This is a genomic window from Mycetohabitans sp. B2 (genome assembly GCF_021733735.1).
Classification (GTDB): Bacteria; Pseudomonadota; Gammaproteobacteria; order Burkholderiales; family Burkholderiaceae; genus Mycetohabitans; species Mycetohabitans rhizoxinica.
In genome coordinates this window covers 57,672-115,342 of the sequence record NZ_JAHKSP010000029.1, presented here as the reverse complement: position 1 = coordinate 115,342, position 57,671 = coordinate 57,672, and the positions used below count along the sequence as shown (strand labels likewise).

General features: G+C 61.7%; 46 protein-coding genes, 1 tRNA gene and 3 pseudogenes (2 of these 50 cut by a window edge). 11 read left to right on the top strand and 39 right to left on the bottom strand.

Features of this window, described 5'->3' with window-relative positions; genetic code table 11:
• From KPG66_RS07030 to bioB, 10 genes and pseudogenes are all read right to left on the bottom strand, one after another.
• On the bottom strand, positions 1-582 hold the 5' portion of the coding sequence (locus KPG66_RS07030; RefSeq protein WP_237070379.1) for an alpha/beta hydrolase. 282 nt of this gene lie to the left of the window's left edge; only the first 582 of its 864 coding nucleotides appear in the window; its start codon is at positions 580-582; the stop codon falls past the left edge of the window.
• 85 nt (positions 583-667) lie between these two features.
• The gene (locus KPG66_RS07025) at positions 668-1,384 is read right to left on the bottom strand and encodes an ABC transporter ATP-binding protein (protein WP_237070378.1); all 717 of its coding nucleotides are present in this window, start codon (positions 1,382-1,384) and stop codon (positions 668-670) included.
• The gene (locus KPG66_RS07020; RefSeq protein WP_237070377.1) at positions 1,381-2,151 is read right to left on the bottom strand and encodes an ABC transporter ATP-binding protein; all 771 of its coding nucleotides are present in this window, start codon (positions 2,149-2,151) and stop codon (positions 1,381-1,383) included. The genes KPG66_RS07025 and KPG66_RS07020 overlap by 4 nt, the downstream gene beginning before the upstream one ends.
• Entirely contained in the window at positions 2,148-3,185 is a 1,038-nt protein-coding gene (locus KPG66_RS07015) for a branched-chain amino acid ABC transporter permease (protein ID WP_237070376.1), read from the bottom strand. The genes KPG66_RS07020 and KPG66_RS07015 overlap by 4 nt, the downstream gene beginning before the upstream one ends.
• A 14-nt stretch (positions 3,186-3,199) precedes the next feature.
• Complete coding sequence (locus KPG66_RS07010) at positions 3,200-4,117, bottom strand: branched-chain amino acid ABC transporter permease (protein WP_237070375.1); 918 nt, start codon at positions 4,115-4,117, stop codon at positions 3,200-3,202.
• Between the two features lie 12 nt (positions 4,118-4,129).
• Positions 4,130-5,335 (bottom strand): ABC transporter substrate-binding protein, encoded by a 1,206-nt coding sequence (locus tag KPG66_RS07005; protein ID WP_237070374.1) that lies wholly within the window; start codon positions 5,333-5,335, stop codon positions 4,130-4,132.
• Positions 5,336-5,506: 171 nt separating this feature from the next.
• Positions 5,507-6,544, bottom strand: coding sequence for a LysR substrate-binding domain-containing protein (locus KPG66_RS07000; RefSeq protein WP_237070373.1), 1,038 nt, complete (start codon positions 6,542-6,544; stop codon positions 5,507-5,509).
• An 882-nt stretch (positions 6,545-7,426) separates the two neighbouring features.
• Entirely contained in the window at positions 7,427-7,873 is a 447-nt protein-coding gene (locus tag KPG66_RS06995) for a hypothetical protein (RefSeq protein ID WP_237070372.1), read from the bottom strand.
• A gap of 410 nt (positions 7,874-8,283) precedes the next feature.
• Positions 8,284-8,517, bottom strand: a pseudogene (locus tag KPG66_RS06990) (8-amino-7-oxononanoate synthase); the annotation flags it as partial.
• Complete coding sequence (gene bioB, locus KPG66_RS06985) at positions 8,514-9,554, bottom strand: biotin synthase BioB (protein WP_237070371.1); 1,041 nt, start codon at positions 9,552-9,554, stop codon at positions 8,514-8,516. The gene bioB and the pseudogene KPG66_RS06990, both read right to left, overlap by 4 nt.
• 219 nt (positions 9,555-9,773) lie before the next feature.
• On the opposite strand from bioB, the gene KPG66_RS06980 reads away from it, so the two are divergent.
• The gene (locus KPG66_RS06980) at positions 9,774-10,424 is read left to right on the top strand and encodes a GntR family transcriptional regulator (protein WP_237070370.1); all 651 of its coding nucleotides are present in this window, start codon (positions 9,774-9,776) and stop codon (positions 10,422-10,424) included.
• 151 nt (positions 10,425-10,575) lie between these two features.
• Here KPG66_RS06980 and dinB read toward each other — a convergent pair whose 3' ends face one another.
• From dinB to KPG66_RS06955, 5 genes are all read right to left on the bottom strand, one after another.
• The gene (gene dinB / locus KPG66_RS06975; protein ID WP_237070369.1) at positions 10,576-11,742 is read right to left on the bottom strand and encodes a DNA polymerase IV; all 1,167 of its coding nucleotides are present in this window, start codon (positions 11,740-11,742) and stop codon (positions 10,576-10,578) included.
• 357 nt (positions 11,743-12,099) lie between these two features.
• Complete coding sequence (locus KPG66_RS06970; protein ID WP_237070368.1) at positions 12,100-12,237, bottom strand: hypothetical protein; 138 nt, start codon at positions 12,235-12,237, stop codon at positions 12,100-12,102.
• Positions 12,222-13,391, bottom strand: coding sequence for a chitinase (locus KPG66_RS06965; protein WP_269764295.1), 1,170 nt, complete (start codon positions 13,389-13,391; stop codon positions 12,222-12,224). Before KPG66_RS06965 ends, KPG66_RS06970 begins: the two co-directional genes overlap by 16 nt.
• A gap of 362 nt (positions 13,392-13,753) precedes the next feature.
• Positions 13,754-14,851, bottom strand: coding sequence for an NAD(P)H-dependent flavin oxidoreductase (locus KPG66_RS06960; RefSeq protein ID WP_237070367.1), 1,098 nt, complete (start codon positions 14,849-14,851; stop codon positions 13,754-13,756).
• Between the two features lie 229 nt (positions 14,852-15,080).
• Positions 15,081-17,660, bottom strand: coding sequence for a penicillin-binding protein 1A (locus KPG66_RS06955; protein ID WP_442929420.1), 2,580 nt, complete (start codon positions 17,658-17,660; stop codon positions 15,081-15,083).
• Positions 17,661-17,933: 273 nt separating this feature from the next.
• Between KPG66_RS06955 and KPG66_RS06950 the strand changes: the two genes are divergently transcribed.
• From KPG66_RS06950 to KPG66_RS06940, 3 genes are all read left to right on the top strand, one after another.
• Complete coding sequence (locus KPG66_RS06950) at positions 17,934-18,374, top strand: Hsp20/alpha crystallin family protein (RefSeq protein WP_041753520.1); 441 nt, start codon at positions 17,934-17,936, stop codon at positions 18,372-18,374.
• 37 nt (positions 18,375-18,411) lie between these two features.
• Positions 18,412-18,831: an Hsp20/alpha crystallin family protein gene (locus KPG66_RS06945; RefSeq protein WP_237070366.1), complete on the top strand. Its 420-nt coding sequence runs from the start codon at positions 18,412-18,414 to the stop codon at positions 18,829-18,831.
• A 166-nt stretch (positions 18,832-18,997) separates the two neighbouring features.
• Positions 18,998-19,246, top strand: coding sequence for a hypothetical protein (locus KPG66_RS06940; protein WP_237070365.1), 249 nt, complete (start codon positions 18,998-19,000; stop codon positions 19,244-19,246).
• 265 nt (positions 19,247-19,511) lie between these two features.
• Here KPG66_RS06940 and bla read toward each other — a convergent pair whose 3' ends face one another.
• From bla to KPG66_RS06890, 9 genes and pseudogenes are all read right to left on the bottom strand, one after another.
• The gene (gene bla / locus KPG66_RS06930) at positions 19,512-20,453 is read right to left on the bottom strand and encodes a class A beta-lactamase (protein WP_237070364.1); all 942 of its coding nucleotides are present in this window, start codon (positions 20,451-20,453) and stop codon (positions 19,512-19,514) included.
• Positions 20,454-20,634: 181 nt separating this feature from the next.
• Positions 20,635-21,719 (bottom strand): annotated as a pseudogene (locus KPG66_RS06925) (multicopper oxidase domain-containing protein).
• Between the two features lie 72 nt (positions 21,720-21,791).
• Positions 21,792-22,103 carry a hypothetical protein gene (locus KPG66_RS06920; RefSeq protein WP_237070363.1) on the bottom strand — a complete coding sequence of 104 codons (312 nt, stop codon included), beginning with the start codon at positions 22,101-22,103 and terminating at the stop codon, positions 21,792-21,794.
• A gap of 86 nt (positions 22,104-22,189) precedes the next feature.
• A complete protein-coding gene (locus tag KPG66_RS06915; RefSeq protein ID WP_237070362.1) occupies positions 22,190-22,639 on the bottom strand; it encodes a hypothetical protein in 450 nt (149 codons plus the stop codon).
• A 389-nt stretch (positions 22,640-23,028) separates the two neighbouring features.
• A complete protein-coding gene (locus KPG66_RS06910) occupies positions 23,029-23,283 on the bottom strand; it encodes a hypothetical protein (RefSeq protein WP_041753510.1) in 255 nt (84 codons plus the stop codon).
• Positions 23,284-23,493: 210 nt separating this feature from the next.
• Positions 23,494-23,697, bottom strand: a complete 204-nt coding sequence (locus tag KPG66_RS06905; RefSeq protein ID WP_041753508.1) for a cold-shock protein — start codon at positions 23,695-23,697, stop codon at positions 23,494-23,496.
• 686 nt (positions 23,698-24,383) lie between these two features.
• Entirely contained in the window at positions 24,384-25,493 is a 1,110-nt protein-coding gene (locus tag KPG66_RS06900) for an OpgC domain-containing protein (protein ID WP_237070361.1), read from the bottom strand.
• 141 nt (positions 25,494-25,634) lie between these two features.
• On the bottom strand, positions 25,635-26,903 hold the full coding sequence (locus KPG66_RS06895; RefSeq protein WP_013435303.1) for an MFS transporter: 1,269 nt from the start codon (positions 26,901-26,903) through the stop codon (positions 25,635-25,637).
• Positions 26,900-27,898 carry a PRC-barrel domain containing protein gene (locus tag KPG66_RS06890; protein ID WP_237070360.1) on the bottom strand — a complete coding sequence of 333 codons (999 nt, stop codon included), beginning with the start codon at positions 27,896-27,898 and terminating at the stop codon, positions 26,900-26,902. Before KPG66_RS06890 ends, KPG66_RS06895 begins: the two co-directional genes overlap by 4 nt.
• Before the next feature lie 342 nt (positions 27,899-28,240).
• Between KPG66_RS06890 and KPG66_RS06885 the strand changes: the two genes are divergently transcribed.
• Entirely contained in the window at positions 28,241-28,915 is a 675-nt protein-coding gene (locus KPG66_RS06885) for an HAD family hydrolase (protein ID WP_041753505.1), read from the top strand.
• 177 nt (positions 28,916-29,092) lie between these two features.
• Here KPG66_RS06885 and cadR read toward each other — a convergent pair whose 3' ends face one another.
• Complete coding sequence (cadR, locus tag KPG66_RS06880; protein WP_237070359.1) at positions 29,093-29,524, bottom strand: Cd(II)/Pb(II)-responsive transcriptional regulator; 432 nt, start codon at positions 29,522-29,524, stop codon at positions 29,093-29,095.
• Positions 29,525-29,604: 80 nt separating this feature from the next.
• Between cadR and KPG66_RS06875 the strand changes: the two genes are divergently transcribed.
• Both KPG66_RS06875 and KPG66_RS06870 read left to right on the top strand, forming a co-directional pair.
• Positions 29,605-31,962 carry a heavy metal translocating P-type ATPase gene (locus KPG66_RS06875; protein ID WP_442929419.1) on the top strand — a complete coding sequence of 786 codons (2,358 nt, stop codon included), beginning with the start codon at positions 29,605-29,607 and terminating at the stop codon, positions 31,960-31,962.
• A 208-nt stretch (positions 31,963-32,170) separates the two neighbouring features.
• Positions 32,171-32,261 (top strand) — tRNA-Ser (locus KPG66_RS06870).
• A gap of 266 nt (positions 32,262-32,527) precedes the next feature.
• On the opposite strand, the gene KPG66_RS06865 is transcribed toward KPG66_RS06870, so the two are convergent.
• From KPG66_RS06865 to KPG66_RS06850, 4 genes are all read right to left on the bottom strand, one after another.
• The gene (locus KPG66_RS06865; RefSeq protein WP_336886348.1) at positions 32,528-33,550 is read right to left on the bottom strand and encodes an NAD(P)-dependent alcohol dehydrogenase; all 1,023 of its coding nucleotides are present in this window, start codon (positions 33,548-33,550) and stop codon (positions 32,528-32,530) included.
• Positions 33,551-35,207: 1,657 nt separating this feature from the next.
• Complete coding sequence (locus KPG66_RS06860) at positions 35,208-35,624, bottom strand: nuclear transport factor 2 family protein (protein WP_237070356.1); 417 nt, start codon at positions 35,622-35,624, stop codon at positions 35,208-35,210.
• 213 nt (positions 35,625-35,837) lie between these two features.
• Positions 35,838-36,437: an NAD(P)H:quinone oxidoreductase gene (gene wrbA / locus KPG66_RS06855; RefSeq protein ID WP_041753503.1), complete on the bottom strand. Its 600-nt coding sequence runs from the start codon at positions 36,435-36,437 to the stop codon at positions 35,838-35,840.
• A 96-nt stretch (positions 36,438-36,533) separates the two neighbouring features.
• Entirely contained in the window at positions 36,534-37,088 is a 555-nt protein-coding gene (locus tag KPG66_RS06850) for a DoxX family membrane protein (protein ID WP_049786378.1), read from the bottom strand.
• A gap of 99 nt (positions 37,089-37,187) precedes the next feature.
• Here KPG66_RS06850 and KPG66_RS06845 point away from each other — a divergent pair, with 99 nt between their 5' ends.
• Positions 37,188-38,090 (top strand): LysR family transcriptional regulator, encoded by a 903-nt coding sequence (locus KPG66_RS06845; protein WP_013435290.1) that lies wholly within the window; start codon positions 37,188-37,190, stop codon positions 38,088-38,090.
• 22 nt (positions 38,091-38,112) lie between these two features.
• Here the strand turns inward: KPG66_RS06845 and KPG66_RS06840 are convergent, their stop codons facing one another.
• Complete coding sequence (locus KPG66_RS06840; RefSeq protein ID WP_232509275.1) at positions 38,113-38,262, bottom strand: hypothetical protein; 150 nt, start codon at positions 38,260-38,262, stop codon at positions 38,113-38,115.
• Positions 38,263-38,441: 179 nt separating this feature from the next.
• Complete coding sequence (locus KPG66_RS06835) at positions 38,442-39,203, bottom strand: SDR family NAD(P)-dependent oxidoreductase (RefSeq protein WP_013435287.1); 762 nt, start codon at positions 39,201-39,203, stop codon at positions 38,442-38,444.
• A gap of 298 nt (positions 39,204-39,501) precedes the next feature.
• Here KPG66_RS06835 and KPG66_RS06830 point away from each other — a divergent pair, with 298 nt between their 5' ends.
• The gene (locus KPG66_RS06830; protein ID WP_237070384.1) at positions 39,502-40,410 is read left to right on the top strand and encodes an AraC family transcriptional regulator; all 909 of its coding nucleotides are present in this window, start codon (positions 39,502-39,504) and stop codon (positions 40,408-40,410) included.
• A gap of 86 nt (positions 40,411-40,496) precedes the next feature.
• On the opposite strand, the gene KPG66_RS06825 is transcribed toward KPG66_RS06830, so the two are convergent.
• The 4 genes from KPG66_RS06825 to guaB form a co-directional block, all read right to left on the bottom strand.
• Positions 40,497-40,787, bottom strand: a complete 291-nt coding sequence (locus KPG66_RS06825) for a hypothetical protein (protein WP_237070355.1) — start codon at positions 40,785-40,787, stop codon at positions 40,497-40,499.
• Entirely contained in the window at positions 40,784-42,367 is a 1,584-nt protein-coding gene (gene guaA / locus KPG66_RS06820) for a glutamine-hydrolyzing GMP synthase (RefSeq protein ID WP_013435284.1), read from the bottom strand. The genes KPG66_RS06825 and guaA overlap by 4 nt, the downstream gene beginning before the upstream one ends.
• Positions 42,368-42,486: 119 nt before the next feature.
• Positions 42,487-43,155 (bottom strand): hypothetical protein, encoded by a 669-nt coding sequence (locus KPG66_RS06815; protein WP_237070354.1) that lies wholly within the window; start codon positions 43,153-43,155, stop codon positions 42,487-42,489.
• Between the two features lie 8 nt (positions 43,156-43,163).
• On the bottom strand, positions 43,164-44,627 hold the full coding sequence (gene guaB / locus KPG66_RS06810) for an IMP dehydrogenase (RefSeq protein WP_013435282.1): 1,464 nt from the start codon (positions 44,625-44,627) through the stop codon (positions 43,164-43,166).
• Positions 44,628-44,923: 296 nt separating this feature from the next.
• Between guaB and KPG66_RS06805 the strand changes: the two genes are divergently transcribed.
• The gene (locus KPG66_RS06805; protein ID WP_237070353.1) at positions 44,924-45,913 is read left to right on the top strand and encodes a DMT family transporter; all 990 of its coding nucleotides are present in this window, start codon (positions 44,924-44,926) and stop codon (positions 45,911-45,913) included.
• 44 nt (positions 45,914-45,957) lie between these two features.
• Here KPG66_RS06805 and KPG66_RS06800 read toward each other — a convergent pair whose 3' ends face one another.
• Positions 45,958-46,281 carry an RnfH family protein gene (locus KPG66_RS06800; RefSeq protein WP_237070383.1) on the bottom strand — a complete coding sequence of 108 codons (324 nt, stop codon included), beginning with the start codon at positions 46,279-46,281 and terminating at the stop codon, positions 45,958-45,960.
• Positions 46,282-46,312: 31 nt separating this feature from the next.
• Positions 46,313-46,750 carry a type II toxin-antitoxin system RatA family toxin gene (locus tag KPG66_RS06795; RefSeq protein ID WP_041753499.1) on the bottom strand — a complete coding sequence of 146 codons (438 nt, stop codon included), beginning with the start codon at positions 46,748-46,750 and terminating at the stop codon, positions 46,313-46,315.
• 135 nt (positions 46,751-46,885) lie between these two features.
• On the opposite strand from KPG66_RS06795, the gene smpB reads away from it, so the two are divergent.
• Positions 46,886-47,335 (top strand): SsrA-binding protein SmpB, encoded by a 450-nt coding sequence (gene smpB, locus KPG66_RS06790; RefSeq protein ID WP_013435278.1) that lies wholly within the window; start codon positions 46,886-46,888, stop codon positions 47,333-47,335.
• A 91-nt stretch (positions 47,336-47,426) separates the two neighbouring features.
• Here the strand turns inward: smpB and KPG66_RS06785 are convergent.
• Positions 47,427-48,253 (bottom strand): annotated as a pseudogene (locus KPG66_RS06785) (integrase core domain-containing protein); the annotation flags it as partial.
• 30 nt (positions 48,254-48,283) lie between these two features.
• Positions 48,284-57,671, bottom strand: the 3' portion of a protein-coding gene (locus tag KPG66_RS06780) for a non-ribosomal peptide synthetase (RefSeq protein ID WP_237070352.1). Its footprint extends 7,217 nt past the window's final position; the window shows 9,388 of its 16,605 coding nt (coding positions 7,218-16,605); the start codon falls outside the window, past its right edge; the stop codon is at positions 48,284-48,286.

Genomic DNA, 57,671 nt, shown 5'->3' with positions numbered 1-57,671 from the left:
GTCGCACAACGGCCGAATATCGTAGAGTCCGCTCAGGCCGACGATTCCCTTGATGACGTCGGACGGAACCTCGAACGCGCGTTGCCAGTCGTCGCCATACAGCATGCCGGCCAGATGCGCTCCCGCCGAGCTGCCGCAGACGATGATCCGCTGGACATCGATGCCATAGGTTCCGCCATGGCGATACAACCATGCGAGCGCGCTGCGCACCTCGCGAACGACTTCGGCAAGCGTCGCCTCAGGCAATAGTGTGTATTCGATCATCGCCACCGCCACACCGTGGCTCGTCAGCGCTTGCGCCATCGAGCACGCGTCTTCCTTGCGCTGCGAACGCCAGTATCCACCGTGAATGTAGACGAAGAGCGGCGCGGGCTGGCGGGCCGCAACGGCCGGAAAGATATCGATGCGCTCGGCCTGTCCCATGCCATAGCGTTGGTCGAGTATCGCCGGGCAGGCTTGCCGGGACTGCTCGGCTAGCTGCGCGTATAGGCGCATTTGCGCATCGAAGTCGGCTACGGAGGCGCGAGCGTTGTACTGAACCGCGCGTTCAGCGAGGTCGGAAAACGTCAAGTCAAACGGCATGATGGTCCCGCTGTCAGTTCGAAATGCATGATACGCCGCAGCCACTGCCGCGGCGGCATGATACGCTGCGCCAGCTGCCGTGTCGCTAGATGCTTAGGTGCACGCTCAACTTGTCCGCCTGCGCCTGCAGCTGTGCCGAGTCGCCGTGCCAGACCACGCGTCCCTTGGACATCAGGTAGTGATGGTCCGCAATCGCCAGTTGCGATGCGAGGTTCTTGTCGATGCAAAGAATCGCCAATCCGGTCCGCTTCAGTTCAGCAAGGCATCGCCAGATTTCCGCGCGAATCAACGGCGCTAACCCTTCTGTCGCTTCGTCCAAGATCAGCAGGCGCGGATTGGTGAGTAACGCGCGGCCGATGGCAAGCATCTGCTGCTCCCCGCCGGACAGGTTCGAAGCGAGGTTACGCTCGCGTTCCTTGAGCCTTGGAAACAGCTGGTAGACACGCTCCAGCGTCCATGGCCCCCCTGGCCGCGGATGGCCGGCGCGTGCCGTCGCGACAAGATTCTCGCGCACCGTCAAAGTCGGGAAGACGTGTCGGCCCTCGGGCACGAGACCGATGCCGGCCCGCGCGATCCGATAGGACGCGCTTGAATGCACCGGCTTGCCACCGAGCCGGACGGCGCCCGTGCAACTGCGCAGCAAGCCGGTGATCGACTTGACTGTCGTGGACTTGCCCATCCCGTTACGACCCAGCAGCGTCACGAACTGTCCGTCGTCGACCATCAGATCGACACCGAACAACGCTTGGCTGCGGCCATAAAACGCTACCAGCGATTCGACTTCAAGCAATCGGCCCGTCATACGTGTTTCCCTTTGCCGTGCAGTGCCGTGTCATCACCGAGGTAAGCTTCGCGTACGCGAGGATCAGTGCGGATCTCGTCGGCACGGCCTGTAGCAATCGGCTTGCCGTAGACCAATACAGTGATCCTGTCGGCCAGTGCAAAGACCGCATCCATATCGTGTTCCACCAGCAACATCGCATGACGGCCTTTGAGTTCGTACAGCTGTGCCATCATGTTCTCTGACTCGGCCTGGCTCATGCCTGCCATGGGCTCATCGAGCAACAGCAGCTTGGGCCGGCCGGCGAGCGCCATCGCCAGCTCTAATTGACGGTGCTCGCCATGCGCCATCTGCGCAGCGCTTACATGCGCGCGCTGCGCCAATCCGACACGCTCGAGCAGCGCCAGTGCGGGCTCACGCACGCGGCTCTGGCGCGCGAGCGCGCCCCAGCAGCTAAAGCGCCGCGGCCCGAGCGCATTGACCGCAAGCATGACATTCTGCAGTGCGGTATAGTCCGGGAGCACAGATGTGATCTGGTATGAGCGTGTCAAGCCGCGCTGCGCCCGTTGACTGATGCTTGTCGATGTCACGTCGCGGCCGTCAAACTTGATCGTGCCTGCATCCGGGCGCAACTCGCCGGCCAGTTGCGCGATCAGCGTGCTCTTGCCGGCCCCGTTCGGCCCAATGACCGCATGGATCTCGCCCGCCTCGATCGTCATGCTGAAATGGTCGGTCGCGACAAAGCCGCCATAACGCTTGACCAATCCCGTCACTTGCAACAAACTCATACTTGCTCTCCCGTCGCACGGGGGCTACGGGCCGTGCGTGCGCCGAACGACTCGAGCAGCCCTGCAAGCCCGTGGCGATTGACGAGCACCGCCACCACGATCAATGGTCCCATGACGAGCATCCAGTGCTCCGTCATTGCCTTGAGCCCCTCTTCTGCCAACACGATCGCAAACGCGCCGAGCACTGCGCCGATGAACGTGCCGGCGCCGCCGATCACCACCATCACGATCAGATCGCCGGACATCGTCCAGGACAGATACGACGGAGCCACGAATTGGGTCAGGTTCGCGAACAACATGCCAGCGACGCTTGACAATACCGCGGCAACGACATAGGCAGCCCGTTTGCATCGCGTAGTGGGTATACCAAGCGCCTGCATCCGGCGCTCGTTAATCCGAATACCACCTAGTGTCATGCCCATTGCAGTGTGCAGGAAGTGTCTGCCGAACGCGAGTAGCGCCATCAGCAGGCATGCGGATACGACGTATAGCGTGAGCGGATCAGTCAGCTGCACGGCGCCGAACTGGCTGCCGGCAGCCAGCGCGAAGCCATCGTCGCCCCCATACTCGCGAAGACCGACCGCAAAAAAGTAAAACATCTGCGCGAACGCCAGCGTAATCATGATGAATGCGATGCCGCGGGTGCGCAACGCGATGGCCCCAGTCACCACAGCCACCAGTGCACTGACCGCGACCGCACAAAGCAAATGCAGCCAGCCGCTGCTCACGCCGTGTTGCGCGAGCATCCCGGTAGCATAAGCGCCCAGCCCAAAGAACAGCGCGTGTCCAAAGCTCACGAGACCGCCAACGCCCAATATCAGATCCAGCGACATGGCGACGATGGCGAGAATCGCGATGCGCGTGACCAACGTCAGTAAAAACGGCTGCTGGGTCGCCTGTGCGTAAAGCGGCACCGCGATCAACGCGGCCATGATCAGCCATGACATCCTGCCAGTGAGCGTCGCGCGCGCGGGTGACTCGTGGCTGCTCGATGTTGAACGCGCCGTACGGCGCACGGCTAATGGGATCGACATGATCGTCCGCCTGTTCAGTGTTTGACCGAAAAAAGCCCTTGCGGACGCCACGCGAGCACGGCCGCCATCAGGATATAGATCAGCATCGATGCGAGCGCAGGCCCGGCGCTGTCAGCGGCGCTGCGCTCCAGCAACTCGCGCAGCGCCACCGGCAGCAGCGTACGGCCGAGTGTGTCCACCACGCCAACGATCAGTGCTGCATAAAAGGCACCACGGACCGATCCGATCCCGCCGATGACGATGACCACCATCGTCAGGATCAGAACGGGCTCGCCCATGCCAGACTGCACGGACAAGATCGGGCCGGCGAGCAACCCGGCAACGCCTGCCAGCGCAGCGGCGACACCGAACAACAACGCATTGAGCAATCCCATGTTGACGCCCAGCGCGGCGACGATGTCACGATGTGTTGCGCCCGCACGAATCAGCATGCCTATGCGGGTGCGATGAATGACGACGTAGCAACTCAGGGCAATGCCAATACCGACGGCCACGATGAGCAGCCGATAGACGGGGTAGTTGATGCCGAATACGTCGATGGCGTCGGACAACGAGGGCGGCACTTCCATATAGTAGGGAGAAGGACCCCATAAAGTGCGGGCCAGTTCGTTGAAGAATAAGATCAGCCCGAACGTGGCCAGCACCTGATCGAGGTGGCTTCGTGCGTAGAGGCGGCGGAATATTCCCGCTTCCAGCGCGATGCCCACTACCATCATGGCGGGAACGACGGCCAGCGTCGCCAACATGAATGAGCTTGTCAAGTTATACACAAGCGCGCCGACAAAAGCGCCTATCATGTAAAGTGAGCCGTGCGCCAGGTTGACGAAGTTCGCAATACCAAACACAAGCGTGAGGCCGGCCGCCATCAGGAACAATAGAATGCCGAGCTGCAGGCCATTGAGGCACTGCATGATCGCCAACGTCAGGTTCATCGTGGCATCCGCTCAGTTCATTTTGCACTGCTGCAAGACCGGCGTGCGGGACTTCGGCACGATCGGGTTCTTGCTCTCGAACGCGGCACCGGTGGCAGTGCGCACGACGTCGACGCGATAGAAGCCGGCACGGGGGAATTGGTTGGATTCCAGGCTGAAGTCACCTCGCACCGATTGAAAACGCGCGGTGCGCAGTGCGGCACGTAGCGCATCGCGATCCGCCACGTTACCCTTAACAGCCGACAACGCAGCATCGAGCAGGTTCGCCGCATCATAGGATTGCGCCGCGTACATCGATGGCTTGCGCCGGTACTTGGACTCGAAAGACGACGCAAATTGTGCGTTCTGGGCGTTCTTCAGATCAGGCGCATACGGTGCGGCGGTAATCGCGCCAACTGCGCTCTCTTTGAGTGCCGGTAATGTCGTGCCATCGATCGTCGAGACCGAAATCAACGGGATCTTGCCCAACAAACCGGCCTGCCGATACTGCTTGACGAAGTTCACGCCCATGCCCCCCGGATAGAACACATAGACGGCGTCCGGCCGCGCAGCCTGCAACTGAGCCAATTCGGCCGAGTAATCAGGCTGGTTGACCTGCGTGTACACTTCATTGACAATCGTGCCGCGGTAATCGCGCTTGAAGCCCGCGATCGCGTCACGTCCTGCCTGGTAGTTCGGGGCCATCACATAGACGTGCTTATAGCCCAAGTCCTGCACCAATTGCCCCCCTGCTTCATGCAGTTCGTCGTTGTTCCACGAGGTCGAGAAAAACAGCGGCGAACACCCCGGTCCGGCAAGCTGCGTGGGGCCGGCATTGGAACCGATCAGGAACACGCCGGCGCTGGTTACCGGTTTGTGGATCGCCATCATCACGTTGGAGAACGTCACGCCGGTGATGATTTTCACCCCATCGCGATTAATCAGTTGTTGGGCTTCCTGGAGGGCGATATCCGGTTTGAGCTGGTCGTCCTTGCGCAGCACCTGAACCGGTACGCCGCCCAGCTTGCCGCCTTTTTGCTCGACAGCCAGCATGAATGCATCGTATTGGTCCTGGCCGAGCGCGCCGCCTGGACCCGACAATGTCCCAATGAAGCCGATTTTCAGCGGCCTCGGCTCGGCGGCTTGCGCCGGCATTGGGTACAGTACGGCAGCGGCCAGCGCAATCAGCATGCGGACGCCGCGACGACGCGGCGTGGAGTGATCGACTCGGTCGGTCATGCGTGGGTCTCCTGACGAGGCTGTTATATCGATTCAGCAGACGGCGCGGCGGCCCGGCCCCGGTATGCTGCCGCATCGCCGCGGCGACCTGCCCGAGCTGCGCGTCAGGTCTACGAAACAGATCAGTGCAGCCAGTCTAAGCGGCACTGAGTGTAAACAATAATAACCTTTTCAGGATGCGCTATTCCCTACCGTTATAGTAGCGATTTGTCCGCTGTCGAGCGCGTCGTGTACCAAGGCTGCACTTTCCCGAAGGCAGGCGATGAAGCGCATGCATGCAGGGCTGATTTTCTTGTTTGCGCGGACTGAAAACCCCACGGCGCCAAAGTCCGCCACCTCGGTGATCTCGACAATCGCCAACAAACCCGCATCGACGAACTGATGCGCGGCGGCGCGCGGCATCAGCGCTGCGCAGGGCCGCTCGAGCAACAAGCCGAGATTGGTCAGCATTGACAGCGACTCGACACGATCGGCCGGCATCGGCAAGCCGGCGTCATGGAACAGTCGTTCAGCCCACAAGCGGACTGGAGAATCGCCAAGTGGCACGATCCACGGCAAGTGCATCAAGTCGGCAAGGCCCGGTTGCGCGGGCAGGCCTGCCGCATGCCTGGCACCGACCACCACGCACATCGATTCCTGGAACAGGACCTCGTGCTGCAACGGGAACGCATTGGCAAGCGGCAGCTCGCGCTCGGGCAGGCGGCCGACCACGATATCCAGGTCGCCGGTCGCCAGCGCCGGGAACAACTGCGCAGTCGCCCCCTCACGCACCGTGATCAGCATGTCGGGCGCCTGTTCCTTCAATTTGCAGATCGCCACCGGCAGCAGCCGGGCCGACGCCGATATCAGCGTGCCGACGATCACGTGTCCGGCCGTGCCGCTTTGCAGAGCATTGACCTCGTCGGTCAGGTAACGCAGTTCGGTGAGCATCGATTTAGCACGACGGCCCAGCAGCCGACCCAGTTCCGTGGGCACGACGCCGCGGTTCGTGCGCTCGAACAATGCCTCGCCGAAGAATGCTTCCAACTCCTGAATGGACTTAGTCAACGCCGGCTGCGTCATGCTCAACTCGTTGGCAGCGCGTAGCAGTGACCCGCTGTCGATGACCTGGGCGATTAGGATCAGTTGCTGCAACTTGAGCTTGCGCGACAGCGAAACGTGCGTGAGCTTATGGGTATGCGGCAAGGGTTGGTGTACGTTTTCGTTCATCATGAAGTCTCGTCGATCCTCCATATATCGTCCCAAGCGAGGGCGCGGCAGCACAGTCCCTTGTCCGGATCCCATAGCGTAACGCAGAAATGCGCGGTCCCGATCATCCGCATACAGCGTGAGCATCCCCGCCGTGCCTGCCGTCGATCTGACCTATCGGCCGATATTACTGTTTGGACTATAACGGCCTGGAATTTTCATTATTTTTTTGTTTACCGGCCCCTAGATTGGGCGGGCCTTTTCCGACACACCGATCGGTCTGCGTAAGTGCCGGCGGGCATCTACCTGTCTGCCCCGCTAGTGCAAGCGGGCGTTGATCGAAGGAAGCCAGATGAAAAATATAACGATGCTTGCGGTGGCCTGTACTTGTGTCGGTGTGGCAGCGCCTTGCCCTGCTTCCTAGACAGGCAAATCGCCTAGCCAATTTAAAGATGTTCTATCCGATCGACGGCGCTATATGCACCGGCCGGCTATGCCGCATCATGCGGTATTGGATCGCGACGGTGCAGATTACAGTACTTTGCATGACTTAATAGCTAGTGGTAACTTTGGCACTACGAGATTCGTGACCGGTATGCGCAGACAGTTGCGATCGGTATGCGCAATCGGTATGCGCAGACAGTTTTAATTGGGCAGCCCGCAATGCAGGCCAGCACCTTCAGGTGAATCTACGGCACGCCGGTGCGCAATCAATGTCTAACCGTACGCATCCGGTCAGCGGCGCAGAATACGGCTTGAGCAGGCACGCGTTCGCGCAGTGGTCGCAGACGCCGCGCATGCATCGCAGGTCGCAATACACTGCTGCCGTCCATCCTGATCCATCTCGATTCGTCCAGTGGCACATTCCGCGCCCCGCCGACGGCCGTAGTGCGGAGCGCACTGCTAACGCCTAAGCTTGGAAGGCTGTGGCTGCTCAGTGAGCCCGCTCTTGTCGGTGTCAAAACCCAGCCCGTTCTTTCGATCACTGGGCGGATGGTTCCCCGCGCCGCCATGGTGACGCGTGCCGTCGGCACTGCCGCCGGATTGTTGCATCGGCGGCGTGACCCGCTTCGCCTGCGCCGCCACTGGGTCCGGCGTCGCCAACGCCAGCTTCGCTTGTGCCACCGCACCAACAGGCCCCGTGTCGGCTGAGCGACTGCCAGCTGGGCGATCCGTCGTACCCGCGAGTGCTGCCCGCGGCACAGCGGCGGCGACGCAGCAAACCAGCCCCAATGCGGCCAGGCCGAGGTGTGGCCATGACGGCCGCGAAGCCCTGGATACCTGCCGCTGCGCCCATTGTGCGTGCCGACGGGCGCGCGTCACGTGATCCGAATAGCGTTGATGTCCCATGATGCCCTCCATTGTCGCAATTCGACGTGGTGTTAAGCATTTCCAATGCCTGCGCCCGCCCGTACGTCCTCCTGGCTTCTGGCCGGCATCGATCGCGGCGTCGCGGCAATCGCTGCGGTGCGTGCCCACGCGGCTCAGGCCAATGGATGGGGCTCAGGTACTTCAGCGACATTCGCCAGCATCTTGTCATCCAGACCGAACTGCTCGTGCAGTGCGCCCCAGCCGAGCGGCGTAACTTGCACGGCGCGCATCGAAGCATGCGCGCCGCCGCGGAAAACGCGCGCGGCATCGATCTGTGTGTGGCCTTCCCGATACGGCAGCGTGGACTGCCCGTCGGCACCAGTATCGATTAGGATGTCATCGCCACGCTGGCCAGTACAGTCTCCAGCCGCTCCAGGTCTTCGTCCGTGTGCGCCATAGCGTCGCGCGCCATCGCCCAACGCTTGGATCAACGCTGGATGCGCGGCAAGTCCCAGATAGTCGTTACTCGCAAAACCCACGATGCGTCGTCCGTCCACGCTCATCCGCGTGCTGCATGCGCTGTCGGCAATGCGCCGATGTCGGCGCAAGTGCTCTGCATCGAGCGCCGACAAGTTGCGCCCGAGCGATTCGATCAACTTTATGCGAGTTTTTCTGGAGGTCATTGCCGTGATTTGGCGATCCATTGGATTGGGGCCGCCTCCTGGCTCGTCGCGCCAAGCCGGTCGATCAGCTCGCGGTCCTGACTGGGAGCCGGATTGGGCGTAGTCAACAGTTTCTCTCCGATGAACACCGAGCCGGCGCCGGCGAACAGGCACAGCGCTTGAAGCTCATCGCTCATGTGCTCACGCCCGGCCGAGAGCCGTATCACGGACGCGGGCATCACGATGCGGGCCACCGCGATCGTGCGCACGAACTCCAACCCATCGACGTCGCGCTCGTGCGCGAGCCGCGTGCCTTCGACCCGCATTAGGGAATTGACCGGCACTGACTCCGGGTGCGCCGGCAAATTGGCCAATGTCTGCAACATGCCGACTCGATCCTCGCGCGACTCCCCCATGCCGATGATGCCGCCACAGCAGACCTTCAGGCCCGCGTTGCGCACGTGCTCGAGTGTGTCAAGCCGCTCCTGCAACGTACGCGTAGTGATCACCGACGGATAGTATTCGGGGCTCGTGTCGATGTTGTGGTTGTAGTAGTCCAGGCCGGATTCGGCCAAGCGCTGCGCTTGTGCGTCGGTTAGCATGCCGAGCGTCACGCAGGTCTCCAGTCCCAGCGCCTTCACGCCCTCGACCATCGCGCAGACCCGCTCCAGGTCGCGCTCGCGCGGACTGCGCCATGCGGCTCCCATGCAAAAGCGCTGCACGCCGGCAGCCTTTGCTTGCGCAGCGGCCTGCAGCACTGCGTCCACGCTCATCAATGCGCTCGCCTTCAGGTCGGTCTCGGCGTGGACCGATTGGCTGCAGTAGCCACAGTCCTCCGGGCATCCGCCCGTCTTGATGGACAACAATTGCGAAATTTGTAGGCCGCGGCCGGCATGATAGCGTCGCTGCACAGTGTGCGCGCGATATAGCAGGTCATCGAATGGCAAATCGAACAACGCCGCAATTTGTTCGTGCGTCCAGTCGTGCCGGATCGGCGCTGCGTCGTCGCCGGACAGACTGGAGGATTGAGCAGATGATTCTGTTGCCCTAATCGACATATGCAGATACTCCTGTGCGGGTGGGGGTCCAAAATGGCCCGGCGGCCACGGGTAAGGATGACACGCGTCGCTGGCACGCCGCGGCCGTGGTGGGTGTCGACCACCCAGCTCATTTAATAGATAATCTATCGACTTCCCATGCTCACGCCGATTGCTTCTTGGATGTTATAACGAAATTGGCGTCAGTTTACTTACTCATGAAAATAGATAATCTATGAAATGGACACCGTGCGCCTAAGCGATACCCACACGCCAAGCTTGGTCGAGCATATCGTGAACCGGTTGCGCGAGCGTATTGTCAGTGGGGAGTTGGCCGGCGGTACCGCCCTGCGGCAAGACCACATCGCCAAGGAATTTGGGGCAAGCCATGTGCCCGTGCGTGAAGCGTTCCAGCGTCTGCAGGCAATCGGACTGGTGACAATCCTGCATAGGCGTGGCGTGCGCGTCACCGTATTGGACCGTGTTGCCATCAAGGAAGCGGCTGACATGCGGGCGGTGCTCGAGCCGCTCGCGCTGCGCCACGCTATGCCACACCTGCGCGCCGAACATTTCGAGGCGCTCGAAAGCGCCCACGCCGCGTGCGACGCCGCCAATTCGCTTGCGTCGTGGGATGCGGCCAACCGAGCGTTCCACTACGCGCTGGTGCGTCATTGCGCGATGCCCCGCCTGCTGGCGACGCTGGACGTGCTGCAATTGACCAGTTCGCGTTTCGTGCTCGCCGTCGGCCGGGCGCGCGGCTGGCAATCGCGCTCGAACCACGACCATCAACTGATCATCGACGCGTTGAAAAGCCATGATCTCGAGCGCGCCGCTCAATTGTTGTCACGCCACATCGGCACCATGGAGCGCGTCGGATTCCCGGTCAGCTAGCGCGGTGATATCCGTCGCGCCACCGAGCCGTGCTGCTGATCATCGACGGCTTTCGTCACGCACGTGAGTGCAGTAAGAGCGATCCTGCCCTGTCGCAGGTCGTTCACGAGTTGGGTCCGCCTTAAACACAGCACGGGGTGTGCAGTTCACCTCAACTGAGCCCCGCTTCGGCAAACGGCAACTCGTGTTGCACCGGCTCGCGCACCAAGCGCTGTGCGTGCGCTGGTCGCAGCGCACTGACCCGCACGCCGAGCAACCTGAGCCGCTTGTCCAGCGGCACGCGCTTCAGACATTCGGTGGCGGCGCGCCGGATCACAACCGCATCCGCGGTAGGCTCCGGCAAGCTGACATCGCGCGTGACAGTGCGAAAATCCGCATAGCGCAGCTTCAGCCCGACCGTGCGTCCGACATAGCCCTTGCGCGTCAAGTCTTGCGCCACGCGCACGCACAAGTCCGTGAAGATCGCCGAGAGCGCGGCGCGGTCGTGGCGCACGTGCATATCACGCTCGAACGTGGTTTCGCGGCTCATCGATTTCGGCTCCGACGTGACTTGCACCGGCCGCTCATCGATGCCGTGGGCGACATCGGCCAGCCAGGCGGCATAACTGTGGCCGAAATGCTCCTGCAGCAGTCCGGGATCGGCCTTCGCCAGATCGCCGACCGTGGCAATGCCCAGCGACACAAGCTTCTCGCCCGCCTTCGGGCCGATACCGTTAACCTTGCGCACCGGCAGTGGCCAGATCCGCGTCGGCAGGTCCGCGATGGACAAAATCGTCATGCCGTCCGGCTTGTCCAACTCCGAGCCGATCTTGGCGAGTAGTTTGTTCGGCGCAACGCAGATCGAGCACGTAAGACCGGTCGCGTCGCGCACTGCCTGCTTGATGCGCATCGCCAACGCTCGCGTATCGTCGGGCAACGCGGTCAAGTCGATGTAGATTTCATCGATCCCGCGGTCCTGGATCTGATCAGTGAATGTCGCCACCGCGGCCTTGAACAGCCGTGAATAGTGGCGATACGAGTCGAAGTCGGTGGGCAGCAGGATGGCGTCGGGCGCAAGCTGCGCGGCCTTCATCATGCTCATCGCGGAAAATACGCCGAGCGAGCGCGCCTCATACGTGGACGTGGTGACCACACCGCGCCCCGCATAATCGCCCAAGCGGGCGAACCGGCGCGTGCCGTCCGGCAGCGTCTGCGGCGCCGCCTTCCGGCCACCGCCAATCACCACCGCTTTGCCGCGCAACTCGGGATAGCGCAACAACTCGACGGATGCGTAAAAGGCATCCATGTCAAGATGGGCGATCCGGCGCGTCAGAACCATGGCAATCGGAATGGCGGCTGTGCAATGTTGAACGGCGATAGTATACCTGTATATTTGTACAGGCGGCGCAGCGGGAACGCGTACGTTTTGTCAAACCGGTAACCGCGGGATCGACACTGGCGTCGATGGCATCCGCATTCATTTCATATGAACTGCTTTTTATTGTCGACCCGTACCTGCAACGTGTATTGCCGCGTTTCGCCTGCCCACCTGTCCGGCGCGCCAGACTCACGCTGTTGCCGATGACGGCGATGGTCGCGGCCCGCAGTCGGCGTTGCGGCGGGACCTCGGGTTGAACTACGCGCTAAATACGCACGGGTCATTGACCGCGTCGGTGCCATATATGCCGCTGACAACCTATGCGAGCACGCCGATCAAGACGGCGGGCGGCACCACGCTGGCGGCATCCAAGGCAAAGTTGAGCGCCGCCCCGCTCATCACGTTCCTGACACTGTCCACGGGCCGCAACAGCGGCATGCTCAGACCTTCGCCCACACCTCCGACTGGCCCGGCACGTCGCCTTGCGTCCACCACTTTGCACGATACGTCACGCCATGGTACTTGACGGTCATCCCGGCTGTATAGATTTGCGAGCTGGACCATTGCGCGCCCGGCGTCGGCTTGCCACCGTGCGAGCCGCCACCATACGACGAATCCTGCGTCACGCCAGTGCCCCAATGGCCGCCCAGTTGCCGGAACACCTGCGTGAATGCATACGGTTGCTGCGAAACGCCGGAACAACTGGGCGATGCGCCACCGCTATTGCTCGCACAAGCCTTGTCCCGGCCGATCGACCAGTTACTGAGCAGTCCGATACCATCCGAGCGAGCTTTGTCGAGCAGCGCCTTCGCGTCTGCCAGCGAGAACGTCTCGCCTTGCACGTCATTCTTGCCGATCATCGGCGTCACGCCAATCATTTGCCACAACTGGGCGTCGGTCTTCGGGCTGCCCGCCGCCTTGTACGCCGCATCCAACTGCGCGTAGACTGACGTGGCAGCGCGCTTCGCCGCCGCGCCCATGTCAGCTGTGCCATTGCCATAGTCCATCGCCATGATGTTGACCGTATCCAGCGTCACACCGTTGTCTAGCGCTGCGTCGAGTACGCGCAAGCCATCGGCGGTCAGCCCCGATGGCATCACCGGGAGAGTCAACGTTACATGCAGTGCCTTGCCGTTGGTGCGCATCGTGTGCTGCAGTTGCCGTACAGCCTGGAAATTGCGCGTCAGCGCCGCGCTGTCCGTTTGCGCCGCGCCTTCGATATCGAAATCGATATGCGTCAACGAATACGTATCGATCACCGTCTGATACGCCGCGGCCAGCGCCGACGCGCTGCTGCATGCTTGCATCAACGGCATGCCAGCTTGGCCGCCAAACGAAATCGACACCTCGCCGCCCTTGGCTCGATAATTGTTGATCGACTTGGCGATGGAGGTCAGCAAATCCGACGTTTGGCCGCGTCCGATCGGCTGCACGCCGCCCCACGACGGCACGCATTGGTTGCCGCCGGACAGCACGAATGCCATTGTGAATTGCTGGATCCCTTGCCGCACGCCGACCTCGTCCAGCGAGGGCGTGGGCCATGCCGTCATGTCGACATAAGGCGCATACACGCCTTCGCCAAACGCATGCCCGCAGAGACCAACGCTCATGGCTGACAGGGCTATCGCTTTCAACAGGTGCTTTTTCATTGCTTCTCCTGATTGATGAAGGGAACGTGACCACCACAGGCGCGCTGGCTGCATCGCTCTATTAACATTCGACAATACAGGCCTGTCTGTTTGTGATAGTCGCTATAGACAACGTCCGAGTTGATTCTCGTGGCGCTTCGAGCAAAGCTGAGGATCAGTTTCGGGAGTCGAAACGTTATTGCGCCCCTGCGGCTGGCTGAAGCAGACCGTTGCGTCGTGCCGTCCACGAACGTTGCCGGATCATGGGCGAAAGCGGGCATTCATGTATCGCCAGGCGCGAGCCGGCATCGCGCCTAGCGAAGGCCCGAGGACGAACGCACTTTTTATAAATAGCGCTGTGCGTCGGCCCACGCGTCGCGCACCACGCGCGCAGCGGGGACCGCCCGTGCCATTGCGGCAGCCTGCCCAGCCCATACCTGCATTCGATGATAGTCACGCGCCGCTGCGCCTGCCTCTTTCATCGATGCGGTAAGCGCACGCTGTACTGGATACGGCGCCGGATGTGGGGCATTCGGCGCCGCCGCTGCAAGCACGTAATCGGTTGCCACCGAACGGCCGAGACGGCCAGTGAACGCGCGCGTCGGTACGGTGTCCTCCGGCTCCAATCCGTCCAGCGCGTCCGCCCATGCGGGGTTCAGCGCCGCCTCCGGGCAACGCAGGAAAGCGGTACCAAGCTGCACCGCGCTCGCGCCGAGGATCAGCGCGGCCGCCAGCGTACGGCCATCGCCGATACCGCCGGCGGCGACCAACGGGACGCGAATGTGGTCGGCCAGGCGAGGCAGCAGCGCAAACAGGCCAACAGCTTGCCGCTCCGCTCGGGCCGCATCGAACGCGCCACGATGACCGCCCGCCTCGAAGCCTTGCGCAATAATCGCATCGGCTCCCGCTGCCTGTGCCTTCCGGGCTTCGTCCAGCGACGTGACTGTCGCGAACCAGGCAATGCCGTGGTCCTTCAAGCGTTTCACGTACGCGGGCGCAAATACCCCCATGATCGAGGTAACGACATCCGGCCGCGCCTCGATCAGGGCATCGCATTGCGCTGCGAAATCCGGTGGCACCGCATCGCCTGCCGACTCGGGCACACCAGGCCCCCACTGCGCCAGGAATGCGCGCACGCGCTGCTCGTTGTCCCGGTCGCGTTCGGGCGGCGGATCAGGAATCCATAGATTCAACTGGAAGCGCCCGGTGCTGCCACGGCGAAATGCGTCGGCCCACTGCACGATACCTTGCGGCGGCGTCAGCAGCGCCCCCATGGCGCCCATGCCACCTGCATTGGCCACGGCAATCGACAATGCCGGCGGGCACGCGCCAGCCATCGGTGCCAGCAAGATCGGCGCCGACAGCCCAAATTGGCTGCAGAACGCGGCCGCACGGCTTCGAGCGTCGCCGCCGGTGTTCGGTGAAGAAGGCGAATGGTTCACGGGGGTCTCCTGGTGGCGGATCGGGCCAATGCCTAGCCAGATCGGTACGTCCGGCAGCACGGACGCTGGAACACGGCACGCTCAAAGCATACGGGCCCAGCCGCCGGCGATCCAATGAAAATGCAAGATGCAAACCATCGCCAAAACAGATCTGTCATTGCGCTCGACACGGTATACACGGTAGCCATGCGGCAGGCCACCCACGCGGCTGCTCTCCGGTGCAGGCGCTTTACCCCCCGGCATCTGGTCCGGCGGCATCCGGATCCACTGCGTCAGGGCTCCGCGTCGGATCCCACGGCACCTCATTGCCGAACGAGGGTAAGGTACGCAAGGGAGCTGGGCCCGGCGACGATGGGCCGGGCGACGTGGCCGGCCCGTCGGCTGCGCCGCCAGGGCCGACCGACGCCACGGCACCATCCGGCGCACCGGATGCCGCCGCCGGCGACGCAGCAGGCGTGACAGGCATCCCGGCTCTCGAACCCGGTGTCGATGTCGGCGGCACACTGGCCGACACAGCTGCCGAGGCCGACGCGGCCGTCGGCAGCCCCATGCTCGCGCCGTCCACAGCGATGCCGCTCGCTAGCGGTGGCGCGGCAAGCTCACCTGCGGACGACTCGATCCGCCGCGGCGCCCGGCGCGGCGGCGCTGGGGGCTTGGCCTGGTGCGCCGCCGGGAACACTTGCACGAACCAGGCACGAACCTGCGCGAGCACGCGCTGCACAATACCGGGCGGCGGCTCGCTCGCGAACCGCAGGCGCGGATCGACGAGCCGCGCGCGCAGCGCGCGCTGGTAAAAGTCGCCAACGATCGGCAGCGCGCTGTGTGCGCCCTGTCCCCAGTAATCGCTGCGCAGCGTCACGCGGCTGTCATTGAAGCCGACCCATGCACCGGCGACCAACTGCGGGTGCATCAGGATGAACCAGCCATCCGCGTTGTCCTGTGTCGTGCCCGTCTTACCAGCTACGTCCGCACGAATGCCGAAGCGGGTGCGGATCGCAGCACCGGTGCCCCGATCGATCACGCCCCGCATCACGTCGAGCAACGTCCATGCGACGTCGGCAGGCAGCACCTGCTTGCCTGCATCCGGCGCGAATTGCGCCAGCACGTTGCCGTCCCGGTCCTCAATACGTGTGACCATCATAGGCCGCACATAGCGGCCGCCATCGGCGATGGTACTGTATGCGGACGCCATCTCCTTGAGCGTGACGGGGCTCGTGCCGAGCGCCAGCGATGGCACGGGGTTCAGCATGCTGTCGCGCACGCCCATCGCCTGTGCAAGCTTGGCCACCTTCGCGGGCCCGACCGATTGCATCAATTGGGCGGTGATGCGGTTGCGCGAGTACACCAGAGCGTCGCGCAGCGTCATGGGCTGCCCACTGGGCGGGACGTCGTCGGCGGGGCGCCAAATCTCTCCCCCTCGCAGCGCGATCGACACTGGCTGGTCGACAATCGTATCGTCGGGACGGGCGCCCTGTTCGAACGCGGCGGCATAGACGAACGGCTTAAACGTTGAGCCGGGTTGCCGTCGCGCCTGTTGCACGTGGTCGAATGGATCCTTGTTGAAATCGCGGCTGCCCACCCATGCCTTGATTGCGCCATCGCGCGGATCAATCGCGATGAAGTCCGCCTGTACACGTGTTTTCTCGTCACACAGCGCCTGCATGAAACCACGATCGGCCAACAGCCGCTTCAGCGCCTGCTGGCTCGTCAACCCCGCGTCGAGCGCCGCCCGGTAGTTCGGCGTGTCGCGCACAAAGGTCTGCACAAAATCGTGACTGCCCACGCACGCCGAAGCGGTCGACCAAGCGGCATTGGCAATGGCCTGCAATTGATGACCATGCAGCACGACGGATTGCGTGGCCATCGCCTGCAGCCGCGAATCGATGGTCGTGCGCACGATCAAGCCGTCGGAATAGAGATTATAGTCGTGGCGATCCGCCCACGCGATCAACCATTTGCGCAATTGCTGCGCAAAATGAGGCGCGGGGCCGGGGGGCTCGACCTGTCGCTCGAAATCCAGCCGCAACGGCCGGCGCGCCAGCGATTCGTACGCGTGCGGCGTCAGCTTGCCGTACTTAACCATCTGCGCGAGCACCGTGTTGCGACGCTGCAACGCGCGATCCGGGTTGATGACCGGATTGTAGTAGCTATTGCCCTTGAGCATGCCGACCAACGTCGCACTTTGCAACACGTCCAATTCACGGGCTGGCTTGTCGAAATAGGTGCGGGCCGCCATCTCGATCCCATACGCGTTGTACAGGAACGGGACGGTGTTTAGATAAGTTTCCAAGATCTCGGCTTTCGTGTACACGGCCTCGATCTTCAAGGCGGTCATGGCCTCCTTGATTTTGCGCGTGAGCGTCGGTGCCCGCCCAATCTCGTCCGGGTACAGGTTGCGGGCAAGCTGCTGCGTGACGGTCGAGCCGCCTTGCCGGTCGCCGGAAAACGTATGCGCGGCCGCTGCTGCCGTGCGTCGCCAATCCAGGCCGTGATGTTGATAGAACCGATGGTCCTCCGTCGCGATCAACGCATCGAGCACGTGCGGCGAGATGTCGGACAAAGCGACCCATTCACGATTGGACGGCTTGAACTGGGCCAGCAACTTGCCGTCCGCGGACAACACCTGCGCCGGTTGCTCGACCTTCGCCTTGCGGATATCGCCGATGCCGGGCGTGAACGGCACCAGGATCAGCACGTACAGCGCCATCGCGGCAGGCACTGCCGCAGCCACCCAGGCCAACTCGCGCCGGCCCGGATGCCGCGCGCGCCGCCAGAGCCTCACGGCGGGTGGGCCCACACAGGCCAGCAGGGCGGCGCACCACGCGCGCAGCGGGGCAATGTCCGTGCGTCTCACAGTCGGCTATTGTTCGATGAAAGGCTGAATCGTACCAAAATCGGCATCCCCCCATGTCGGCTCCCTCTTGAAATTTCGCGCGGCGGGACTATGTTATGAATCACTTAGGCAGCCGCGTGTATGACGCGCTGCGTGTTTCGATTTGTTTGTCGACGGATCCACGTTGGCGGGCGGACTGGAGCGCGTAGCCCGGTTCGCCCCTTCGACGAAGGATCGAAGGAGCAAGCCATGAGTGATTTGTTTTTCAGCACGGACATCTTCAACGACATCGACCGTCTGCAACGGCAGTTTGCGAACCTGTTCGCCAACATGCCGACTAGCCTGCGCGCGTCGCGCGTCGGGACATTCCCCGCGGTCAACATCGGCAGCACGGACGAGTCGATCGAGATCGTCGCATTTGCTCCCGGACTCGATCCGGCGCAGATCGATGTGTCGATCGACAACGGCTTGCTGATTCTCAGCGGCGAGCGCAAGCGTGTGCAACCGGAGCGCGCCGACGACACGCGGACCTATCTGCAGGAGCGTTTCAGCGGCACTTTCCGCCGCATCATCGAATTGCCGCACCAGGCCGATCCGGACAAGGTCCAGGCGCGCTATGTGAACGGCTGCCTGAGCGTGACTATCGGCAAGCTTGAGGCATCCAAGCCACGAGCGATCACGGTGCAATGACCTGTTGACCCGCATTGACGCAAACCAGGAGCACACCATGAGCCACACTACTGAACTGGTCGAACGTCCCACCCATCAGGACGCCAACGTCGCCGCACAAGGCGCAACGGCGCCGCAACCGCGCCGCACGACAGTGGCGCCCACCGTGGACATCTTCGAGGACCGCAACGGCGTTACACTGCTGGTTGACCTGCCCGGCGTGCCACGCGACAAGTTGCACGTGAGCGTGCAGGACAGCACGCTGTCGATCGAGGCCGAGGCCGTCGTGCCGACGCCCGCCGGCTTGCGGGTCCAGCACGCCGAATTGCGCGATCCGCATTTCGCCCGCACGTTTGCGCTAGGCGCGGATCTGGATGCGTCACGCATCGATGCGCAATTGCGCGACGGCGTGCTGAAGCTGACCATTCCACGCCGCGACGAGGCTAAGCCTCGCCGGATCGACGTCAGCATCGGCTGAACGCCATCAGGAGTCGAGCGGACCGGTGGCCGCTCGACGGCTCGCGCTCCGACGCGATTGCGCGTCGGAGCGCTGGGCGGCCGCTGTCATTGGCCTGTCATCTCGCCGCTTTATCTTGCGATCCCAGGCGACAGGATCGCAGCTTCATGGACGATTGGGAACGAAGATGCTGAGCCCACACGGATTCGCTACGTTGATGCTGATTCGCAGCGCACCGGAGCAGATCGACATGAACCGTGCTGCCGAGCTAGACACGCTGCTCGAGCGGCAACTCGTCGAGTTGGAAGAGCCCGCCGAAGGACATCGCCGTCCGATGCTCACGCCGACCGGCCAGTCGCTGCTCGCCGCAGCGAGCCGGCTGGAGACCATCCGCACGCCGCCACCACTACACGCCGGCGTGGGAGACGCGCTCTAGCAAAGCAGGCGCGGGCGCACAGTGCGCCGCGCCGGCGATGCATGCGCCACGCGTCGCCGCTTGGCCCACTCCACTTGTTGTAAGCCCGCCTCCCAGCAGGAAATCGTCGCCTGGCTGACACCAAACAGCTCGGCGGCATGCGCCTACTTGACGCAATGCAGCGCCCGCCAACGCATGAACTGGTTGCCCAATTGGGCGCTTGATGGCATATCCGACAAAGTCTCGTGCATGACCGATCTGAATGGCGACTCGCCAGGGCATGCATTCAACTCAGCGCGTCGACCACGATACGCGTGGCTTGCTCGATCGCCTCGTCGCACGCCGGCGCATCCCGCCGTGGCTGTGTGAAATAGACGGACAGCACAATCGGCGCTCGTCCGGGCGGCCAAAGGACCCCGATGTCGTTGGTGGTTCCGTGCTCCCCGGTACCCGTCTTGTCGGCAACGCGCCACTGCGCAGGCACACCGGCACGGATTCGCTTGTCGCCCGTGCGATTGTCCAGCATCCATTGCTGCAATCGCTGTCGCTGCCACGGACGCAATCCATCGCCCAGCATCACTGCGCGCAACGTGTTCGCCATCGCCGCTGGCGTCGATGTGTCGCGCACGTCCCCGGGTATCGCCGTGTTCAACTCCGGCTCCCAGCGATCCAGCCGAAAGGTGGCATCGCCCATCGAGCGGGCGAATGCCGTCACCGCATCCGGTCCGCCAAGCACCTTCATCAACTGATTCGCTGCCGTATTATCACTGTACTGCAGCGTTGCCGCGCACATTTCATCAATGCGCATTCCGTCGCCGGCATGTTGCCCGCTGATCGGCGAATAGCTGACCACCTCAGCCAAGCCATATCGGACGCGCTGCGACAACCAGTCGGGCGTATCCCCGCTGCGGGCCAGTACGGCTGCCGCAAGCACCGCCTTGAACGTACTACAGAACGGGAAACGCTCCGCTGCACGGTGCACGAGTTGCGCGCCGCTACCCGTGTCGATCGCGCAAACGCCGAGGCGCCCGCGCATGCGCGCTTCCAGTGCCGCAAGCGCCTCGAGTGGCAACGCAGCCGGCCCTTGCAATGTGGCCGGCCCTAGCAACGCGGATGACCCTGGCGCCGAGGCGCTCGGTTCCTGCGCCGCACACGCTGCCAGCGTTGGCATCCACGGGAGCATTGCACAGGCGCGCAGCAGCGCGCGACGGGAGCGACAATAATCCATTAGCTTTCCTTTTGTTAGTCGAAGCAGAAAATGTTGTTGCCCAACAGTATTGCCCAATAGAGAGAATTATCAGTCCTTTTCCTTGTGGGTGATAGGCAATGATAATTGCAAGGACACTAAAAAAATTAACGCCTGGCAGTGGACGCAGACCCCCTATTTTTCCGAAGCTACGCTCATTTCATCATCCTTTATGGTGGTTTGAAAGAACCGGGCCATATCTAGCGTCTGGCCCGCGCGTGGCGGCCGGCTCCTGGGCGTATTCGTACGCGACCGTTCCCTTGGGGTGCCGGTACCAGCCCGGATCCCGGTAGTCGTCGCGGCCCAGGCCCAATCCCCTGGGCGCGATGCATCGAACTCGATCGCCCGCATCTGGCCGACACTGACATCCACGGTCACTTCCGGCCATCGCGCTGCCGGCGCGATCCAGCCCCCATCGGTTCCCGTCACCTCGAATGCGTACCCGTGCAGATGGATAGGATGATTGGTCATCGTCAGATTGCCGAAGCGAATCCGCACACGCTCGCCGCGGCGCACCGGCAGCGGGTCGATCCCGGGAAACACCCGTGCATTCCAACTCCAGACGTTGAAATCCGTCATTTCGTTCACCCTCGGCGTGAAGCTGCCGGGATCGATGTCATACGCGGACATCAAGAATGCAAAATCTCGGTCAACTGGCATCACGCCGTGCGCTTTCGGATGGACAATGAACAGGCCCATCATGCCCATCGCCATCTGCACCATTTCGTCGGCATGTGGGTGATACATAAAGGTGCCGTGCCGCTCGAGCTGGAACTCGTAGACAAACGTCTTGCCGGGCGGGATATGCGGCTGCGTCAGTCCGCCCACGCCATCCATCCCGCATGGCAGCGGCATCCCATGCCAATGCACGGTGGTGTGCTCGGGCAAGCGGTTCGTCACGAAGATGCGCACCTTGTCGCCTTCGACCGCTTCGATCGTCGGGCCCGGCGCCTGCCCGTTATAGCCCCACAGGTTCGCTTGCATCCCCGGTGCGATCTCGCGCACCACCGGCTCGGCCACCAGATGGAACTCCTTCCAACCATGGCGCATGCGCCACGGCAGCGACCAACCGTTGAGCGTGACGACCGGATTGTACGGCCGGCCCTCTCGCGGAGCCAACGGCGGCTGGGTGGCGGCACTGGCGCTGGACGGTGCCTCCGGCAACGCCGCCGCACCGGCCTTGCTGACTAGGGCCGCGCCCAGCAATGCGGCGCCGGAGCCGTTCAAAAATTGTCGGCGTGTGACCATCTCAGTGCTCCTCCTGCTGCTCGTGGGCAGCGGCCGGCCTGCGTGTCGTCGGTTGGCTTGCCACAGGAACGCTTACCGCCGCCGCCACAGCCCCAGTGTGCTGCGCCACCGTCGGCAAACGGCCGCCGAGCGCACGCTCCAGATCCGTTTTGAACGGCTCGGCGCGGCCGATTCGCCACGGCCCGGCGCAAGCACGCGATTCAACCGAATCCACTCGACGGCGTCACTATTGTCGTATCGGCGATATTCGACAAAGGCCGGTGGCACGGTGACAACCGGAACCGACGCACTGGCGTCGGCCGGCCCCGGGAAAGCGGACTCGGCGTGGACGAACTGCGGCACATGAGTCGCGGCGCACGCGAGCGCTGTAAACAGCTTGCGCATGATGATCTCGAACAAGGTCCAAGGGCCGGCGTGACGGCCGGCCGACAGGTCACCGCTTCGCCTGCACCGGCGAGCGGACGATGAACTCAGACGAGATGCGCGCTTGGAGGCCGATCAATACCGCCAGTCAGGAAGCGGATTGCGCCAACGGACGGCTGAGGCAGCAAATGGAGGTGGACGAATGCATGGATGTCGGCAATCGCGCCGACACACGGCAACGGCGCGCTGACGCAGCAGTTTGCGCCACCACTGCACTGGCCCGCGCCATGATGCGATGCGTGGTCACAATGACCTCGATGGTCGGTATGCGTGCCATCGGACGCGGCCACGCATGAAGCGTCCGGCGATATCGCCCGGGCGGCCAACACCTCATGCGAATCGGTACTGCGCACGGCGCTCTTGACATGAGCGGACTGCGCATGCGCGACAGGCGGCGTGAACTGCGATAGATCACAATTCACGGATGCCACCGCGAGCCGGATCGGCAAACCCAGCACCAGCAGCAAGACGATAGAAGCTCTGCGACAAACGGACATGCGCGGCAGTTTAGCATAAACTGATGGCTGCTAAGCGGTCATCACAGCGCTGCGGCCTTGCGCCTTCGCCACATACACAGTGCTGCATCGGCGCGTGCCATCAGTATGCTCAAATGGATTCGCAACGATGGGTCAGCCATCGTCGAGCAGTACTTGCCAAGCGGCGCCAACGTTGAGGTGGACGAGTCGCTCGTCGGCCGCCGTCACGACGTCGATATGAACGTTTTTTAATGTTTGATGCCGTCCGGGCGTTGCTGTGGCAGCATGGCATGGGCCCTTTCGAATCGGACCGGGAAGCCGGCCGCATCATGGCCCTGCCGGACGCTTGGAACTCGCCGCGCCTCGATCAGCCGATGCGCCGTATTCGGGGCAGCCGTGGGCGACGGTGTTCAGCCGCGCATATCAATCCACTGCTGGGCCCAGCGATTCGAATAGCGAACCGCCTCTTGTTCAGAACTAAAATAATCGAGCGAATAAAAAGAATATAACGTCGCTGCGCTCGCCACTGCAGTCAACGGCGACGACGACAACGGCGAATTTTCCCGTTCCAGCGTCACGTTAGAAGAAAAACAGCCATCGGGCAACCGATGCGCGGAAGGCTGCACCGCATAACCGCGGTACATTTGAATAGTTTGATTGTGCATTGTCTTTATCTTTATGATGTGACACAGCCGGCCAGTGGCCACGAACGGGCGACACCCAGGGTGGATGGGCGCATTCAGATGGGAGCGCGAAGCGCTGGATCGACGGCCGAGCGGTCGGAAGACGGCACGGCGCGGGAGACTGGCGGGCAATACTACTGCCCCACGGACGCGAGGCAGTCTGTCGTCCGGACACATCCGGACGTATAGCGCTTACAACGGCTTGATGTTGGCAGCCTGCAGGCCCTTCGGGCCACGCTTGACTTGATAGCTGACGCGCTGATTCTCCACCAGCGTCTTGAATCCCTCTCCGGTGACTTCGGAGAAATGCGCAAACAGGTCTTCACCCCCCGCGTCCGGCGTGATGAAACCAAAACCCTTGCTGTCGTTGAACCACTTAACAATACCGGTATCCATAGAAGAATCCCTCAAAAGAAAATAAATGTTTCCCGCTTAGTGCGGCAGTACGGAAGCGATCAAGAGGGAGAGGACAACGAGCGTACCGCGTGGGTCGCGGACAGATGATGAACAGCAATCGGACATCTTGAAAACTTCAGTCAGCAAAGATACGCGAGATGATGCATACAGTCAAACGTTTTCGCGCATGGCCATGCTTAAGCAATAAAAATCCTGATAGTGGATGATTCTGATAGTGGACACAGTACGCGCCCGGCGGCCAACAAACTGACACGTTCCGCGTGGCCAGTGCTTATGCCGTTACATCCTCACTGCGCTGCCGCGCGAGCGCCGCGCTGTCTGCCATACCGGCCTGACGGTCTCAGTCGCGGACATCCTGTCACGAGAGCGGCTCGGACGCGGCGGCCCTTCCAGTGTCGCGCCACTACGAAACCTCGTATATACCGGTTCACGACACTTCTGGAATACTCATTAGATGTGTTTCCGGCGCCACACATTCCGACTTCGATGGCGCCAGCCGGACATGCCCGGTGACGACACCAAGCCTCGCGCGGCGCTGCAACGAGGATGTGCCGCCGGGCGCACTGGCATGACGGACCGCAGGCCGGCATCTGCAGACTTCGCCGTGTTGGTTCACTATACGGCCGCAGCGTGTTGCCCGCCACGCGAAGTTGATACGTACGCGCTCAAGCTGCGCCGGCCGTGCGGCGTGCACCGGCGGCTGCCCCGAGCCATCGCTTGAGCGGATCTGCGCAGCCAGCCACGAGCAGCAACGAGGCGATCGCCACTGCATCGGCGACGAGCCCGAGCGGCACATCGAGCCACCCGTCGGTCCACCAGTAGAGTACCGAATCAACACTGAGCGAAATTACCGTACCCGCCACAAAGCACAATAGGCCCTTGCGCCCTACAACGCCGATCCACGGCACCCATCCGGCCAGCCGACGCATCCAGCCATATTGCACCAGGTTCGTCACCAGCCAGGCGAGTGCGACGAAATTGACCACGCGGGGCCATTGCAAATCGCGCTTCATCACACTGTACGACGCGCCATCGACGGACAATTTACAATACGCGCAGACGAGCACTGTAAGCAGCGCGACGACGCTGACAACCCAGCCTGCGCGCAAACGACGCAGGCCAACGTAGATTGGCTGGCAGCGTGCCAGCGCGCCGAGTGTGAACATCGCTTGCCAGGCGAACGGATTGAAGTCCCACCGGTTCTCCTGGGCGGCCGGCAGCAGCCAGTACGCGTCACCGGCCAGGCACCACAGCGCGAGCGAGCACGCCGCCAGCAACCAGGGCCGGCTGCGCGCGAGCGGGATGATCACCGGTACCGCCAGCGCAAAGAACGCATACATCGGCAACACGGACGCCAAATAGGGCTGCCGTCGAAACAACAAGATGTCGCGCAGCACCACCACAGGCGACGCAATCAACCCGTCCAGGTCAGACGACGCCATATTCGGCGCCTCGATGCTGAACGCGCGCAAAATCGCGCTGACGAGCAACATCAAGCCGGCGGTGACGAGGAAAGCACGGTAAATTTCCCATGCACGGCGGATGAAACGCCGACGCGCAGCGGCCTCATCGCAACGCGCGGCGAGCGTGGTCCACCCGATGGCAGTGGCGTAGCCGCCCAGAAACACAAATACTTCGGCCGCATCGCACAGCGCGTAGGTGTGCAGCGTCACACGTGACAACATGCTGCCGCCGATGTGATCGACGACGATGATCAGTAATACGAGGCCACGAAAAAAGTCGAGCTCGGCCAAGCGAGCAGTCGATGGCTGCATCAAATACGAAGGGGATGGATGAAAAGGCAAGGCAGGCCGGGAGCCCACCGTGCACCGCCCGTCATTAAGACAAAGCGCTGCGCGATCGGTACAGCCCTATATTATGCCATTGAACCCCGCGTCTTCACTTGTCAATGCCTTTCACACGTCACGCGCGAGCGGCGGCATGTCGGCGTCCGTTGCGTCGGCCTCGCGCGTTTCGGGCATCGCCAGCCAGACTAGCAGCACGGCCAGTGTGCCGGCTGCCGCCAAGCCGATGAAGCTCACGCCGTTACCGAAATGGTCCGCGACCAGTCCGGCAAGCGCGGTGCTCAGCGTCGCGCCGATGCCGGCAGCCAGGCCGAATACGCCGATGCACAGGTTGTAGCGGCCCTTGCCGCCGGCCACATCGGCCGCGATCAACGGCAGCATCACGCCGAATACCGCGGCGCTCAGCCCGTCGAAGACTTGCACCGGCACCAGCAGGCTCGGCGTGGTGATGCCAGCGAACAGTAGCGCCCGCACCGGTAGCGCGGCAAAGCCCAGCAACAGGATTGGCCGGCGCCCCCATCGCTGCGCCGAGCGCCCGACCCACGGCGAGAGCAGTGCCACGATGATCTGCGGCACGATGATGCACGCGGCAATCACCAGTTGCACGTTGTCGCCCATATGCGCGGTGACTTCGCCGGCCGCCAGATTCAACATGGCCGCATTGGACAAGTGAAACAACACGATGCACGCGGCGAATGTCAGCATGCGCCGATCCCGCAACAGTTCGCCGATGCTCTCGCGCGGCGGCGCCGTCGCCGTCTCCGCCGGCAGGGGCCGCCGTCGCAGGTCGCGCGCGGCGCGCGCCGGACCCAGATGAGACGGATCGATCATGTATAACGCGACAATGGCTGGCAGCGTCAATGCAGCCGTCAACCAAAACACCGAGCGCACTGACACATATTCGCCGAACAATCCCATCAACCCGGCCGCCACCGCGCTGCCGATCGAGGCAAACCGCGCGTTACGGCCCAGCCGGTCGCCTAACGCGTGGCGGCCGACCAGCGCGAGCGACAACGCCGCGAGGGCCGGCGTCAACATGCAACTGGCAAAGCCGTGGAACACCTCCGCAGCGAGCACGGGAATCGTCGTCGGGCTGCCGGCCAGCAGCAGCGCGCAGATCGCGATCGCAACGATCGCCGCCATCGCCGCGGCACGCTTGTTCTGCGTCGCGTCGATCAACGCACCGGCCGGCACCTGGCTGACCATTGCCGTGATCGTGCCCACCGACAGCGCGATGCCGATTTCTCCCTGGGTCCATTTGTGCGTGGCCAGGTACGCGGCGATGAACGGTCCGAACCCCGTCTGAACGTTCGCAAGGAAGAAGTTCAGGCCATCTAGCGCACGCAGGCTCCGTGCATCCGGTATGACAGTCTTGCTCATCGGGAGGCCCGCCCTGCCGGGGCCACCGGCTGTTGTGCCGTGGCCGGCGTGCCGCGCGCGGCGGTGGGTGCGGGCGATACCGCACGGATCGGCTGATTGGCCGCATACAACGGCGAAGCATCCAGCTGCGGGTCCGACAGGTCCAACAGCAACTGGATGGCCTTGTCCCGGGTCACGAAGCGCAGCGCTGACCAATCGGCAGCGATCCGCCGCCGGTCCGGGCTAATCAAGTTACCCAACTCGAGCACCGCGGCCTGTGGCCGCAGCCCCGCATCGACCAGCACGTCAACGACGCGCCCCACCTTCGAGCCGTTGGTGCGCTGCACGGCAGCGTCCATCAACGGCACAGTGCCCGATGGCGCGCTGCCGACTTGCGCCGGCTTGGCCGGATCGATCGGCGGCGTGCGCGATGGCACCAGCTCCAACGCCCCAGCCGCACGCGGCCCCACCGGCTTGATCCGCAGCGCGCCAAGCGGGAAATCGACCTTGCGATCCCCGACCCCCATGAACCCCGTCAGGTTGACGACGATCTCGCGCGGCGCCCCGCTGGCATCGACCACCAAGTCCACGGCATGGCCGATGGCCTTGCCATCCGGCCGTTGCACCTCGGTATCAAGCAGGCCCTTGACCTGGCCCGGATACAGCAGCCGCGAGGCGATCAGCGGCGCCGGCGCTGGCTGCGCTGGTGGCGGCGAAGGCGCAGCCACCGTGGTGCGTTGTGGCGGCCGGTGCGGCTTTTTCGGCGCCGCGCGATCACTATCGGCCTTCGCCTCATGCAGCTCGGGCTCGGATTGTGCCGGCGGCGCGAGCGGTTCCGGCGGCGCCGCTTCAGGCATGGGCACCGCCTGCACCGTGCCTTCGACGATCGGTGCCGGGCTTTGCTGATCGAACGTGCTGCAAGCGGTAAGCGCCGTCAGCATGATCAACAGGCACAGACAACGTAGAATCGGAATGGGATGATTCGGGCGGCAAGCGCGTCGGGGAAAACCGCTCATCAGGGACGGGACAGATTGGCTCGCAGATGGCCGAAGTGTAACACCAGGGGCGCCCCGGCTCTTTGTGACGCACGAGGTGTTGGCCGGCGCGGCGTCCACACCGGACCGGATGTCCACGCCGCGAGGCAAGATTCGCGGGAATAGCCCTTGCGCCCCACTATTAACTTGCGCCCCGTTACCACCTTCTTCGCTCTAATAACCGAGGCTTTGGCCAGTCGGGTTCAGGGCGGGAGCCCGAATGGCATGCGGGGCCGTTCACGCTGGCGCCGTGCGCAGCTGGCTTGCGCCCGGTGCACCACGCTCTTACGCTTTGTGTTCGTTCACTCACGGAATCCGACGCTTATGCGAATCGAGTCATCATTTCTGTTCGACCTGGACGGCACGCTGGTCGACAGCGTCTATCACCATGTACTGGCGTGGAAGGAGGCACTGGACAGCGAAGGGATTGAGCTGTCGGTATGGCGCATTCACCGCCGCATCGGCATGAGCGGTGGCCTGTTCATGAATCAACTGTTGCGCGAGACGGGGGGCGACTTTAGCGCCGAGCGCGTCGAGCGGCTGCGGCAACGCCATGCACATGCGTACCAGCGCCGCCATGCACAGGTGCGCCCGCTGCCCGGCGCACGCGAACTGCTAGAGCAGTTGTCGCGCAGTGGCATGCGCTGGGCGATCGCGACCAGCGGCCGGATGGAGACGGCGGCGCAGAATTTAGCCGCATTGGGCATCGATCCGTCGCGCGTGCCGGTTGTGACGCGCGACGACGTGCGCTATGCCAAGCCGGATCCTGACTTGTTCATTGCCGCGGCTGAACGGCTGGGCGTGCCTATCGAGACGTCGATCGTAGTCGGCGACAGTATTTGGGACATGCTCGCCGCGCAGCGCTGCCGCGCGCTCGGTGTCGGCCTGCTGTCGGGCGGCTATGGTCAGGACGAACTGGAGCGCGCCGGCGCGCTGCGCGTGTACGAGGACCCAGCGAATTTGCTCCGGCACCTGGATGAGGTGGCCGCACGACGGTGAGGACGACCGCGCCCCCCAATGTCGAGCCCCGATAGCCGTTCTCTTTCCATCGGCTTCCCCGCAGCATCGGCCTCCCCCGCAGAATACGGACTGATTCCGCTCGTAAAAAACCTACGCGCACGAGGTTCTGTTAATGTGCAGTGGCCCGCGCCGAGTTGCAACTCGCACCTTGCGCGTTCAGCCCAGATGAGTCTGCTTGGGGACATGGGCAGGGCTGTCCATGGCCGCCAAGCCGCGCATGATGCCGCAATCCTGGACGGACCTTGCGCCACGACACCGCTCGCGGAGCGCGCTCAATTGTGCGCGCAACTGCTGCAGTTCGTCGATTCGCATGTTGACGTGCCGCAAATGTTCATCGACCAACGCATCGATCGCGCCACAATCGCGCGCCGGGGCATCCGCGGCCTGCAACAACACGCGAATCTCGTCATGCGTCATGTCCAGTGCCCGACAGTTGCGCACGAAGCGCAACCGGTCCAAATGCGCTTCACCATAGGCGCGGTAATTGGCGCCTGTGCGCGCTGCCATCGGCAGCAACCCTTCTTTCTCGTAGAAACGGACCGTTTCAGGCGTGCATCCGGCCCGCTTTGCCAATTCGCCAATTTTCATCGTTGTCCCGTATTGGCCAGCTTGACCTTGAAGTGGCTTTAAGGTGTGTACTACAGCATAAATCACCTGAGGAAACTAGCATGGCCGACCGCTATTCCGCTAGAGGCACACAAGCGACGTCAGTCGATATCGAACATGAGCGCTGTTCGCAAGCGCCGTGCCACGCCCATGCCGCCACCCGGGAGCACGACACATGCTGTGCCAGCCCGCACGGTGGCAACCTACCGCACGCCGATAGTCGCCATACCGATGCCCTTGCGCAGGCAGCGTGCAGCCCAGGCGCAGAGTCGTCTTCGGCGGCGCGCGCGCGCAACGGCGGCGAGATGGCTGCTACCGACACGGTACGTACGCGGATCCATATCCGACAAATGGACTGCCCGACCGAGGAAACATTAATCCGCTCGAAGCTGCACAAGATCGTTCCCGCCGAACGACTCGAGTTCAACCTGTTGCAACGGGTATTGACCGTCGAGCACCCGAGCGACGCGCTGGACGACATCGTCGCCGCGCTCGCCTCACTCGGCTTCACCCCCGAGGTACAACCTCACGACGACACGCGCACCGTGCCACCACCGGCGCCAACGCATACGGCACGGCACTGGCCGCTCGTGGCGGCCGGCACCGCCGCGCTGGCGGCCGAAACGGTAACCTGGCTCGGTGCGCCCGGCTGGATCACGGCGGCACTCGCAGCACTCGCCGTGCTCGGCGCCGGCCTACGCACATACCACAAGGGCTGGATCGCGATCCGCCACGGCAATTTGAACATCAACGCGTTGATGAGCGTCGCGGTGACCGGCGCCTTCGCGCTGGGCCAATGGCCGGAAGCCGCCATGGTGATGGTGCTGTTTGCGATCGCCGAACGCATCGAGGCTGGCTCGCTGGAGCGCGCGCGGCGCGCGATCGAGCGTCTGGTTGCGCTCGCACCCGATAAGGCGACTGTGCAGCAAGCCGACGGCAGTTGGCGCGTCGTGGACGCGCGCACCGTGCCAACCGGTGCACGGGTGCGCGTGAAGCCAGGCGAGCGGATCGCGCTGGATGGCTGTATCGTGTTCGGCCGCTCAGCGGTGGATCAAGCCTCGATCACCGGCGAGAGCCTGCCGGTGGACAAGCAGGTCGGTGACATGGTATATGCCGGAACCCTCAATGCATCGGGTTCTTTTGACTATCGCGTCACCTCCCCCGCCACGCAGAGCACGCTGGCCCGCATTGTGCAAGCGGTCGAGCAAGCGCAGGCATCCAAGGCGCCGATCCAGCGTTTCGTCGACCGCTTTGCGCGCGTGTACACGCCAATCGTGCTGGCGTTGGCGCTGCTGGTCGCGGCCGTGCCGCCGCTACTTGGCCAAGCCGCGTGGACGGCGTCGGTCTATAAGGCACTGGTGCTATTGGTGATCGCCTGCCCATGCGCGCTGGTCATCTCCACCCCTGTCACGATTGTCAGCGCGCTGGCGGTGGCCGCCCGCCACGGCATCCTGGTCAAAGGCGGCCGCTACCTAGAGCAAGGGCACCGCCTGGCATGGCTCGCACTGGACAAGACCGGCACTCTGACCGTGGGGCGTCCGCAGCAAACCGATTTTGAGCTTTGTGCGGCAGTCGATGCCGCGCGCTGTCGTCAGTTGGCGACGAGCCTTGCCGCCCGCTCGGACCATCCTATCTCCGCCGCGATCGTTGCCGCCGGTGCCGCCGGCTCGCAACACTTGGTCGTCGACGACTTCGGCGCACTACCCGGGCGCGGCGTGCACGGCACTATCGACGGCATGCGCTATTGGCTCGGCAACCGCCGCCTGGCTGAAACGCTCGGATGCTGCGATGCGAAGCTCGACGCGAAGCTAGACAGCCTAGAGCGGCAAGGTAAGACGATTGTGATGCTAATGGACGAACACCGCGTTCTCGCCTTGTTCGCGCTCGCCGACACCTTGAAGCCCACTAGTCGTGAGGCCGTGGCGCAGTTGCATCAGCTCGGCGTGCGCACGCTCATCCTGAGTGGCGATAATCTGCATACCGTACAGACCATCGCGGCCCAGGCCGGCATCGACGAGGTTCGCGGCAACCAGTTGCCAGACGACAAGCGCCGCGCGATCGAGTCACTGGCCGGAGCCCACCATGCGGTGGGCATGGTGGGCGATGGCATCAACGATGCGCCTGCGCTCGCACGCGCCGATATCGGCTTTGCCATGGGCGCATTGGGCGCTGGCGCCGCGATCGAGACCGCCGACGTTGCCCTGATGGACGATGACCTGCGCAAGATTGCCGTATTCGTCCGGCTATCGAAGGCCACGCGTCGCATCCTGACGCAGAACATCGTCGTCGCGCTGGGGCTCAAGGGCGCATTTCTGGCGCTCACGCTGGCCGGCTACGGTACGATGTGGATGGCCGTGTTCGCCGATGTCGGTGCAAGTTTATTGGTCGTGGGCAACGGGCTCAGGCTGTTGCGTCGCTAGGCGCACCGCAATGCAACTTCATTGACGCGGGGCTGCGACACAATCCCGCTGCCGCCCTCGCGTTGCTCGACCGGATGCGTGGTGCAGCCCACCACGATGAACTTGGGGTGCATGGACACATGACGTGCTACAAACCCGGACAATTCATGGGCTCACGACACCACCTCCTTGTCTAGCATTTCCGTTGCTGGTAAACTTCCCTGTTCCCGGAGAGATGGATGAGTGGTTTAAGTCGCACGCCTGGAAAGCGTGTATAGGTTAATAGCCTATCGGGGGTTCGAATCCCCCTCTCTCCGCCACCGACACATAATTGATTGATCTAAAGGGCGTTTTCAATCAAATCTCGCCATGGTGCCCCTCATCTGGGACATCCGCGCCATGAGCATTCCTGCCACGTCGCAAGATTACGGTACGGCGTCTACGACTTCCCCATGCATTACACCGAGCACGATCGCCGCAAGAAGCGGCGCGTGTTCTTGAACACCGAGGATCCAGTGGTTGCCCGTGCCGCACGGATTGAGTCATAACCCGCCCAATTGGGAAATTCAATGCCATCATGGACTGCTCAGTTCGCGGCCATGCGCAGGATGGGCTTTAGGGTGATCCCCTTGATACTGTCCTCAGCGGCCTGATTGATCTGTTCCAGAGGATAGCACTTGACCAGGCGGTCGAATGGGAACCGGCCCTGCTGATAGAGCTTGACCAGCTGCGGGATGAACACCTGAGGTACGCTGTCGCCCTCGACGATGCCACGGATGCTGCGCCCGCCCAGCAGCAAGTTGTTGACGTCGAAGCTGGCCCGGGTGCCAAGCTTTGGCGCGCCGACAATACCGATGGTACCCAAGCCACCCAACGCCTCGATGCCGGCTTCGAGCACTTCCGGCGTTCCAGTGGATTCAAGTGCGAAATCGGCACCGCTGCCGGTTATCTCGCGTACTGCCTCAACGATATTGGCCTCTCGGCTATTCACCGTGTGCGTGGCCCCCAGTTCCCTCGCCAATTCCAGCCGCGAAGGCACGACATCAATGGCAACGATGGTGGTCACACCTGCCACACGCGCAGCCATCACCGCGCTCAATCCCACCGCACCGGCACCATACGCGGCAAAGCTGCTGCCCGGGCGCACCTTCATCGAATTGATCACCGCGCCTGCGCCGGTCTGGATGCCGCATCCCAGGGGACCGAGCAATTCCAGCGGCGCATCGGTAGGCACCTTGATGGCGTTATGCTCGCGAGCGAGTGCGTAGGTGGCAAAAGAGGACTGGGCGAAGAAATGATCGTGTAGCGTTTCGCCCTCGGGTGTCTGCAGCGCGGTATGGCCGTGGGCATCGCTACCACCGAAGTTAAGCGGATAGAAATCCTTGCAGTAGGCTTCATGGCCGCTGGCGCACGGGTTGCAATGACCGCAGGCGCCGTAGGTCAGCACCACATGGTCACCGGCCTTCAAGTTTTTGACGTTCGGACCGACCTGCTCAACGACCCCCGCGCCTTCATGGCCGAGTACCGCTGGCAGCGGCACAGGATAGTACTGGTCACGCATGATTAGGTCAGTGTGGCACAGGCCGGTGGCGACCACGCGCACCAGCACTTCGTCTCCCTGTGGTCCCCGAATACGCGCCGGTTCGATGGTGAAAGGCTGTTGTGGAGCGCGTACCACCGCCACCGTGATATCGTGCAATTCTGTCGACGCATTCATGGTCTAGTCCTCTTCAGAGTGGGTAGGCAGGTGCCTGTCCCTTGACGATCAGCCACTGCCATTGCAGGGAACGCTTCCCATTCGGCGCCGCTCGCCGGCGCCACCCCAGCCGCGGTGGCACCGCCTGCTCGCCACTGGCCGTCGAACAGATGTCCAATTCCATATCTTCGAAGGAAGCAATGCTTGCTGTTGGTTCATAGATATCGCCTCGACGTGCACGGCTGCGGCAGCGTGTTATTTACATTGGGCGGACTAGGCCACCGTCTACCAGTTGAGTTGTGATTGCTCCATCTCTTCGCCGTCCCCGGCGCCGAACAACCGCCGTGGTTAGCGCACAGCAATGTGTGCAGGCCTTCGGGAGTTGCAGGCATGACAACTTGCATGGCAAGCATATCGCATACGAAAAGTGGCATACAATTCTAATCAGATCTAATCAATGTCTGAGTAGAAACCGATGTGGATGTTTGTGAAGGGTCCCATACAGCCGTGGCGCCGATGACGGCGCCGCACAGCGAGCCCCTGCTTTACGATAAAGACAATGCACGCGCTTTTTCGAGACGATGTACGCGCTCCTCCGAAAAAATTTACTAGACGCCGGCTGGCCCGGTTACTAAAAAACAGTCACAGGACGTCAAAATTTGGCCAACTCGGTCCAAGAGGCACAAAAACTCATGTGTTGACGAAAATCCGATTGCAAGTTCGACTTGTGCGGCTTTGTCCCGGATCGTCATGAATGTCCGCTCCGGAGAAAGCTGCTTGTCCCTTCGAGTCGATGACGAAAGGTCGGTACGGCAAGCGGGAAAGCAAATCGCGGATACGAAACGATCGTCCCGGTTCAGTCATGAACGGTCGTTCGCAACGCAATTAGCGGGCGGCGTCTTACGCACCCAAATGGAACCGCTGGTTGTCGCATACTGTTTTTCCCCTTCTTTGCGAATTAAGCGCAGACGTCTAACGTACGCTTTGCGTGCCGCTGCCAAGCGATCAGCGATAGCCGCGCTCGTCCACTGGCTTGAATCAAACACGAGTTGGTTGCTCAAGTTCCAAATAGAAAAACGCCATGATTCTGGTCCTCGTTGAGCACGACCGACTGCAGGATAAGCGTGCATAATCGGTTTGCTTATGCACTCCGATTCTCAATCAAAATGGTTTCAATGATTGCACGACCTCAACGGGTCGCCTGAATAACGATCTTCCCGCGGACATGACGCGCCATGCTTCTTGCCATCGCTTCGCTGGCACGGGCAAGCGGATACACGTAGTCCATATCAATGATTAGTCATACTGATTCATAAAGCAACGCGGTCGCAGACAACCGAGCGCCGTCGGACCGCGTGGCGAAATGCGTGCCGATGGCGCCGACGCCTTGGCCGCGCTTTGTATCCGGCTTCTAGTTGACCGGGTTGACCGAAGTGCCGGCCATGTCGATCAGTACCTCTGTTGCCGGCACGCGGCTTTCAATGCTCTATAGTAAGAACAATTCTGGACCGCCGTAGGCGGCAACACGAATAGCTTTCACGAGCTTCTCCAAAGGTGATAAATACGGTGTTCAGTCAAGGCCGACAATGGCAGCATCGAGCGCCTTCGCCGCCTGTATCGGGTCAAAATATTCGCGCAGATGTGCGATCTTGCCTGCCCACGCATCCAAAAATACCACGTACTCCTGCCGGTACATTCGGCCGGTCGGTTTGATCAAGCCCTCGGCGCATACCTGCGCAACTGCCTGCTGGGGGTTCGCCCCAGCGACGATACGCAGATCAAAGAAACGGAAATCAGCGACCGCGCCAACGAACCAAGAGACGTGGCTAAAAACCTCTTCCCGGCCATTAAGCCGGGTCGGATGTCCGATACCAGCTGCGTAGGGCAATTCCCACACTATGTCGTCGGCAATCAGCTTCTGCCACGCAGCATTGTCGTCAACGAGCAGATGGAAGTGCTGCTGTAGCAATTCTGAAGCGGTGCTCATGGTATTTCCTCAGTCAAAAATTGATTAAATCTCGAAGCTGCCAAGGGTCATCCCCCCGTCCACTGCGAGCATGTGGCGGACCTTTGCGTCGAATTCCGTAGCCTTGACTTCTCCTTGTCCCGGCACGTCCGGGTAGCGAATGGTTAGTGATACGTATTGGGAAAGCGCAACCCGCGGATTGGGCTAATAACGGGGCCCATGCGTGCCGCTGGCTTATCCGAACAGCTTCGCAGCGGTCCTGGCGACCAGTTCGCCCTGATGGCGGGCGCCTGCGAGATCGATTTCCGTGGGTTGACGCGACCCATCACCGGCGGCGATGGTCGTGGCGCCGTATGGTGCACCGCCGACAATCTCAGCGACACTCATTTGCCCTTGATGGCTGTACGGAAGGCCCACGATTGTCATGCCAAAGTGAAGCAGATTGGTAATGATTGAAAATAACGTCGTTTCCTGGCCGCCGTGTTGCGTGGCCGATGAGGTGAACGCGCCGCCCACCTTCCCGTTCAGCGCTCCGCGAGCCCATAGCCCACCGGCCTGATCAAGAAACGCAGCCATTTGTGACGAGATACGGCCAAAGCGCGTGCCGGTGCCAACAATGATCGCGTCGTAGTGCTCCAGTTCAGCAACGCTGGCGACCGGCGCGACCTGAGCCAATTTAAAGTGAGCGTTCACCGCTACTTGGGAGGGAACCGTCTCCGGCACCCTGCGAATATCCACTTGAGCACCTGCGTTACGTGCGCCTTGCGCGACAGCCTCGGCCATCGCTTCGATGTGGCCATACGAAGAGTAATAGAGAACCAGGACCTTAGCCATTGCAACTCCTTGAGTAATAAAGCGTGCCATGTGGGCGCCGCATGGGTTGAAACTGTGAGAGGGCCCGCGAAACGCCGGGCGGCGTTCTGACTTGCATTACTGCGCCAACGCGATGGCGACGTCGGACGCCTTCTCGCGGTTGTCAAAACTATACGCGCCGGCTCCGAACGCACGCCCCTGAAAAAATTCTGCGGACATTGCGACGTTCTTGAGGAAATGGAACATCGGGTTCTGATCACTCAGCGCATGGTGGAAGATCAATGCAGTAACGATCGAGTACACGGCCCGCAACGCCGCGATGAACCGCCTGTGGTAACCGACGGTTAGTAGCACGCTCGCCGCGAGTTCGAGAGTCATCGAACCGATGTAACCGAGTATCGGGGTGGGTAAGCCGCCGGTTGTGCCTGCGTAACGCAGGTCACCGTTAAGCAAGACGGTGATCGTCGCGATGCCCGAGTGAGAGTGCACCCGAAACGATGTGTAGCCGAAAGGCGTGATGTCGAAGTCATCGAGAAAGACGAACGATTTGATCAGCTCACCGATGCCCGCGGGGCTCACCCGCCGCGTAAGTGGCCCGTGCGGTTGGCCATGGGTGCGCAACGCAATCGTTCGAGTTGCCCGTTGCCGGACGCTGTCTGGGGCGTGCTCCATGGACATCTCTTTCGGTAATGGCATGGGAAAAGGTTAAATTCTTGACAGCTTTCGCGGAAGCCTATATTTCTCGATAAAAACCATCTAAGGAATCGATATATGCTGGACGGCGTATCCCTGGATCAGTTGCGCACTTTCATTGCGGCAGCAGACGAAGGCAGCTTCTCCGCCGCCGGCCGAAGGCTGCGCCGCGCGCAATCCGTCGTGAGCCAGACACTCGCCAACCTCGAAGACCAGATCGATGTGCAGTTGTTCGACCGGAGCAGCCGCTATCCGCGCTTGACTGAGCAAGGCACTGCGCTGCTTGTGCAGGCACACCTCGTTGTCAGCGCAGCGGACGATTTCAAGTCGAAGGCGCGAGCCATTGCGCAGGGACTTGAGCCCGAGCTGTCGGTCGTAGTGGACGTCATGTATCCGATGGCCTCGCTGACGGCCGCCGTTGGCGAGTTCCGCGATGCGTTTCCCCACACACCATTGCGGCTCTACGTGGAGGCGCTGGGCGCGGTGATGCGGCCGGTGCTCGATCGCGAGTGTCGGCTCGGTATCAGCGGTTCGATGCCGGCCGTGCCCAAAATGGTGGATGCTGAAAAACTGCTTGATGTCCCAATGGTCACTGTCGCGGCTCCAGCACATCCGTTGGCGTCGATCAAGCGGGTGATTCGACTGCGCGAGCTTGAAGAACACGTGCAGCTTGTGTTGACTGATCGTACGACATTGACCGAGGGCAAGACGTTTGGCGTACTGTCGCCGCTGACCTGGCGACTCGCCGATCTTGGTGCCAAGCACGCGTTTCTGCGCGCGGGCTTCGGATGGGGGCACATGCCGGTGCCCATGGTGCATGACGATATCGTTTCCGGCGAGTTGGTACCGCTGCGAATCGAGCATTTTCAGCCACACACCCCGCCGATCGCGATGTTTGCAATCTACCGCAAGGACACGCCGCCGGGTTTCGCAGGCCGCTGGTTTCTTGATCGGCTCAAGCATTCTTCCAGCGTCGCGTAACATCTTTCAGCGTCGCGTGGCGCTAGTGGTTCGGCTCATCCGCCAAATAACGCCGCCGCATCATGCGTTCGTGCAAGTCGAACATCTCGTCCTCCGCGACGAGCCTGCCGTCGCCTTGATGTCGGATTAGGCGGCGTTCCGACCGGATCCAGTCGATCGCGGCTTGCTGCATGGCAAGGACAAACAAATGATGGCGGCTAGCCATCGACTAATCGGCAACCACACACTTGAGTTTTGCGATGCATTGCTACTAAGGCAGCGTCCGTCACCGGGCGCTGCCAAGCCGCGCTACGACATAAGTTATACGAAATGACATTCAAGCAGCCATGAAATGGGGCTCGAGGTCTATGGTTACTGGAGAGCTACGCTCATTCCACCATCCGCCATCACGACTGCGCCGACGATATAGCTGGCTTTGTCGGACGCCAGAAAGGCGATCACTTCGGCAATTTCGCGCGGCTGTGCCGCGCGTCTGATCGGCGCGTTTTTGCCATGCTCGGCGAGAAATGCAGGACCATCCTCGTGGATGTGGTTTGTGATATTTGTTACCGCGTCGCCGGAACCTACCGCATTGACGCGAATGCCGTGATCGATCGCCTCAAGCGACATGGCACGCGTCAACTGGGCAAGCGCGCCTTTGGACGCTGCGTACGCAGCGATAAGCGGAAACGCCTGATAGCACGCGTATGAACCCACGTTGACGATGGCGCCTGTGCGTGCCGGCATCATCGCGCGCATGGCCTCACGCGAGAACAGGAATGCACCCGTGGAATTCACGGCCTGCACGCGGTTCCAGTCCTCAAGCGTCATGTCGACAACGAGTTTATTGATGATGATCGCGGCATTATTGACCAGAATATCGAGTTTGCCAAACTGCTGCATTGCGGCGGCCACCGCGCGTCGCGCACTTTCCTCGTGCGCGACGTCGGCAACGAGCGGGACGATTCCCGGCCTGGCCAACGCCTCGACATCGGCGCTCCGGTCGACGGCAATCACGCTGGCGCCTTGAGTATGCAACAATTCCGTGGTAGCGAGCCCAATGCCGCTGGCAGCACCGGTGACGATAGCGATCTTGCCGTCGAAAGACTGATTGGTGGAAGCTTGTAAAGTCATAAAAACGCTCCTAACGAGATAGACAGTTCAATAAGGGCTTGCGGTCGGGCGCACCACGATCTCCATGAACAGACGAGATAGCGGTTGCGACGTCTTTCGGCACTTGAGCTGAACCGTGCAGCCGATAACCAATCTTATGAACCGCAGGCGCGGACGCAAATACACGTGACGATGACAGTGTTGCCTATTCCTATCGAAGTAGAGATGTGCCGTCGATCGGGTCGGTTACAATTCCTTCGCCTTATCCGCCAGCAAAGAAGCCCTCGTGACAGTTACTGACGATCCGATTTCCGTAAAGATGGTGAACCTGCTCGAGCGGCTGGCGCCGAACGAGGGATACACACAGTCCGCCCTGGAGGGCGTGCGGTTCATGCGATCTAACCGGCCGTTAGGGCGCACGCCCGTGCTATATGAGCCGAGCATCGTGATCGTCTGCCAGGGGCGCAAACTGGGATTCCTCGGCGATCAGATCTATGTGTACGATGCGCAGCATTACCTCGTCTTGTCGGTGCCATTACCGTTCTCCACGGAAACCGAGGCGAGCGAGTCGGAGCCAATGCTGGCCGTCTCGCTGCGGCTCGACTTGACCGAGTTGGCCGACCTCATTCTGATGATCGATCAGTCAGGTTGCCATCAGCAAGGCGCGCCGTTCGGAATCTTATCGACACCATTGGACGGCGATCTGGCCGACGCCACCTTACGCCTGCTTCGGGCATTGACGTCCCCCCTCGATGCACAGGTATTAGGGCCCGCGATCGTGCGTGAAATCTGCTATCGGGTACTAGTCGGGCAGCAAGGCGCGGCACTGAGAGCGGCACTCGCCCATCAGGGTCGATTTGGGAGAGTGGCGAAGGCGCTGCGCCGGATCCACGCCGACTATGCCCAGCCATTGGATGTCAGCGCTCTCGCGAAAGAGGCTGGAATGAGCGTGCCAGCTTTCCATGCCAACTTTCGCGCCGTCACGCTCACCTCGCCGATCCAATACATCAAATCGACACGTTTGCATCAAGCTCGGCTGATGATGATCCGCGACGGCTTGACGGCTGCATCCGCGTCGGCGCGTGTGGGCTACGAGAGCCCATCCCAGTTCAGCCGGGAGTTCAAGCGGTTTTTCGGGCGATCGCCCGTCGATGAGGCTCGGGACATGCGAGCTTCGTTCGCCCTGTCACCCGCGACTCAACTCGAGGATTTCGCCGCGTCCAACTGACGGGAACGCCCGTCGATGGATCAGGATGTGAAGGAAGGTTGATGGCATTTAGAGATTCCGCCGTATCAGCCGCACTCGCTCGCTGGCTACGAGCCGGTCGTCAAAGTTTGCCCATGATGCGTATTGTCGAATGGGAAATGATCGGCAATCGGCTCATCGTTGCACTGAAACATAAAGGCCTCGTTGCGCACTGCACGGCGTGTGGAGCGACAAGTTCCCGGATACATGCGCGCGAATGCCTGGTGATCGAAGCCGACACCTCGTTGCCGGGGCTTCACGTAAAACAGGGTTTGCAGCGCCTGGGCCAGATACGTGGACTGCCGGGCGTGGCTACCGCCGATAGCTGGGGCAATAGCCCCCGCAGGACTCGGTTTCACTCCCACTCAATCGTCGCCGGCGGCTTGCCCGAAATATCGTACACAACGCGATTGATACCCCGCACCTCATTAATGATGCGATTCGACGCGTGCCCAAGCAATTCATACGGCAAATGTGCCCAATGCGCGGTCATGAAATCGTGCGTCTGCACCGCGCGCAACGCGACAACATAGTCATACGTGCGGCCATCGCCCATCACGCCGACGCTGCGCACTGGCAGAAAAACTGCAAACGCTTGGCTGGTCAACTCATACCATGACTTGCCGCTATCCGGATCAATCGTCGTGCGCAGCGTTTCAATGAAAATCGCATCGGCTTTGCGCAGTAGATCGGCGAACTCGCGCTTGACCTCGCCCAGGATCCGCACGCCCAGCCCCGGCCCAGGGAATGGGTGCCGATACACCATCGATGACGGCAAGCCGAGCTTGACGCCAAGCTCGCGTACCTCATCCTTAAACAACTCGCGCAGCGGCTCGAGCAGTTTCAGATTCAACGTTTCCGGTAATCCGCCCACGTTATGGTGACTCTTGATCGTATGCGCGCCCTTCTTGCCTTTGCCAGCCGACTCGATCACATCCGGATAGATCGTGCCTTGCGCAAGCCATTTCGCGTCGGTCAGCTTGCGAGCCTCGTTCTGGAACACCTCGACGAATTCCGCACCGATGATCTTGCGCTTGTGCTCTGGATCCGTCACGCCGGCAAGCTTGCTCATGAATGCGTCGCTGGCGTCGACGTGAATCACCTTTACTCCAAGGTGCCGTCCGAACGTCTCCATGACCTGCTCCGCTTCATTGAGCCGCAGCAAGCCGTGGTCGACGAACACGCATGTCAACTGGTCGCCGATCGCACGGTGCAGCAGTGCCGCCGCCACCGACGAATCAACGCCGCCAGACAATCCGAGGATCACCCGCTCGTTACCGACCTGCGCACGGATCTGCTCTACCGCCTCGGCGATGTAGTGCCCCATTTCCCAATCCGGTGTCGCACCACACAACTCGAGCACGAACCGATTCAGCATGTCACGGCCCTTGATCGTATGCGTGACCTCCGGATGCCACTGCAACCCGTAAAACCGGCGATCCTCATCGGCCATTGCCGCAATCGGGCATGATTCGGTCGACGCCATGAGCTTGAATCCGGGCGGCATCTCAACCACCTTGTCACCGTGGCTCATCCAGACCTTCAGCATGCCATGGCCTTCCGGCGTCGTGAAATCCTCGATCGCCTCCAGCAGCTTCGTATGGTTGCGCGCGCGTACCTCGGCGTAGCCGAACTCGCGCACGTGGCCGAGTTCGACCTTGCCGCCGAGTTGCAGCGCCATCGCCTGCATGCCGTAACAAATGCCTAGTACCGGCACGCCTAGATCAAACACGGCCTGCGGCACGCGTGGCGCATCCGTGTCGGTGACCGAGTTCGGACCGCCGGACAAAATCACGCCCTTCGGCTTGAATTCGCGCACGAATGCGTCATCCACATCGTATGGATGAACCTCGGAGTAGACATGCGCCTCACGCACACGGCGCGCGATCAACTGCGTGACCTGGGAGCCAAAGTCGAGGATCAGGATTTTGTCATGCATGGCAATGGGTGAATCTCAATAGAATGAAAACGGGACGAGCCGCGCTGTGCGCGGAGCCGACGGCAGCACAACGCGCAATACGGCGGGAGGCGCGTTCTAGGCGGGTATCGAGGCGCCGTTCAACCGCGGTCCGTGTCGTCGTCGCCGCGCACGAACGGCTCGCGACGTTCGTCGGCCTCGGCGCCGCGCGCGGGTATCGACGCGGTGGATGGTGATGCGTTGGGTGCCGATGCACTGTGCCGCGTCGTCGCCGGCGCCGCCGGCGTCCGGCCGGCTGATTTCGCCTGACTGGTCGAGACGTCTGCGGCCTGAGCCGGTGCCATCGGCGCCGTCGCGGTGGCACGTTCGCGCGCACGCTCCGCGGAAGCCGCCCCTTGCGCGGCCGCCCGGTCACGCCGCCGTACCGCGGCGGCCAGCCGGACGTTGATCAGCCCATACAGCAGCAACGCGACACCCACCAGCGGTCCGATCCACAGGCCGAGGCCGGCCAGCGACGGCGAGCGCACCGCAACCAGCCAGACGAGCATCAGCACGCCGCAGGCCCACAGCGCGTGGCCACTGGCGCCGGCAACCAGCGCGGTCAGTGCACCATGAATCGCCGCGCGCAATTGCAATCCGGCCAGCGCCAACAGCACGATGCCGAACAACTGCCCCACCATCGCTGGTGACACTTGCACCAACTGCAGCGTGTCGTACAGCGACCGCCATGGGGTCGCGATCATCAACAGACCGAATGCCGCCGTCACCAGCGCATCGACGATCAGTACCGCGCGCAACAGGGCTTTCATGCGTCCACTCACTCGACGTGATAGTTCGGCGCTTCCTTCGTGATCTGCACGTCATGCACGTGCGATTCGCGGACGCCAGCCGCCGTGATCTCGACGAACGCGGCTTTTTCGTGCAACTCCTCGATCGTGCGGCAACCACAGTAGCCCATGCTCGCGCGCACCCCGCCGATCAATTGGAACAGGATCGCGCTGACACCCCCCTTGTACGCGACGCGGCCTTCAATCCCTTCCGGCACCAGCTTGTCAACGTTGGCCGAATTGTCTTCCTGAAAGTAGCGGTCTGCCGCGCCATCTTTCATGGCGCCAACCGAACCCATGCCGCGATACGATTTGTATTGGCGTCCCTGGAACAGGAACACGTCGCCAGGCGATTCTTCGGTGCCGGCCAGCATGCTGCCCATCATCACCGCGTCGGCGCCCGCGGCCAATGCCTTCGAGACATCCCCGGAGTAACGCACGCCGCCGTCGGCGATCACCGGCACGCCGCTGCCCCGCAGCGCATCAGCCACGTTCGCGATCGCGGTGATCTGCGGCACACCGACGCCCGCGACGATCCGCGTGGTACAGATCGAACCTGGGCCGATGCCAACCTTCACACCGTCGGCGCCGTGCTCGACCAGCGCCTTGGCCGCTTCGGCCGTCGCAATGTTGCCACCCACCACATCGATATGCGGAAAATGCTGCTTGACCCAGCGCACCCGCTCTAGCACACCTTGGCTGTGCCCGTGCGCGGTATCAACGACGATTACGTCGACACCCGCCGCCGCCAGCGCTTCGACGCGCGCCACGTTCTCCGGACCGACACCGACGGCAGCACCGACCCGCAGCTTGCCGTGCTCGTCCTTGCAGGCGTCCGGGTGCTCAGTCGCCTTCGTGATGTCCTTGACCGTCATCAATCCGCGCAGCTCAAACGCCTCGTTGACGACCAGCACACGCTCCAGGCGATGGCGGTGCATGAGCGCCTTGGCTTGCGCGAGCGACGTCCCCTCGCTGACCGTGACCAGCCGCTCACGCGGCGTCATGATCGCGCGCACCGGCTCGCCCAGCCGCTCCTCGAAACGCAGGTCGCGGTTCGTCACGATGCCGATGAGTTTCGCGCCATCGACGACCGGGAAGCCGGAAATGCCATGCTGGCGCGACAGCGCAATCACGTCGTGCACCTTCATATCGGGCGGCACGGTGATCGGATCGCGCAGCACGCCAGACTCGAACCGCTTGACCTTCGCAACTTCACGCGCCTGCTCAGCCGGTGTTAGATTCTTGTGCACGATGCCGATTCCACCCTGCTGCGCCATCGCAATCGCAAGCCGCCCTTCGGTCACCGTGTCCATCGCCGCCGAAATCAGCGGCATGTTCAGCGAGATATTGCGAGTCAGGCGGGTTTTGAGATTGGTGTCACGCGGCAGTACGTTCGAGTACGCCGGCACGAGGAGCACGTCATCGAATGTGAGTGCTTTTTGGATCAGACGCATGGCAAATCCTATAGGCGCAAAATCGGATTATACCGATAGTTTCCTGGATTTTCACTGTCTGAACAGCCAGTTACACATACGCCCCCATTTTTAACCCGGGCCGACGTGGGCTTTGTGCCGACTGCAGGATTCGACAAGCACAACGAATGTACCGCGTGCTATGCTGCGCGCCTTTAATTGCCGCCGCGCCCGCCGCCTCGTGCCAGCCGCCTCGCACACGCCGCTGGCATGCGGCGTGGCAGCCATGCGCAATTCGGGCACGGCGCGGCACAGCCAACGATGACAGGGAGTCGGCAATGCGACGTGGGGTGATGTACGGCCTGCTAGCGGGCGCGGTGTGGGGCTTCGTCTTTCTCGGCCCGTGCCTGCTGCCGGACTTTTCGCCGTTGCTGCTGGCCGCCGGACGCTATCTGCTGTACGGCCTGGTGTCGGTCGTCGTCGCGCTGCCCAACGCGCGCCGGCTGCTATCCAAGCTCACGCGCGCGGATCTCGTGGTGCTCATCTGGCTCGCGCTCGCAGGCAACATTGTCTATTACATTCTGGTCGCCGCAGCGGTACAACTGGTCGGCGTCGCGCCATCGTCGCTGATCGTCGGTGTGCTGCCGCTGACCATCACGCTGGCCGGACGCGCCGATCACGACGCGGTTTCACTGCGGCGGCTTACGCTTGCGCTGCTGATGATTGCCGCCGGCATCGCCTGCATCAACCTCGACGTCTTCACGGCATCGTTTGCCACGCACGGCACGATCGCGAGCCGGATCGCCGGTGTGTTGTGCGCAGCGGGCGCTCTGGTGGCGTGGACCTGGTTCGCCGTCGCCAATGCGCGCTATCTGCGCAAGGCAGGACATTTCGACAGCAACGAATGGTCGATTGCATCGGGCATTGTCACCGGTGTACTCGGCGCACTGCTATGGGCCGGGCTGCTGCTGGTGCCAAGCAGCGCAGTTGGGCGGCCAGCGCTCGATGCCGAACGCTGGCAACTGTTCTGGGCGCTCAACCTAGCCATCGCCATCGGCTGTTCATGGTGGGGCAATGCGTTGTGGAACGCTGCGGCGAAACGCCTGCCATTAACGCTGTCGGGCCAGTTGATCGTGTTTGAGACGCTGTTCGCGCTCGTGTATGGGTTTATCTACGCGCAGCGCTGGCCGCGCGCGCTCGAATGGGGCGCGATCATGCTGCTCGTTGCGGGCGTGAGCTGGTCAGTACGCCAGCACGCGAGTCAGCCGTCGCGCCCGGGCAAGTCGCGGCACGCGATCGAGGAGGACGCGCCAATCTCGGCGCACTGACGTGCCAACGGCCGTTAACGGGGGCGCACCATGCGCGGCCTACTTCAGCGGGCGTCTTTCGCGCGCCATTTGCGTCCTTCGAGCGAGCCGCTGTGGCGAGCCTTGTCAACGCGGCGCTGTCGCGCGAGCTTCGGATCGACGGTCAACGGCCGATAGATCTCGACGCGATCACCATTCTCGAGCACCGAGTCCAGCGCGCGGATGCGTCCGAACACGCCGACGCGCTGCTGGGCCAGGTCGATCTGCGGATGCATCGCGACGATCCCGCTAGCCTCGATGGCCTCACGCAGCGTCGCACCGATTGGCAGTCGCAAGGCGACGAGCGTTTGCGTGTCGGGCAGCGCATAACAAACTTGCACCTCGATCATGGCCCCGGCGCCGCCGCCCAGCGCCGCTGGATCAACGCTTGCCATAGCGCTCCCCGGCCCGCTTGACGAACGATTCGACAAACGTGTTCGCGATGTGATTGAACACCGGTCCGATCAGCTTCTCCAAGATGATGCTGGAAAACTCATAGTGCAACGCAAACTCGACCTTGCACGCATCGTCCCGCAGCGGGATGAAGTTCCAATAGCCGGTGAACCGCTTGAAAGGCCCTTCGGTGAACTCCATATCGATCCGTTCCGGGCGCCGTTGCGTGTTATGGGTGGCGAAATGCTGATGAATCCCCTTGAAGCGGATGTCGATCCGTGCTTCCATGCTTGTTTCGTCCTGGTGCCGGATCTCGACGCCGCCGCACCAAGGCAGAAAGTTGGGGTAGTCGGCAACATCAGTCACAAGGTCGAACATACGTTCGGCGGAATAACGAATCAGGACGGTTTTCTGGACGTCTGCCATAAAAGGGCATCGAAGAGGCGCGTGGCGCCGCGCGCGTCGCGGCGAGCCCGGAGCACGCGCGGACGCGACGCGGCCTTCGGCGCCGGGTCGCTTTGCTAAAATCATAATTTTATCCGAGTTGGTCAAAACCCATTCATGAGCATCATCGACAACAAGAAAGCATTCTTCGATTACTTCATCGAGGAACGCTACGAGGCGGGGCTCGTGCTTGAGGGCTGGGAGGTCAAGGCACTGCGCGCCGGGCGCGGCCAAATCAAGGAAGGCTACGTTGTGATTCGCAACGGCGAACTGTTCCTGATCGGCACGCACATCAGCCCGTTGCAGACCGCCTCGACGCACGTGCACGCGGATCCTGTGCGCACCCGCAAGTTACTGCTCAACGCCGATGAGATCCGCAAGCTAATTGGCAAGGTCGAGCAGCGCGGCTATACGTTGGTGCCGCTGAACTTCCACTACAAGAATGGACGGGTGAAGTGCGAAATTGGCCTGGCCCGGGGCAAGAAGCTGCACGATAAGCGCGAGACCGAAAAGAAGCGCGACTGGCAACGCGAGAAGGCACAGCTGCTGAAAAACACCACGCGCTAGCGGCGCGCCGCCGCGACGCCGCCCGCCCCCTCTTCGCTGTATTAGCCGGAACTTGAACTGACAGATAGTCGGGCGGATAGAGAAGAAGCGGTTAATGCGGGATGAGTTTCTCCTTGGCAAGTGCTAGTGAATCGAGGAAGGTACGCATGGGCGTCTTGCCATAACACCATCGCCCCGGATGCTCACGTTCATTGTTGTACTGGTCGAGCCATGCATCAAGGTCGGTTTGTAAGGCGTCGATCGATTCGTAGATCTTCTTGCGGAACACGACCCGATAGAACCCGTTGAGCATGGTCTTGTGCAATCGTTCGACGATACCATTGGGCTGCGGCGACTTGGCCTTGGTGCGGGTATGGTCGATGTCTTCTACGGCCAAATACAGCTCATATTCGTGATGCTCGGGATTGCCACAGTATTCGGTGCTGCGATCCGTGAGCACGCGTAGCAGCGGGATGCCGAAACTGTCGAAGAATGGGGCAACGCGGTCATTGAGTAAGTCAGCGGCCGGCAGGGGCGTCTTGCGATCGTAGAGCTTGGCCAATGCCACCTTCGAGTAGGTGTCGACAAAGGTTTGTTGATAGACACGGCCTACGCCTTTGAGGTTGCCGACATAGAACGTATCCTGCGCGCCGCAGTAGCCAGGACATTCGGCCTCAAACTCGCCCTGGGCCTCTTTTCCCGTTTGGCGCGCTCCAGCGCGACCAACTGGGCATCGGTTAGCACCAGCCCTTGCTGAGCGGATTGGGCTTGCAGCGCCTTCAGACGTTTGGTCATGGTCTGCAGATCGTGACGCAGCCAGATGCTGCGAACGCCCTGAGGCGAGACCTTTAACGCATAGCGCTTGAGCACTTCATTGGCGATCCGGTTTTGGCCATAAGCGGGCAGTTCCAGAGCCAGTTCAACCACGCTCGCCTCGATAATTTGGCCGCTTCATACTGAAGTCTCCTTTCATTTCTCGGGGATAGACACTTGTGTCAGGCATCGAGTTTGTGCCGCAGGATACGCCGATTTCCCCCGTTGATCTGACAATTCATTCAGCTTACGGTTTATCACGCGACCGATCGCCGCGGCTGATTCCGGTTCGAGCAGCTCGCTATGGACGCAATGTATATCGTAAATCTCGATATTCCCACGCACGTAAGGTTGCCATACGTCGCGAGGTACGAGCGTGGGGGACTGATCGTCCGCGAGGGTTGCATGGAAGAAAAGCGCGTTGCCACCATAGATGGGCGGAGAAAATTCTTTCAAAATACGGTGGTGGTTCTTCGCGATTTCCCAGGCGTTCCGCCGTAACGGTTCGTCCATGGCTGAAATCAATGCTTCGCCGTACTGAGCCACCAGCGCAGCATAATGGATCGCTTCATCGAGTTCGGACGCATCATCCAAGACGCCGGGGCTAGGATGACTATCCAACAACGCCAGTAGTGCCACTGACTCGTCGTGCTGCTCCAGCTGCGCCGCGATGCTGTGAGCCACGTTGCCCCCCAGGCTCCATCCTAATAGGTAATACGGTCCTTGAGGCTGAATGCGGCGAATCTGCTCAAGATAGTCCAACACCATCGCCTCAATCGTGGGGGCAAGCGGTCGTGTTCCGCCGAATCCACAGGCTTGCAAGCCATAGAGGGGCTGATCACTATCCAAGTGAGGCAATAAGCCCATATAGCTCCAACTCAACCCCATGGCGGGATGGATGCAAAAAAGAGGGGGGCGACTACCCTGGGGTTTGAGCGCAAGCAGCACATCAAATGAGCTTTCTTGGCTTCCCTGCTGCTCGACTAAGCGTTGTGCCAAGCTTGCGAGCATGGGAGCTTCGAACAGTGTGCGAATGGCAAGTTCCACCCCTAGCACATCACGAACACGGCTCATCAGGCGCATCGCTAATAGCGAGTGCCCGCCGAGCGCAAAGAAGCTATCGTGCCGACCAACACGCTCAACGCCCAGCAGCTCAGCCCAAATCGCCGCCAACGCAGTCTCGAACTCGCCTTGTGGCGCTTCATACACTTGACGTACCAACGCATCATCGTGCGGCGCGGGCAACGCACGCCGATCGAGTTTGCCGTTCGATGTCAATGGAAGTGCATCGAGCCGCACGAACGCACTGGGCACCATGTACTCGGGCAACGCGGCCGCCACATACATGCGCAATGTGCTGGCCAACATGTTATCGGGCTCAGCGACCACATACGCGACCAGCCGCTTAGCTTGCCCTTCGCCCCGTGCCAGCACCACCGCGTCGTGTACCTGCGGGTGCTGAGCCAGGCGCGCCTCGATCTCGCCCGGCTCAATGCGAAAGCCGCGAATCTTGACTTGATGGTCATTGCGGCCGAGGAACGCCAGATTGCCATCGGGTAAATACCGCGCCAAATCCCCCGTCTTGTACATCCGGGCATTAGGCTCGCCCGAGAACGGATCGCGCACGAAGCGCTCAGCAGTCAGCTCCGGACGGTTTAAGTAACCCCGCGCCACGCCTGCCCCCCCAATATACAGCTCACCGACCGCGCCCAGCGGCACCGGCTGGCCGTAGCTATCGAGCAGGTAAATCTGTGTGTTCGCAATCGGCCGGCCAACACTCTCAATAGCAGGGTCGCCCCGTTGAATCGACAGCCACGTCGAGTACGTGGTGCTTTCCGAAGGACCATAAAGGTTACACAAACGCTGCACAGGAGTCTGCTCGAAGATCTGCTTGATCAACGACGCCTTTAGTGGCTCACCTGCGACATTAATCGTTGCAGCCGAAGATAAGTTCGCTTGATGCGTCAGCAGCGAATGCATCGCGGAAGGCACCGTGTTGATCAGCGAGACGGGGTGAGCATGATGTATCAAAGCCAGCGCATCATTAACGAGATGCACGGTTGAGCCTTGCGCAAGTGGCACAAAGCACTCGTAGACGGACAGATCGAAGCTAATCGATGTAGCAAACAGCGTACGCTGTGTTTCCGAGGGGCCAAAGGCTTGAAGAGCCCAGCACAATAAATTAACCGCTTGAACATGCTCGACCATCACCCCCTTGGGCATACCGGTGGAACCGGACGTATAAATCACATACGCGAGATGATGGGACATCAGCGTTGGCACCGACGGATTCGTCTGCGCTCGCGCCGGCAGCGTGTTCGGGTCCAGCACCGTGCGATTGGCCAAAGCTGCGTCACCCAGTGCCGCCCGACCCGCTGCATCGGCCAACACAATCTGCGGTGCCGCATCCTCTAAGATATGCACAAGCCGTTCGCCCGGATACGCGGGATCCAGCGGCACATACGCGCCACCCGCTTTCAGAATCGCCAGCAGCCCCACCACCATCACGGGGCTCCGTTCGACACAGACCGCTACTCGCGCATCGGGTTTCACCCCAATCTCGATCAACTCATACGCCAAGCGATTCGCTTGCACATTCAATTGAGCATAGCTCAGCAGCTGATCCTCATAGAACAGCGCGGTAGCTTCAGGCGTGCGCTCGACCTGCTCCTCGAACAGCTGGTGGATGCATTGGTGCGATGGATAGTCTTGCTGCGTTGCGTTCCACGTCTCGAGCAACAACGTGCGCTCAGCCGGCGTCAGCAACTCAACACGGGTGACCGGATGCTGGTCATCAGCCGCCATCGCCTGTAACATCGTCTGCAAATACCCAACATGCCGCTCGATCGTCGCGCAATCGAATAGCGCCGTCGCATAACCCAACCCGCCGACAATCTCTTCACCCAATTCGTACAGGTGCAGCGCCAAATCGAACTTGACCACCTCGTAAGCCAAATCCGCTGGCGTGATTTCCAGACCCGGTAGCTGCCACGCTCCGGTCTCGTTGCTTTGCCACGCGAACATCACCTGGAATAGTGGCGTATGCTCGAGCCGGCGCGGTGGCTGCACGATCTCCACCACCTGCTCAAATGGCAGATCCTGATGCGCTTGCGCCTCCAGCGTCGTGCGCCGCACCCGCTCGAGCAACTGCGCCGCGCTCGGCTCGCCCGACACATCCACCCGCAACGCGAGCGTGTTCACAAAGAAGCCAATCAACGGCTCAATTTGGCGGTGATGACGATTCGCACTGGGCGTACCAATGACCAAATCGCCTTGCCCCGACAGGCGCGCGAGCACCGCACTCCACGCTGCGAGCACCGTCATAAACAACGTCGCACCGTGTGCTTGGCTCAAACGCTTCAAGGCTCGCGTAGTAGGCGCATCGATTCGGATCGGCACGTAGGCCCCCGCGAACGATTGCTGCGCCGGGCGCGGTCGGTCAGTCGGTAACGCCAGCAGCACTGGGGCGTCGGCGAGCGTGGCGCGCCAGTACTCGTTTTGCGCTTGCAACCGCTCGCCTGAAAGCCACTGCCGCTGCCACACTGCATAATCCGGATATTGGATCACCAGCGGTGGCAAAGGATCGGCGTGACCTGCACAGGCAGCGGTGTACAGCGCGCTGAGCTCGCGCGCCATCACGCCGATCGACCAGCCGTCCGACACAATATGGTGCTGCACAAGCAGCATCACGTGCTCATCATCAGCCAATTGAATGCCGCAGGCGCGGATCAGCGGACCACGCGTCAGATCGAACAGTGCCTGTGCAGCCTTGGCGCTCAGTTGCACCAACTGGGACTGCGCGTCTCGCTCGCCGCGCAGGTCATGCCAGGTTATCGGCACGCCCGTCTCGGCGGGCAACAGCTGCACCTGAGGTTGACCGTCGATGCTGACGAACACCGAGCGCAACGCTTCGTGACGTGCCCACAGCGCATCCAGCGCTTGCTGCCAGGCAACGGGGTTCAAGGTACCGCGCAGACGCAGTGCCATCGGCATATGATACGTGTCGCTCACCCCGTCGAGCTGCGCGAGGAACCACAGCCGTTGCTGCGCGAACGACAGCGGCAGGGCGCTTTCTCGAGACACCGGCGTGATCTCGGGCAGCGTATTGGTGCCTTGATGCCATTGCGCACTCAGCGCGGCAGCGAACCCGGCCAGCGTCGGGGAAGTGAACAAGGTCGCCAGCGGTACTTCGGCAACGCGTGCGCTCACCCAGTTGATCAAGCGCACCGCGAGCAGTGAATGGCCACCCAACGCGAAGAAGCTGTCGTGTCGGCCTACTCGTTCGACACCCAGCAATTCAGACCAGATCTCGGCCAGCGTGGTCTCGAGCTCGCCCCGCGGCGCCTCATACACTTGATGCGCGAACGCGTCAGCGCTGGGTGCCGGCAGTGCTCGGCGATCCAGCTTGCCGTTTGACGTCAGCGGCAACGCATCGAGCCGCACAAACGCACTAGGCACCATATACTCAGGCAACGCTGCCGCCACATGCGTGCGCAAGGTGCCGGCCAAAGCGTCATCGGGCTCGGCCACCACATACGCGACCAGCCGCTTGGCACTGCCTTCGCCCATGGCCAGCACCGCCGCCTCGCACACCTGTGCATGCTGGGTCAAGCACGCCTCGATCTCGCCTAGTTCGATGCGAAAGCCGCGAATCTTGACCTGATGGTCGTTGCGCCCCAGGAACTCCAGATTGCCATCGGGTAAATACCGCGCCAAATCCCCCGTCTTGTACATCCGCGCGTCCGGCTCGGCCGTGAACGGATCGGACACAAAGCGCTCAACAGTCAGCTCGGGTCGGTTCAGGTAACCACGGGCGACGCCGGCGCCACCAATGTACAACTCGCCAACCGCACCCAGCGGCACAGGCTGCTTGTACGCGTTCAGGATATAAAGCCGGGTGTTGTCAATGGGACGACCAATCGTACGCCAGTTGTTTTCTTTGTCGATGACCTCATGCACGGTAGCAGTCACCGTCGCCTCAGTCGGACCATAAACGTTGAACAATCGCGGTCGGTGACCTGCCCCCGCAAACCATGCGCTTTGTGCTGACACGCTTAGCGCCTCTCCACTAATCATGACCACGCGCACACTGTCCGAAACAGGGACTTTTTCCTGCGCCAATTGGGACCAAAATTGGGTAGGTAAATCCGTCACGCTCACACGGTTCGCCTTGCAAAGCGCCCAAAATTGCTGGGCCCCAGCTAACCAAGCATCGGTGCGTAGCACCAATGCCGCACCCTGGGTCAACGTGACAAAGATCTCTCCGACCGACGCATCGAAGGACAGCGACGAGCATTGCAACACCCGGTCGTGCGCAGTGACGCCAAGTTTTTGAGCCATGGCCGTCACCAGGTTGACCGCGCTACGATGTGGAATCATCACCCCTTTGGGCTGGCCCGTGGAACCTGACGTATAAATCACGTAGGCCAGGCTCTGTGCAGTCAGTGCCAACTCAGGATTGCGCGCGCTTTGGCGTGCCCACTGCGCTATATCAGCCTGCAAGTCCAGTACCGGCACCCCGGCTCCCAGACATTGCGTCACTGCGGCCGGTGGAGTGCCAACGCTGAGCAAGACTGCAGGTGCACTATCTGTCACCATATAAGCCAAGCGTTCTGGTGGATACGCGGGATCGAGCGGTACATACGCTCCACCCGCCTTAAGCGTGGCGAGAATGCCAACGATCATTTCCGGACTGCGCTGCGCGTACACTGCCACCCGTGTATCCGGCTTCACGCCCAGTTTAATCAGTTCGTGCGCCAGGCGGTTAGTTTGTGCATTCAATTGCACGTAGCGCAGTGTCTGCTCTTCATAGACCAGTGCTATTGCCTCCGGTGTGCGTGCCACCTGCGCCTCGAATAGCTGGTGAATGCATAAGTGTGACGGATAAGCCTGTTCTGTCGCGTTCCACGTCTCGATCAGTAGGCTTCGCTCCTCCTTAGGCAACACTTCCAGTTGCCCGACCGGCCATTCGGGCGTCGTTTCGAGCACGTCAGCTAGGCCTTCCAGCGCCTGCTGCATATATCCACATACCCGGTCTGCATCCAAGGGCTCGATAATTTGCGCAGTCAACCCCAGTGCTTGTCCAGAATCTTCAATCGATAAACCGATTGGATAATTATCACGCTCTTTGGAATGGAACAACTCGACGCCTGGCAGCATGCCGCTCTTCTCCGCACTTATCGCATTGTGCCGATAATTAAGCAGCGCACTGAACAATGGAGTGCCGGCCGGCACGCTACTGCAGCGCTGCGCCAGTGCCAACGACGCATGCTCATACTCGAGCAGTGCCGCCAACCGCGCATGCGTCGCGCGCACCGCTGCCTCCACACTGCCGGCCAAGTCCACCCGCAGCGGTAGCGTATTGATAAACAGCCCCATCGCACTGTCGGCGCCGCTACCTGCCTGCATCCGCCCAAACAGCACCGTGCCGAACACTACCCGCGGCTGACCGCTCGCGCGCGCGAGCACTTGCGCCCACGCCAGATGGCATAGGCTGGCCAAGCTCACGTCCAGGCGCCTGGCCTGCGCGCGGAGTCGATCGTTCAATGCCGGCGGCAGCGTCCGGTGCGCTTCGTGCACGTGCGCGCCGTCGCGATACACCTCCGCGAGACCAAACGGCAGCGTCGGCTCTTCAATATCCGCGAGCTGCTCGGTGAAAAAACGCGCATGCTCAACCTGGCTCACACCCAGGCGCGCCTGCGCTACCAGGTTACGGAACGGTTGGGCTGCTGGCAACGTTTCACCTTGACCTTCGATGAACGCTCGCACCTCCGTGTGCATCACTTCCAGCGTCAAGTGATCGCCGATTAAGTGATGCTGCAATTGGACTACCTGCCAGCAGCCATCAGTGTCCTGCGCAATCGCACAGCGCAGCAGCGGCGCCTGCGTCAGCTCCAGCCGAGTGTGGCGAGGATCAAAGCGCTGCGCCAATTGTTCGGCGATCGGCCCGTCGGCACGATCTAGAGTGAGTTCGGTGATCGACAGCGGCGCATGCCGCCAGACCACCTGCGCGGGCGTAGACAGTCCTTCCCAGACAAACGCGGTGCGCAAAATATCGTGACGGTTGGCCACCTGTTGAACGGCAGCTAGATACTGATCGAGCAGCTCGCGCGTGTCGAAAACCAGTTGCGTAATCAGCAGATACGGATCGCCTTTGGTGGCCAACAGATGGTGGAACAGGATGCCGTCCTGCAATGGCGAGAGCGCATAGATGTCTTGGAGATTGGCGATGCCACCCGGCACCTGCCTGACGATCCGGTCGATGTCAGCCTGCGTCAGCTCAATGAGCGGTAGCATCGATGGCGTGAGGATCGTAGTCTCGGGCGTGATAACGTTGGGCGGTACTGTCACATCGCGAGGCTGGCTCAGCGCTTGCGCCAGCACGCTGAGCGTCGGGGTATCAAAAAGCGCCCGCACAGACAATCCGAGCCCCAGACGCCGCAGACGCTCAATCAACTGCACGGCAAGCAACGAATGGCCGCCGAGCGTGAAGAAGCTGTCGTGTCGGCCCACTCGTTCGACACCCAGCAGCTCAGCCCAGATCTCGGCCAGCGTGGTCTCAAGCTCACCCCGCGGCGCCTCATACACTTGATGCGCGAACGCGTCAGCGCTGGGTGCCGGCAGCGCACGCCGATCCAGCTTGCCGTTTGGCGTCAGCGGCCACGCGTCAAGCCGCACGAATGCGGCTGGCACCATATAGTCAGGCAAGCAAGCGGCCACATGCGCACGCAACGTGTTGGCCAACGCGTCATCCGGCTCAGCCCGCACATAGGCGACCAGGCGCTTATCGTCGCCGTCGCCGCATGCAAGCACAAGCGCATCATGCACCTGCGGATGTAAGCTCAGGCACGCTTCGATCTCGCCCGGCTCAATGCGAAAGCCGCGAATTTTGACTTGATGGTCGTTGCGGCCCAGAAATTCTAAATTGCCATCCGGTAAATACCGCGCCAAATCCCCCGTCTTGTACATCCGCGCATCCGGCTCAAGGACAAACGGATCGCGCACAAAACGCTCGACCGTGAGCCCTGGGCGATTCAGGTAGCCACGCGCGACGCCTGCTCCTCCAATATACAGTTCACCGACCGCACCGAGCGGCACCGGCTGACAGTATATGTCGAGCAGATAAATCCGCGTGTTCGCAATCGGCCGACCAATCGTGGGCTGCATCTGATCAGAACTGAGTACAGCAAGCGTCGCATCCACCGTGCATTCGGTCGGCCCATAAACGTTACACACCGTCAGGTGTGATGCATTGACCAGCGTTTGCCAAGTAAGGGGAGCAATCGGTTCGCCACCAACGAGCACAGTCAGTGGACGTTGGTGCTGAAGTAAATCCGCTGACAACAACATCTCAAGTTGGACCGGCGTGCAATCCAGTACATCGATGCTTGTCGTTGCGAGACATTGGAGTAAAGCTGCGCCATCAGATCGTACAGCTTGTGGAATCAGAACGAGCGTGCATCCGCTTAACAAGCTAAGCACGCTTTTCAACGATGCATCAAATGCAACACTGGCATTTAAGCCCACCCTGGCATGGATGGGACAGTGAGTCAATACAGCGCTTTGTAGCGCGCTGTATAGATTGACTAACGACTGGTGTTCGACCATCACGCCTTTCGGCTTGCCGGTCGAACCTGACGTGTAGATCACATACGCGAGATGCCGGGCGGTCAGGCCCGGCACCGACGGATTGGTGTCAACCTCCCCCGGCAGCGCATCCAGATCCAGCACGATGCGCTCAGCGAGCGCCGTGTCACCGAGCGCGCCGCGCCCGGCTGCATCGGCCAGCACAATCGCCGGGGCTGCGTCCGCAAGGATATGCGCGAGCCGTTCACCCGGATACATGGGGTCCAGCGGCACATAGGCGCCGCCCGCTTTTAGAATCGCCAGCAGCCCCACCACCATCGCTGGCGAGCGCTCGACACAAATGGCCACCCGCGCATCGGGCTTGACGCCCAATTCGATCAACTGATGCGCTAAGCGATTCGCTTGCACATTCAGCTCAGCGTAGCTCAGCGCCTGCTCCTCAAACATCAACGCCGTGGCTTCCGGCGTGCGCTCGACCTGCGCTTCGAACAACTGGTGAATGCACAACTGCGACGGATAATCGCATTCTGTCGCGTTCCACGTTTTGAGCAGTAACTGACGCTCAGCCGGGGATAGCAACTCAAGCGTTGTCACCGGTTGCTCCGGGTGAGCCACCATCGCGCGCAACACCGTCTGCAGATACCCGACATGCCGCTCGATCGTCGTTTGATCAAACAACGCGCTCGCATAGCACAATGCGCCAACGATCGTGTCGCCCGACTCTTGTAGCGCCAATTCCAAATCAAACTTGACCGTGTTGCCCTCAAGCTCGGTCGGTGTGACCGTGAGATTGGGCAGGCACCAATTTTCTGTCTGCGTGCCCTGCCATGCAAACATCACCTGAAACAATGGCGTGTGATTGAGCCGGCGCGGCGGCTGCACAATCTCCACGACCTGCTCAAACGGCAGATCTTGATGCGTTTGCGCTTCGAGCGTCGTGCACCGCACACGCTCAAGC

Coding starts and splice junctions, on each gene's coding strand:
- KPG66_RS06840 (WP_232509275.1), bottom strand. CDS start 38,262: ATGCAGCAAGCCGCGATCGACTGGATCCGGTCGGAACGCCGCCTAATC.
- KPG66_RS07020 (WP_237070377.1), bottom strand. CDS start 2,151: ATGAGTTTGTTGCAAGTGACGGGATTGGTCAAGCGTTATGGCGGCTTT.
- bla (WP_237070364.1), bottom strand. CDS start 20,453: ATGGATTATTGTCGCTCCCGTCGCGCGCTGCTGCGCGCCTGTGCAATG.
- KPG66_RS06895 (WP_013435303.1), bottom strand. CDS start 26,903: ATGAGCAAGACTGTCATACCGGATGCACGGAGCCTGCGTGCGCTAGAT.
- KPG66_RS06980 (WP_237070370.1), top strand. CDS start 9,774: ATGGACACCGTGCGCCTAAGCGATACCCACACGCCAAGCTTGGTCGAG.
- KPG66_RS06830 (WP_237070384.1), top strand. CDS start 39,502: ATGGTGAACCTGCTCGAGCGGCTGGCGCCGAACGAGGGATACACACAG.
- smpB (WP_013435278.1), top strand. CDS start 46,886: ATGAGCATCATCGACAACAAGAAAGCATTCTTCGATTACTTCATCGAG.
- KPG66_RS06950 (WP_041753520.1), top strand. CDS start 17,934: ATGAGTGATTTGTTTTTCAGCACGGACATCTTCAACGACATCGACCGT.
- wrbA (WP_041753503.1), bottom strand. CDS start 36,437: ATGGCTAAGGTCCTGGTTCTCTATTACTCTTCGTATGGCCACATCGAA.
- KPG66_RS06920 (WP_237070363.1), bottom strand. CDS start 22,103: ATGCGCAAGCTGTTTACAGCGCTCGCGTGCGCCGCGACTCATGTGCCG.
- KPG66_RS06890 (WP_237070360.1), bottom strand. CDS start 27,898: ATGAGCGGTTTTCCCCGACGCGCTTGCCGCCCGAATCATCCCATTCCG.
- KPG66_RS07010 (WP_237070375.1), bottom strand. CDS start 4,117: ATGAACCTGACGTTGGCGATCATGCAGTGCCTCAATGGCCTGCAGCTC.
- KPG66_RS06905 (WP_041753508.1), bottom strand. CDS start 23,697: ATGGATACCGGTATTGTTAAGTGGTTCAACGACAGCAAGGGTTTTGGT.
- KPG66_RS06795 (WP_041753499.1), bottom strand. CDS start 46,750: ATGGCAGACGTCCAGAAAACCGTCCTGATTCGTTATTCCGCCGAACGT.
- KPG66_RS06885 (WP_041753505.1), top strand. CDS start 28,241: ATGCGAATCGAGTCATCATTTCTGTTCGACCTGGACGGCACGCTGGTC.
- KPG66_RS06835 (WP_013435287.1), bottom strand. CDS start 39,203: ATGACTTTACAAGCTTCCACCAATCAGTCTTTCGACGGCAAGATCGCT.
- KPG66_RS06805 (WP_237070353.1), top strand. CDS start 44,924: ATGCGACGTGGGGTGATGTACGGCCTGCTAGCGGGCGCGGTGTGGGGC.
- KPG66_RS06875 (WP_442929419.1), top strand. CDS start 29,605: ATGGCCGACCGCTATTCCGCTAGAGGCACACAAGCGACGTCAGTCGAT.
- KPG66_RS07000 (WP_237070373.1), bottom strand. CDS start 6,544: ATGAACGAAAACGTACACCAACCCTTGCCGCATACCCATAAGCTCACG.
- cadR (WP_237070359.1), bottom strand. CDS start 29,524: ATGAAAATTGGCGAATTGGCAAAGCGGGCCGGATGCACGCCTGAAACG.
- KPG66_RS06940 (WP_237070365.1), top strand. CDS start 18,998: ATGCTGAGCCCACACGGATTCGCTACGTTGATGCTGATTCGCAGCGCA.
- guaB (WP_013435282.1), bottom strand. CDS start 44,627: ATGCGTCTGATCCAAAAAGCACTCACATTCGATGACGTGCTCCTCGTG.
- guaA (WP_013435284.1), bottom strand. CDS start 42,367: ATGCATGACAAAATCCTGATCCTCGACTTTGGCTCCCAGGTCACGCAG.
- bioB (WP_237070371.1), bottom strand. CDS start 9,554: ATGTCGATTAGGGCAACAGAATCATCTGCTCAATCCTCCAGTCTGTCC.
- KPG66_RS06965 (WP_269764295.1), bottom strand. CDS start 13,391: ATGAGCGTTGGTCTCTGCGGGCATGCGTTTGGCGAAGGCGTGTATGCG.
- KPG66_RS06850 (WP_049786378.1), bottom strand. CDS start 37,088: ATGGAGCACGCCCCAGACAGCGTCCGGCAACGGGCAACTCGAACGATT.
- KPG66_RS06815 (WP_237070354.1), bottom strand. CDS start 43,155: ATGAAAGCCCTGTTGCGCGCGGTACTGATCGTCGATGCGCTGGTGACG.
- KPG66_RS06995 (WP_237070372.1), bottom strand. CDS start 7,873: ATGGGACATCAACGCTATTCGGATCACGTGACGCGCGCCCGTCGGCAC.
- KPG66_RS06845 (WP_013435290.1), top strand. CDS start 37,188: ATGCTGGACGGCGTATCCCTGGATCAGTTGCGCACTTTCATTGCGGCA.
- KPG66_RS06800 (WP_237070383.1), bottom strand. CDS start 46,281: ATGATCGAGGTGCAAGTTTGTTATGCGCTGCCCGACACGCAAACGCTC.
- KPG66_RS06860 (WP_237070356.1), bottom strand. CDS start 35,624: ATGAGCACCGCTTCAGAATTGCTACAGCAGCACTTCCATCTGCTCGTT.
- KPG66_RS07025 (WP_237070378.1), bottom strand. CDS start 1,384: ATGACGGGCCGATTGCTTGAAGTCGAATCGCTGGTAGCGTTTTATGGC.
- KPG66_RS07015 (WP_237070376.1), bottom strand. CDS start 3,185: ATGTCGATCCCATTAGCCGTGCGCCGTACGGCGCGTTCAACATCGAGC.
- KPG66_RS06900 (WP_237070361.1), bottom strand. CDS start 25,493: ATGCAGCCATCGACTGCTCGCTTGGCCGAGCTCGACTTTTTTCGTGGC.
- KPG66_RS06915 (WP_237070362.1), bottom strand. CDS start 22,639: ATGTCCGTTTGTCGCAGAGCTTCTATCGTCTTGCTGCTGGTGCTGGGT.
- KPG66_RS06910 (WP_041753510.1), bottom strand. CDS start 23,283: ATGCACAATCAAACTATTCAAATGTACCGCGGTTATGCGGTGCAGCCT.
- KPG66_RS06945 (WP_237070366.1), top strand. CDS start 18,412: ATGAGCCACACTACTGAACTGGTCGAACGTCCCACCCATCAGGACGCC.
- dinB (WP_237070369.1), bottom strand. CDS start 11,742: ATGGTTCTGACGCGCCGGATCGCCCATCTTGACATGGATGCCTTTTAC.
- KPG66_RS07005 (WP_237070374.1), bottom strand. CDS start 5,335: ATGACCGACCGAGTCGATCACTCCACGCCGCGTCGTCGCGGCGTCCGC.